Raw genomic sequence first — 57,671 nt, 5'->3', positions numbered from 1 at the left:
ACCTTCGGCAAGGCGGTCCAGGAGTCAGTGAACTACAAAGCACTGAAGATCACATTTGCACAAATCGACTCCTGTCAAACCCCAAAAGAGTACCTGTCGCTTCTTCGATTCGACGAAACCGCGGTCCTCCTGGCTGAGGCCGGTGACAAGACAGGGCGATTGCCTGATGCTCTGAATAGGGCCTCTAAAGCAATCGCAGAGCGTCTGGCAGCCAAGAAAGAGTTCTCTGCTCTGATGAAGAAAGCCATGATCAACGCATGCTTTGGTCTTGGCTTTATCATCGGGATTCCGCTATGGGCAGGCGGCACTATCCACGACTTTATCCATGTACAGCGTCTCGACCTGCAGCTGAATTCCCTGAGCCAGTTGATCTTGCTTCTGCACACGGTCTACACCGAGTACCTCTACGTCCTGCTTGGAATCGGTGCCGGGATCTACGTGTTCCGCGCTCGAGTATGGGAAATGGTGAGGAACCTGCCTGGCTTCTCGTTCCTGAATGAAAGGAACAAGGTGAGGATGGGCCTGGAGTTTGTTCAGACGTACCAGCTACTGCTCAGCAGCGGCTTCACCAACCCCCAAAGTTTCAAGTTCATGATGCAACGTTCCCGAGGCCGTGCACATGCTCTCTATCAAGAAGCGCACGCACGCCTGGTCGAGGGTCGAGAGCTATCCGACGTCTTCGACAACCCCGAGTGGCCCCCTCTGATTACTCAGAACCTCCAGGGTTTCGACAACCAGTCACCAGCTGGGCGCGACAACGTGCTGAGCAATATGGCTGATGCTCTAAAGGCCTACTACCTTCGGCATTCGGAGAAGGTGGCCCAGATGTCATCGGTCATCGGTTTTTCGATGATGCTCCTGACCATCATGATGTTCGCGATCGGCTTTTATCTGCCCATCATTAACCTCGCGTCGGCCATGCGGTGACTGTGGCTATGGTTCGCTCTCGCGGCTTCACCCTCATCGAGCTAGCCGTCTGCCTGGTAATTGTAGCGGTCATGACCGTTGCGCTCCTTCCAGGCGCTATGGAGAAGTATCAGCAAGGCAAGATCAACTCCTCGATTGAGCAGGCAAGGAACCTGATTCCTGTCTGCGAGATCGCAAGGACAAAAGCCGTGTCCTCGACCGTCGGGGCGAACCTAAAGGTCACCCATACCTATGGATCTCTTACCAACTGGTCGAAAACAGCGGATCTTCAGAACCTGTTGAGTGCCGATTACCGCTTGCCAGCTACCAACCCGCTTGGCTCAAACATCCTCGTCAAGTTCGACTCACAGCGCTGCTACGTCGCCGTAGACCTGCCTTTCAAGGAAGACAACTACGGTGGATATACCACTGAAAACGTCGGGGCGAACACCCGGATTATCATCACAACCAGGCCAGTGCAGAGTTCCTCTTCCGCCTGGGTTACTTACCAGAAGCGAATCCTCCATGAAGAAACGACGCGCTAATTCCCAGGCCTCGATGGGAGGCTTCACGCTGATTGAATTGGCGATTGTGCTGGCCGTGATGGCGTTGATCGCCGTCTATACGACGCCCAGGTACATGGAGCAGCTCAACCAGAAGCGGGCAATCCTAACTGCACAGGAAACCCAGTCCTTTCTGGACGCAGCGCGCTCATACCGAATGCAGAATGGCTCCTGGCCAGGCCAGGCCAGCAGCTGTGCCAATGCCAAGAGCGTGCTTGAAAGCACCTCACCACCAACCCTGGCCGGCATCAGCGCTACCAACAAGTACAACCAGGCAGTTACCCCTGCTTGCGATGCAAACACCTTCTCGATCACACAGAGCATTGCCCAAGATTGGGATGGTGTAGTCGCGAACAACCTGCCTGGGACAGTGATCAGCAATGCATCGACATACACCATCCGCTCAACGATCGGGATTCCAGGCAGCGAGCCCGCACTGAACTCGAAGCTTTCTCGAGTCTATACCGGCGACCCTGAGATGAATCGAATGCGGACCCCGTTGTTGCTCGGGGGAAATTCGATCAATGAAGTTTCGAACATGTATCTGAACAACGGTGGTGCGGATGCGCGAGTAAGAACTGAGGCAGGGCGCTTGATCCTCAGCACGCCCTATGGCGGTGAGGTGGCCATCGAGAATGGGACCAACCTTTCGGTTGAAAACGTAACCCTGCGTCAGCGCGGTAACGCCAACCTCATCGATCTACTCCCGAATTTCGTGCAGAAGGGAACCTACCTTGTCCGCCACAGCGACGGAGTTATAAAGCCTGCTTGCCCTGGCGGAGGATCTGCAAGGGCATCTCTGCGCCCAGGAACAATGCGTGGTGGCTGGCAGGAGGGAGAGGTAAACCACGGAGCCTTCGGCTACGAGTACCGGCTCCTCGACTACGGCAGCTACTGGATCGTTTCGACCAATATCATTGGCTCTGAGGTAGAGCGGAACAACCTTCAGTCGCTTGTCGACGTCTACTGCTATTACCCCTAATGCCATATTCAGTCGTTATTGCTAAGCCAACCAAAAACTGCAACGCGGACTGCACCTACTGCTCTGCGCCTCCTGACGGCGCGGACAGTTGGTCGCTTGATGATTTCAAGCGGATGTTCGATCGCCTGCAGCCGTCGTTCACGCCAAACATCGACTGGATCTGGCATGGCGGTGAGCCGATGCTCATGGGCCCTGATTTCTTCGAAGCCTGCGCTGAGTACGCATTGGCCCAACATGGTGGTGTTCACTTTGCAATCCAAACCAACCTTTTGGGGTACAAGTCTGAACGATGGAAGCGAGTGTTCTCGGAAATCTTTGAGGGCCGGGTATCTACAAGCTTCGACCCTTACAAGAAATACCGCACGGTAAAAGGCTCCGCTGAGACGTATGACCGTCTGTTCTGGCGAGCAATGGACCAGGTAATCGCCGACGACTTTCGACCGCTCGTAATCGGAGTTTACGATGAAGGGGCGGCTACGGCTGCGATGGACATGTATGAGCGAGCCCTCTCATATGGCTCAGCAGGATTCGACATCCGGTTCAACTACGCCTACCCCGCCGGTCGTGCCAGGGAGGCGGGTATGCTCATTGCCCCAACGACCTATGGACAGATGCTTGTAGATCTCTACGATCGCTGGATTGATGAAGTCCCGGTATTCCGCATTACGCCGCTGGACTTGATGCTGCAGAAGGTGGCTGGCTACAAGAGCATGCTGTGCCCCTGGACGAAGTCCTGTGGAGGTCGGTTCCTGACCATCGATCCTGATGGCTCGGTGTACAACTGTAGCGAATTCAGCGATTTCGGCGACAAGCGCTTTCGCTTCGGCAACATCCTTACCGGTGAGGTGCAGGAAGCGAAACCAGTTGAGGTCAAGTTCTACTCTGGTGCCGACATCGCTCCCGCGCTGGCCGCATCACCTGCCTCCCGAGAAATCATGGGGCGAGCAGTCAACCTTCCGCCAGACTGCAAGACATGCCCGCATTTCACCGAATGCGAGGGCGGCTGTGCCCGCGATGCCGTGCTCTTCGAAAGAGGGATGGGGGGCAAGTTCGGCTATTGCCAGAGCTGGAAGATGGTTTTCAATCGTCTCAAGCAGTCGGTTGTGACTGGTGAGGCTGACCGTATTCTCTACAAGCTCGGCATCACTCCCGATAGCGCCCGCGCGCGACTCTCCGCATACGGGTGGGCAAACTGATGCTTCAGGTCTATCTCAAGCCAACAAACTTCTGCAACGTAGGTTGCGACTTCTGCTACCTCCCAGAGGATGTGCGGGCCAATAAGTCCCGTATGTCGGAGGCTACCCTCCAGGACAGCTTGGATCTGATCCGCAACCTGGCCGAACGGGAGGGGCACGACCGAGTCTCCATCCTGTACCACGGAGGCGAGCCGCTAAGTATGAGTGCCGGGGTACTCATGGATCTCTCGGACAAGGTCCGGCGCGGCCTCTCCGGTATTGAAATTCAGGAAGCCATCCAGACCTCGCTCATTCCACTGCGCAGTTCACACATCCCATTCTTGCAGGAGCGGTGTGATGGCTTCGTCGGCTCCTCTATCGACTTCAGCGGCCGCACCATACAGGGCTCCAATAACAAGTACATCGATCTTTGGCTGGAGAAGGTCCACCTGGCCCGCTCCCATAGTCTTCAAGTGGGCCCAATCATGGTGCCGACGCGCAATGAGCTTGGTCGAGTAGCGGAGATCTATGGGTGGTTCAAAGAACACGGGTTCACCCATTTCAACATCGAGCGGTACAACCCCTACGGGGCCGACGGAGACCGCCCAAGCAACAAGGAACACAGCGATTTTCTGAGCGACCTGTTCGATGTGTCGATAGAGGACTTGCGACGGACCGGTTCCTGCGTAACGAACAATGCCGTGGCAGCGGCCATTGGTGGGGTATTGCACAACCAACCCGGCGAGCGCTGGGGCGGAACCTGCCAGCGCGACTTTCTAGTGATTAATCCTGACGGAGCGCTCAACACCTGCCCTGATCGGATGGAGTACGAGACAGACCTTTGGCCAAAGGTCCAGGATGGCATCGATGCCTTCCAGTCCAGCCCTGAGCGATTGGGCTGGATCAAGGTTCAGCACATCGACCACATCGAGAATCACTGCCGTAAGTGCGAGTTCCGTTCATGGTGCAAGAGCGGCTGCCCAATCACTGATCACCAGGTTCATACCGGTGCAGGGGAGTGTGCCGGCTATCGATCACACCTAGCGAAAGTCAAAGAGTTCGTTGCCAACGAGGAGGGACGCCGATTTGCTACCGGCTACCTGTCCGCGGCAGGCGCGCTGCCCTTTGACCCGTACACCATCGGGCTGGAGCGCATCGCATGAGCAAGGGTGCACCCGACTTCGATCACATGATCTATGTGCGGCTCATCGAGGCATGCAATCTCCACTGCCAACACTGTTTCATCCCCAACAATCCGAAGCGGATGGACTGGAACAATATCGAGCAGATTCCGGCGAAGGTCCGTTCTTTTGCTCGACCAGGCCAGGTCCTGCTGTTCCAGCTCCACGGGGGGGAGCCAACGCTGGTTGGTCAGGAGTTCATGCGCAAGTCAGTTGTGTTTTTGAAGACTGAACTGTCCGAGTTCGACGTGCGTTTCTCGCTTCAGACGAACTTGATGACCTTCGACCTACGTTGGGCTGAGCTCTATCGCGAGTTCTTTGATGGCATTGTCGGGGTGTCCTGGGACCCGGAGATACGCCTTATAAGGGCTGGACGTCCCGAATCGAACGAGCAGTTCGAAAATAAGTTCTGGGCCAACATTCAGACACTCCAAAGCCTTCAGCTGACACCGTACATGGTCATCACGGTGACCAAACCACTGATCAACAGGTTCAGGAACCCAACTGACCTCATTGACTTCCTTCTCGAGCGCGGAATTTCCCTGGCCCACTTTGAGAGGCTGACCAGAACTGGATATGCGATAACCAACTGGGATTGGCTCGGAGTCACGAACCGCGAATACAGCATGTGGATTGGTCGCTTTGCCATGGCCTACAGCCGCTTCATGACTCAGCAGCGGGAAGGTCGGCAGGAACTGAACATCTCTCCGCTGGATGGGCTTATCGCCAGCGTGGAAAGGCTGCGCCGCGGTGAGAGAGGAGGTTACGGGTGTCTCTCCGGCGCTTGTGATACTCGCTTTCACACGTTCGACCAGAACGGCTATTACTCCGCCTGTACTGCGTTGACCTCGGAGCGGGATAACAGGAACGCAGTTGGCGTGACTGTGGTGGAGCACACCCAGCTTGAGACTGCCCGAGAGGAGCGTCAAATGGACTGCTCTACCTGCCAGTTCAAGCCTATTTGTAGCTCAGGTTGTATGGCCACGCCCCGAATGGACGAGAGCCAGGAGTGTGCAGGGGGATACATGACGTTCAGGCTACTGAATGACCACATCGCAACCAGAGATAACCCCGGGTTGATAGCAATCGCTGGGTAAGAATCGGCCCTTTGGGCAAGCAGAAATGGAGGGGAAGATGAAGCAGTTCACCGGCAATCGAGTCATGGTCGCAATCGCGGTCAGCGCCTTGACCGCCAGCGCTTACGCCGAAACTCACAAGTCGTTCACTGTGGAGCAGTCGACTGAAGATCTCGCTGCAGATAAGGAAATCGCCCGTCTGCGCGCCATCCTGGAGATGAACCCGATCAAGCCTATGGTTGAACAACACCAGAAGGTGTTGAGCGAGATCGTCGTGGGCAACATGGTGGGCGGCATCGACAACATGCTGCTGGCGGCCACAGCCACAGCAAAAGATATGGACTCCACCCGGATCGGCGACTGGGGTTACTGCCATAACGCTTGTCATGGTGCCTGCCACGGCGCGTGCCATGGCTCGCGTGGCTGGCGCTGATTGGGGGTTCCATGACAGTTCAAGTTGGAATGAGAGTTTCGGACCTTGAAGGGATCTTCCTTGCACAGTCCAGCCATCTTCAGACTTCGCCCGAACACGAGATCAAGCGGGATGTATCGTACTTCAACGTAGAGTGCGACACGACTCTCAAGCGCATCCCTCGCGATGCCTGTCACTTGGGCTTGCGTGCGCAGAGTCACCCAGACTCGCCGGACCTTCCCAGCGACGACTTCACTTTCAGCTTGATCTTGGCTGCCGGCAGTCTCAATTCGGTGTCGATCGACATCCCTTACGATTGCACCGTATCGCCCGACGAATTGCTGATGCACGCTGAATCCTCGGGCTTCAACATCAACCTGCTCCCGCCAGGGCACACCACCGTCGTCGACGAGAAAGTGGAACGCTACTGCGAGGTACTCCGTACCTACGGGAGGATGTGGCTTGCCTCGCCTCAATCGAACATCCGTGTCGCGCCAATCGATGGCTACCTCGAATACCTTTTCGGTGTGGCGGCAGGGCACATTCCGGCATCCATCTCGACCGACGAGATGATGAATACCTTATTCACCGAAGGCATGCCTGAAGTGGTTATGGAGTACGTGAAAGTCGTAATTCACGACGTCATCATGGAGCACTTTGGGACTGAGGATGCTTTCAATGAGATCCTCGAAAAGGTGGCCAAGGCAATTCACCTCAAGCAAGCGCAGTTCCGTGACTCCCGAGCGCGCATCCTGGAGGAAGAGCTCGACCTACGAACACCGTTGCCCAATCTCATTCGGATGGTGAGTAAGTCCACGGGGCTTAGCCTGTCCAACGCTGCCGGCATGCTGTACGAGCTGAAGCACGGCGTCCACACGGTATTGGATAAGTACCTACCACCGGATGAGCCCGCGGTTGAGGGGCAGGCTACCCCTCCGGTGAATACCCGCCAGGCCAAACTCGCCAATGCCTTAGGGGCTGCATTTGCTGCAGCATTCGGTATCGATGAGATGGACCAGGCATGGGCAGGCGTCGAGTCCACCCTGCAGGTGCAAGAGCGCATCAACCTCGATCACGGAACTGTTCAACCTGGTTCCGTTGCGTCGCGCATAGCCGTGGCGATGGACGTTGAGCCGAAGATTGCAGCGCTGGCCACTGGTGAGTTTCTTTCCATGATTCGAGCAGTTCTTGAGGCTGGAAACCATGTGAGCCCGCCTCCGCCTCCAGCACCCAAACCGGTACCTGCACCCGCCAGCGGCCTTATCGCTGTCGGCTGATCGGTCCCTCATCTCAATGGGATGGGGGATAGGGGGAGTGATGGCAAAATCAGAAGCAGTTGGGTTCATCAACGTAACTCGCCAGTGCAACGTTGACTGTAAGCGCTGCTATTTAACCGAGGCCAACCGGGCCGCCGGTGAGCGACTCCCCACCTACACGCTTGCAGCCTTCCTGACATCCGATTTCTGGGCAGACCGGCCGGTGACCCTGATCTGGGAAGGTGGAGAGCCAACGATCGTGGGCCCTAGTCGCATGCAGTTGTACGTGGACCAGGCCCGAGGCCTACTCCCACACGCTTCCCAGACCATGGTGACCAACTGCTTTTCTGTCCCCAATTGGCTCATTGATCTCTCTCATTCGGCTTTCAACGGCCAGGTTGAGACAACGTTCGCCCTAGGGCACAAGTTCAGCCTATCGGGCTCAGAAGATCTGTATACCCGGCGTTTCCTCACTGGCCTGAACCGCTTCTGGGATGCGGGTGTGGTGTGTACCGTCAACGTCGAACTCAATTCCGAGACTATCAAGCACGGCCCGACCGCGTTGGCGGAGCTTATGCTCTCTACGAAGGCTAAGGTCTGGGAGTTCGACATCTCTGTTGACTTCCGGACCTTCCTGGCAGAGCCAATCTACCAAGCATCCTCGGCGCCGGAGCTCCCGCTCACCGCAAGCTATGCAGCCGTTTGGACCTTCCTTCACACGCTGGAAGCCACCCATGGCCGGCAGCTTAGGGACGCCGGGATTACCATCGGCGCACTGGAACAGGTAGCCGGCGAGGCCAACAACCAATTCAACGTCCTGTCAGAAGATCGATTTTTGACCCTGAACCCGGACGGATCTGTAACGACAAACCCCCTCTATTCCGATCTCGAAGGGACGCTCCTTGGAAACCTCCAAGACGCACCTCTTGACGAATTGCTCTCATCACCCCGGCGCCTGGCCCGCGTTATTGCCGAACGGCGCCGTCTCCTGCCTTGCAGGTCCTGCCCTCATTTCAGCTACTGCTCCGGCGGACCCGCCCATGTGCCAGTCACCGATGGCTCTGGGGAGTGCGCGGGTGGGAAGGGAATGTGGGACCTGCTACTGGAGAAGATGCGCTGTGCATAAACAATCCCGGTTGAATCAGGCCAACATCAGCATCACCGCTACCCGATGGTGCAATCGGCGGTGCACTCACTGCTACATCGATCCGTCGGAGTTGGCCAATCCCGTCGAGATGGAGGAAGGGGTTTTCAGGGAGATATTCGACCGTGTCCGAGACCTCGTAGCCCTGGACCGCGGTTTGGAGGAGGTCGAGTGGGAAATCATCGGCGGCGAGATCACCAAGATGCCAGTCGAGTTCTGGCGTCGAAATTTACCGTTCGCCCTAGAGCAATGCCGGGACTTCAACGCACAACTCAAGACACCGGGCTCGGTCAACGTCCTCTCCAACCTCATTTTCTCAGACCAGCGCAGGCGAGCCGACTACATCGACCTGTTCAACCAGTACGGCGATTGGCCGGAAATGTGCGTTTACACCTCGTGGGAGCCGGAAACCAACCGCTTCGGTAAGCGGGATAAGCTGATGCCCGCCTGGCGCGAGACTGTCAGCGCCCTGAAGGTGCGGCAAAAGATCCTCGACGTCATCCTCACCAAGACCACGGTCGAATTGGGGCCGGACTATCTGTTGGAACAGTTCCTGCCGCTGGGTGTCACCGACTTCAGCATCAAGATGATCAGCCCTTACGGCTCAGGCAAGGCGTTCTGGCAGCCGAACATGATCAGCTTCGCCCAGATGAGTGACTACTTGTGCAGGCTCTTCGAGATAGCGCCTAAAGGCATCACCTTCACGCCAGCAGACGAGATGACGAGCGCCATGTTCCGAGGCACCAGCTATCAGTGCATCGGCAACTTCCGCTATGACCTGGCGGTTGAGCCAGACGGCCTCACCAGCTTCAATGCCTCACAGACCACTTCGGAGGCCGCCCTCGGTGACACCAGGATCTACATCGACGATCCGGATTGGGCGTTCAAGGTTCTTGCGGACAACACCTCGGAGCTGGATAACAAACTCTCCCGCTACCACGACTACTGCTTCCAATGTGAGTTCCACTCCTACTGCGCGGGCGGCTGGTACCACTATCGAATTGCCGAACCGGAGGATGTACGAGCATGGGACTCAGCTGAGTGCCCTGGCTACAAGCGCCTCTGGTCGAAAGTGAAGGATCGATTCGGGGAGTTCGATACACGGATGAACACTCACCATGAAGCTATGCGTGCCATCCTCAAGTCACCGACGGATAGCGTCACATCCAAACAGGTCCATGACGAGATCGCCGGCCAAGGCTTGGCTTTTTACGCCTGGCTAAAGCAGGTGGAGAATGCTCGGGTTGCTCTGAACCCTGGAGCCCAAATCGGCAGACCGCTCATGGAGCGAATCTGGGCGTACCAGGCTGTAGGAGCAACGATAAACCTAAGCTGTGACGATTTTGGAATTCTTTCCAACGATCTGAAACGCCTGGTGATTGAGCACCTGGTATACGGGGACACCCCGGCTCTGCAGCTGGACCCCGCGATGGTCTGGGAGTGGGTGAGAACCTCGCCAGATGACCAGTTGGCCACAATCGTGGAGGAAACCTCTCTACTTGCCCAGGGCCTGCAAGTGAAGGACAAGGACCTCATTCTGGCCGGCCACAATACTCAACTGCTGCGCTGGGTGCTCTCCCATCCCTCGCCGGCGGGGCCCCCTGCAGGTGAGCACCCTGAGCCTGAGATAAAACTCGTATCGATGCATCTCCGGCGCGAGGCCTCGCTGAGATCCACCAAAATGCGGAACCCGATTTAGCATCCCATTTTCCAAATAAGGGGCACTCGGTTTCCACTATTAGGGCATGAACATTTTGCCCTACGCCCTTCCACGCAATCGGTCGATCGAGATGATGAGTACCACCATCTCGACCAATCTCAATTGCAACCTTGCCTGCAAGCACTGCTATATCCAACCAGACCTGCTCAGGCGCAAGGAATACATAGACGAGGCAACCTTCCGTCGCGAAGTGGAGGTTATCGTCGAGGCATTCCATCTCGACCAGTCCGTCACCTATCTGCATTTAGACGTGCTGGGGGGTGAGGCGACGCTGATGCCCTTCGAATTCTGGGAGCGGAACTTACCTTGGGTTCTGGACCGTATTTCCGACCTGAATGCTGCCGGCACGCCTACCGAGTTCACCTTCTGCTCGAATCTCATGTGGAAGGATGACCGCTACCTGGATTTGCTTAGGCAGTTCAAGGGGCATCCCGCAATGGACATTGCGATCCCCTTCGAGGGAACAGAGAGTGGCCGGTTCGGCAAAAACATGGCCATCTTCCCCAAATACCTTGAACGAATCGAAGCGCTGGGCGAGTGCAACATGCTCAACCTGGTGTTGGTGATGGGGCAGGGCCTCATAGACCTTGGTCCGCAGTACATCATTGACACCTTCGTGAAGCGCGGGATCAGCGACGTGACCTGCGACATGATCTTCCCGTGGGGATCAGGCCGGTCCTACTTTGATCGAGCGCAGCCGTACTACCGTGACGTGGCCCGTTTCATTGAGGATTTGACTGAACTTGGCGCTCCCTACGGCCTGACTGTCGACCATCTGGACGACATGAGGAAGTCTCTCCGCACACTTTCCCGTTCACAGAACACACTCAACGACGCCTACGAGTACCACTGGGATCACCGCGGGGAGCTATCGCTGAACCCGAACCAAACCGGTACTGAAGCGGTGCGCCCATACATCAACCTGAATGTTTGGGATCGGAATGCCGCGCTGAAGGTGGTTTGGGGGAACAACAGCGAGCTCGATGCAAAACTGTCCTACGAGCATGACTTCTGCCGAGGGTGTGCCTACCTGCAGGCCTGCAACTCCGGTTGGTACCCTCACAAGCAGCTCTCACCTGAAGTGCTCGTAAAGTACATGGCTGCTCCGGAAGGGGAGTTCAGTTGCCCAGGGTTCTTCCAGCTATGGGAAAAGCAGGCTCAGACGAGCTTCGATCAAGTGGGTGTGACGCGATACGGCAATGCCCGCCGCGAGAGAAGGATCAGAGCTATCGCACGGGCGGCTGCCGGCGAGGCCACAGCCTTCTTCGAAACCAATTATGTCGACGACTACGAGGGCTATTTTGATGCAGTGAGATCTGCCGTCGTGGTGCAGGTGATACCCGAAATGCTCTTCGGCTGCACCGTCCGGCAGCGGCTGTGGTTCTACGATCGCCTGGGCAAACAAGTCGTCTTCGAGGGTGGACTAAGTCGCTTCGGCGAGGAAGCTTCCATCATCGCGCATTCGCTGGCCGGCAATTATCACTCCCTTGGGATCGATGATGCCCTCATCTGGGACTTTGTTCGCCGTCGGCCCGATCACCACCTGTCTGGCTTCATCCTGGATGCCGTGCAGTTGGCCAGGTGGATGGACCTACCAATTGAAGTTGTAGGCGGTTTCCCACGGTGGAACAGCGGGCTTGAAGTGTCCTTCAAGTTCGAGGACCTGATCATGTGGGGGATGACTTGCGCCGTGCCTGCAGACATTGCCGACTCTTTGGACCAGCGCCGTGACCATTTCCTGACCCCGGATGCTTACGAGTACCTGTCACGCATCCACCTGCAGGCCGTGTCTTTTTCGCGAAAGGCGCACGCGGCAATCAGGGACTGGCAGATCACAAAAGAGAGGATGACATGCGTCTGACTTGGATTCTGGGCGCATGTGCCCTGGGACTGTCCTGCAACGCGCAAGCCTTCCCCGTCGTTATCGCCGGTGGCGCAATGCTCCTCGGCGGACCGTCAACGGTAATTGCACTACTGATCGCCGCTGGCGTCTTTGGGTACCTCCGATTCTGTTCGGGCAAGCATGGCAAGGTGAAAAGCCTGGCGTTGGGATTCGCCGCTGGGTTGGCCGTGCTGGCGCTGGTGCTCAATGATCAGCGGGCGAGTCAGTTGGATGCGAATTTCATCGACTCAGGCTCGCCGGCTGAACGCATAACCGAGATTCCGTTTCGGGAAGTTGCTCTGGATGAGCAGGCGCAGATGCCAACGGCTATGGACCCGGCAGAGTTCATCGACAGTTTGGCCAAGCGCACCATCCGCGCGGTTCGAATTGACCCAATGCCTGAACCGTTCTTCCAGGATTTCGGAAATGGAGTGTCGGCGAAAGAGCTCGGCAAAAGCCCAGCTAAATTGCTGGCGCTGATTCGTGAATCGTCGGTGCCAGTGGTGCTTATCGACCAGTATGGAAGCTCGGCCGCTGCTATCTCAGAGGCTCTGAAGGCCCGACTCGGTATTGAGGTTCGATTTCTGGTCGGTGGCACTAAATCTCTGCATCCATACGGCTGGAAGCACCTTGCAAATGAGGAAGACCCTAGGGCCATCCTGCCAAGCCAATTCCCAAAGGTGATTGCCGCAACACCTGGCTTGCAGATCATAAGTGACACAACCCGGGACCAGTTTGAACATGACGGCTGGCTTCATGGCGACATGATTTCGGATCTTCCAACCTTCCTCGCCGGTCTGGATAACATCGTCGCCACCATCGGCGATCGGCCTATCCTGATCTCTGCGGCGGAAGGTTACTTCACCGGTAATACCTGGGTAATCCTAACTCTCCTCAGGTCCCGAGGCCTCGATCCTCAGTTCATCCTTCCGACTGAGGATGAGCTTCTGGTAAAGCCACCGTACTACCGGCATTTCAAGAATGCCGAACGACTATTCGGCAACTCGGAGACGTTTTCCTACTTAGAACGCAAGCCTCGTGTCGTGTTTCTGGACTTCCAGCCTGCTGCAGACTGGGCAACTACCCGCGAACGCATCCGCGGGACAGTCCACATCGACATGGAAAAGGTCGCCAGAGGCCAGATGGCCGAGGAGTTGGCCAAGCTGGACCCTACTGCCACTTACGCCGGACTGGGCTATGACCGGCGCAGCAGTTACCACTCACTGTTGGCCGGCGAATACCTGTCGGAAAAGGGGGCCGGCTGGCTGGGCATCAACACTGAGCCGGAGCTATTTAGCCGAGAGCGACTGTCGAATCCCGACCTGTACGACGGTTGGCGCGAATTCTCGGCCAAGGCCCGCAATGAACTTGGCGAGGCGGGCTTCAAGGCCGTTTCCCTTCTGGGAGATGGCATAAAGGGCTATCTCCTGTACAGCGCCTTACTGGCCCTAGTGTTGACCATCGCCTTCTGCGCAACTCCAACGTTGGCCGCTAAGGGGCTGGTTGCGGTTGCAGCACTCGGCGTCTTCCAGGTTTCTAGCTGGACCCTTGAAGAGTGGGTACGAGCCGACGTGCCTACGGACTGGGTTGTCGCTGTGCAGCTGACGGCAGGTCTTCTAAGTGCTCTCTGCTGGACGGCGCACCGGCGCTATCGGAAAAGACGGTTCACTGTCCCATTGGGCGTACATCCTACCGACCTACCAGAGAAGATTCGCTTACTGGCCGAAGCTGCGGAGCATGGCTTCCACGTCCTGCCTGGCGTCGTCATCACCCCTGCCCTGGTCAATTCGACGGGTAGACATCTCCCACGCTGGGCACGCATGAAGCCAACTATTGTTCGCTCTGCTGCACGGTCGGAGAGCTGTGAGGCGACGACTATTGGAATCTACGACTCCCTTTACGCCGACGGCGAGCACCAGGTCTGGGCCTCGGCCGCTCAGGTCATTGGCGAGATAGAGCGCTCTGGAGAGGAAGGTATGTGTTTCGTTCAGCCCCGGATTCAAGGCCAAACATTCGGGGTGGCTATGTTCGGTACCGAAGCCGATGACCACATGATCATTTGCGAAGGAGGCCATGCTGACCAGGTTACGGCAGGCACCGCGGCAACGTCGCGTTTTGCAGTACCGATATGGGATGTAAACAGGCTCGACCCAAGAGACCGGGCTGTCTGCCGGGTGCTGCTGCGCCTGCAGCGAGTTATGGGCGCCACGAGTATTGAGTGGGCCCGCTCGGTATCGGGGAAGCTGACCATCCTGCAGGTCAGCACTGACCAACTCGGAAGAATAGGCCTCAAGCACCGTATATCCAAAAACACTCGCCGCTTCGTCGTTGCTCCAGTAGCACACACCGGCAAGCTGGAAGCTGCCGTACTCGCCGCTTGCGCAATCAAGGGGGAGCAACTGACCGTAGGCAGGTACCGGCTGGTTCAAGCCAAGTCTTTCATTGGCGGATTGTTGTCGCTCTATCAGGACATTTCCTCGGCAGTTGACTACACCCGGATGTCCCCGACCATTGCATTTCCCTCCGCGGCGATCATTGAAGCTTTCGAAACAGAGCATCGGGAACGACTGGCGCAGCGCACTTTATGGCTCCCCGACCTCTCTGCCGACACCGAACAGCTGATTGCAGCGGTCACCCACGACCTTGGTCGAATTCGGGACGTGTACGGGCGATTCAACCGGTTGGCGACTCTGGCAGCTGAACTCCGTATCAAGGCGCGCATCAAGGGTTTTTCGCGGCCACTATCCTCGACTGTACTTGGCGCGGCATTGGAAGAGGCAGAGGCGGACTCCCGGGCCGATCTGCTTGAGCGCATGGGATGCCATTCGCTGAATGGCTTCGCTATCCAGGGTAAGTCGAGTCTGGACGGAGACGATCTTCTCGGCGGCGTTATACAGGCTACCGACTCTCCAATGGCTTGGCTGAAGGATGAAAGTGCGGTGCAGGTCATGTACGAACTGAAGCGCTTGCGCCCATTGCTCGCCGAGATCGAGCAACGTGGGGCAGTCAACTCCCTCATGTCAGCCCTAGACGTTTCAGTTGGTACCGATACTGACTCCAGGGCGGCAGCGCTAGAAACAGTAGCAATGCAAAGCAGGCCTCTCCCGCTGGCCAACCTACTGGCAGGTCATGACCGAGATCTAGGGCTAAACGCCTTCGTATGGGGAGTACCAGCTAAAGGCATCTGCCTGCGGCTGGCCAGCAAAGATGAGTTCCAACCAGGGGACGCACTGCTGATTGACCGAGCGGAAATGAGCTATCTCCCGCTGATAGCGCGCGCAGGCGCGCTTGTCGTTCGCGAAGGTTCTGCGCTGTCTCATCTCATGCAGCACGCCAGGCGTCTTCGAGTGCCGCACGTGGTCGGCGCCGACATTGGGGATCAAAAGGACTCGGCACTGGTGTTCATTTCCGCCTCTGGAGAGGTGTGCCGTGCATAACGCCCTGGACATGCTCAACGTCTGTATTGCACCAACTCGCCTCTGCAACCTCGGCTGTACCCACTGCTACGTGAAGCCAGAGCTGCTCCGGGATAAGGCCATGATGGACGAGGGCCTCTACCGGAAGACCTTCGATAGCATCGAAGCTCTGTTCAAGGCAGACCGGAAAGTCACCAAGATCAACATCGAATTGCTCGGCGGCGAGCTGACTATGATGCCGCTGGCCTACTGGGAAAGAAATCTGCCCTGGACCCTGGAGGTCATGGCCGGATGGGAGCGCGACTACAACGCCGAGGCCGCCCTCATTTGGTGTACCAACCTGATTTTCAAGGACCCAGGGTACATCAGCCTTCTCAACGAGATGGGCCACCGATATGGCTACGGGTTGGATGTGTTTGTACCATGGGAACCTGACACCAATCGGTTCCTGAAGGACGACAAGCTTCTCCCCAGATACTTCAGAACGCTAGAGGCCATCACCGGCATCAAGCGCAAAACCCTCTGCATCACCATGAGCAAGGCCGTAATTGAGCGCGGGCCTAAGTTCATCGTCGAAGAGTTCGTCAGCCGCGGAATCACCGATATCACCTGCGACATGCTCTACCCGGCAGGCAGCGGCAAGAGTTACTTTCACAAGACTTGTACCTACGGCGAAGTGTCCGACTACATCCTTGCTCTGAGCGAGTTGGTGCCCGACGGGGTGACCATCAGCCCGTTGGTGGAAATGGAGACGGCGTCTGTTACCGCGACCCATTTCCACTACCCGGGTAATGACAGCTACGACCTCGAGGTAGAACAGAACGGCGAGGTGACCTTCAACTCCAGCTACACCGGTGACGAGGCGATACAGCCAACTGAACCACTCTCAGTGCAGGACCTGCGGTTCGCGGAAAAGGCAATCTTCAACAATGCCCCAGAGATGCTGGTGCGCCACAGCATGCCCTACGAGGAGTGTGGCACTTGTGAGTTTGCCGTCGTGTGCTCCGGTGGATGGGCGTGGCACAAGAACCTTCACCATAACCTGCGCAGCATCATCGCCGACGGAGACTGTCCTGGCCTAAAGCGGGTATGGCTGCAGGCCAAGGCCAATGCTGGCGCTGAAACCGACCGCTCCAAGTACCTGGCAGTGATGGAAGCCAGGAAGCGGGAAGGGGCGCTTCGGCTCCGGGTTGCAACCGCGAACATTGAGCGCGGCCGGGAAGTCCCCCTGATCGAGGATTCTTTCGCCGGCGCCTACGACAGCTTCTTCAATGAGTTCGACCGACCCCGGCTCGTAGAAATGATGCCAGGCGCCCTGTTCGGGAAGTCTTGGGCCGAACGCTTGTTCTTCTATGATGCGATCGGCGCGCAGATCGACACGCCGAAAAATTGGTATGCAGACGCTGCAGAGGAGGGTGGTGAGGAGCTTTTCCGTCACATCCTGTTTGGCAATTACCAGTACCTGACTTTCGATCCAGTGCGCGTGATCAGCGAAATCCGGTACCGGCAGCAATGGAAACTCGCGCACCTGGTTGAAAATATCATCGCTGACCTGGCCGCAGGGAACCCAGTTCGGGCGCTGTTGGGGGGCGCGCATCTCGATGAAGTGGTGCTCATGTGCCGGGAGGCAATGGCTGCCATGGAGCTCGCCGCATGATTCATCAGCCCTTCACCTTGCACATCCGGATGACGAAGTCATGTAACGCGGACTGCAGCTACTGCAGCAGCTGGATGGAGAATGCCTCGTCGCGGATGTCGCCTGCCGCTTTCATGAAGTCAATTGACTTCATCCTCAACCGAGCACTCCCCCAGATCGGGGCTGCGCCGACGTTCCTATCGGCCCAGTACATAGGAGGCGAAATCCTCACCGTTCCTTACCAAGAGTTGAAGGAGTGCGTTCGGTATTTGCGGAAAGCGTGCGCCCAACACGGAATAGAGATGCAGGATGGTGCCCAGAGCAACCTGATCGGCACTCCGGAGAAAGTTAGTCGACTATACGACCTGTTCGAAGGCCGCCTTGGCACCTCGGTTGACGATTTCAGCCAGGCGCGCACAGTGAAAGGCTCGGCGGACAACTACCGGCTGATCTGGAAAGAGGCAGACCATTACCTTCGAAACCAGCGGAGCACCCCGGGCGCGGTCTTCGTCCTGGATCAGTCAGGCTTGAACTCTGCTAGGCAACAGACTCGGCTCGCCGCACGAGAAGGCCGCATGCTGACACTTCGTCCGCTGTTTCAGGGAGGAACGCCTGGCCAAGCCCTTCAAGGGGCAGAACGGACGATGAAGGCACTCCTAGAGACCTTCGACGACTGGTTTATGCGCTACCCGATTATCGTGGAGCCCTTTTTCCACCTCACCACCGCGCGCGTGGCGTCCTTAGCCGGTGGTAACTACCAGATGCCACATGCCTGCGCATTCCAGGCGGACTGCACTCAGCGGTCTCTCAGCTTGGAGCCGAATGGCGACCTACACGTGTGCCAAGAAATGGCGGACGCGGGGTTATCTCGGGTGGGCAATGCATTGGACGGTGTGATCGATACGGGACTGTTAGAAGCTCTGGCGGCCCGTTCAGGGCGGCTCTCTGCCGACTGCCAGGCCTGCCCATTTGTTAAGGAGTGCCAGGGCGGCTGCATGTTCGAATCGATCCAACAAGGGAACGGCATGTATGGCCGCTCTGCGCACTGTGCGAGTTGGAAGGCGCTTTTCAGACGCATCGATGCCGGCATTCAGGAACACGGACTGGAGGAGGTTAGAGGCTGGCTCCACCGCATCGAAACCCGACATCACAACCACAAGCTAGACGGCCTATTCAAGGCAAGTCTGGCCTCTGCATAGCCGAGGAATTTCCGTGGTACTGAATGACTTGTTCCGCACTGGACACTGTGTAGGCTCGATTCCCAAGGACCAAGCTGATGCGCTGCTTCGCTTGGTCAAGCAGGACACTTTCCTTCCTGACAAACCTGGAAGTCCTGACATTGCAGAGTGGGAGTCCGACGACCCCTCGAAGAATTTGAACGTGCCGCCAGAGTATCTCTCGTTCATGGAGAATCTCGGCAGCAGCCCAGACCTTGAGCACTTCCGGGCACACATGGGGGATTGGAGCAGAGTGAATGTCATGCTGCAGCGTGGACGACGTGGTGACTCTATGGGATGGCATCACGACGCATACGACCCCATGCACTTGATCTGCATGGTCTATCTCAGCGACGAGCTGTGGACCCCTGAGGACGGGGGCCTGCTTCAACTCGGTGAAGGCGATATCGACGACATGGGGTTCATCACCAAGGACATCCATGTTCACTCCTCGGTTTCCCCGAATCACGGGACGCTTGTTTGGTGCATCAACACCAATCCGCGGTGGGTTCACCAGGTCACCGCAATCAACACCGATAAGCCCAGGTACACCCTCATTGGGCAGTTCGGATATCGCGAGAACGTAATGCGGAGCACTGTACGGAAACGCTACGGAGAAGCTCTCCGATGAGCAGAAATCAGCTATCACTCCGCCGTTTCAGATTCCACGATGCCCTGATCACTTCGCCTGTGGAGTTGAGTTGGCGCGGGAGATTGCTGCGAGTAATTGATGCCTGTTTCGATGGCATCTACGGCTCATTGCACCCAGAGGTCCTGGTGGTCGGGAACGATGTTCTGGTCAGCCTAGCCCTGGCATTACATCTGGCCGAATGCGGTTTTGAGGTGCTGATAAGCCCCGATAATCTCGATATCGAATCGTGGCCTAATCCTCACTACTCAGCAAACAACCTGGCCATCTTCAGCACCTGGACTGATGAAATGGCGGAGGTACTCGGATCACGCTTCGGCAAGGGCTTCGAGGTCGGAAGCATTGCATCAGCAATCGGCGCGCTCTGTGAGGGCTGCAAGCAGACGGGTAGAGTCTCAATTATCAAGGACACAGCGCTGCAGAGTGACCGTGGGTTCTGCCGCGGTGCCCCAGGGAAGCATCTGCTCTTTCCTTTGAGACCCGAGATCAGGCAGCAGGCCGGTCTTCACCCATTCTGGAAGGTCATCACCGCTCGGTTGCCCTCGATTCAGTTCAATCATCGGGAGCTTGAATTCGTAAGCACTGGGCTAGTGGTCCTTACCTCACACCCATCCCGATTTTTACATCCAGAAGCATCAACTTGTTCAAGAGTTGGGCAGGCTCGAGTCAGCGTTACAGACGTTTCCGAGAAGGGCCGCCACAACGATCTACGGACAGCGCTCGCCCTGAGGATTACCTAATGCAGCCAGGCATTTCATCGTCCGGGGCGACCGGGCGAAACAGTTTTCTATTTCAGATAAACGTGACTCGACGTTGCCAGCTTCGCTGCTCCCACTGCTACATCCTTTCGGACAAAAAGGACAAGAGCCCCGACATGACGGAAGAAGAATTCCTGCATGTTGTGAGGGGGATCGTCGAGCACATGCAAGCCGATCACAACTTCTCCCAGCGCTACAACCACGTGGACATCCATGTGATTGGCGGGGAGCCTTCAATGCTAGGGGTTCGGTTCTTCGAATCCGCGCTCCCGAAAGCCAAGGCTCTGCTGCGAGGCATCCCCCAGGCAGTCGACTTTTCCATTGTCACCAACTTGGTGACTCAAGAAGCCCTTGAGGTGGCCCGTCTGTTCGATAAAGTGTCCACCAGCTACGAACGGTCAACGAGATTCAACAAGCGTAAGCAGGAAGAAATCTGGCGGCGCAACGTGGTTACCCTGATGGCGGAATCCAAGATGCCGGGGGTTTCGGGGCCGAAAGATTTCTCTGTCACCACGGCACTTGTACGGCCGGTCGTTCAAGCCGGAGCAGCTTCGATGATCGAGGAGCTGGTCGACCTTGGGTTCACCAAGATGCACTTCGGGTTCTTCATCCCGTCAGGTGACGGCGACCTCAATGCGAAGCTCATCCAACCAAAGCACCGTGAGACCGCTCAGTTCTATATCGAGGCGCTTGACTGGTACCTAAAGCATCGCGAAACCATAACCGACCTCTGGATCAACCCATGTGAGTCCTGGTTGGAGGCTGTCTACTGCGGCGAGAGCTTAGATGACGTGGTTTGCCCGATTGTCCATGGTGCGCTTGATATCGACTCCGATGGACGGACTATCAGCTGCATCGAGAAAGGCGGTACGAACGACTACACCAGCCATGGGAACATCTTTGAAACGCGCGAGGTGATTCAAGGTGACGGTTCCAAGGCCGTGGAATTCGTCAATACCATTCATGACGTCCTCACCTCGCCGAGCTACCTGAAAGAAGTGGCCAATGCTAGGCGACTTCCCGCTGCCTGCCGGGCTTGCGATGAGAGGATGCTTTGCCAGGCCAACTGCGGCGTTCTTCACGAGCAGTGGAATCAGCAGGACGAGTGCCCGGGCTTCAAGACCTTCATCAAGAGGGTTCGCTTCCTGGTAGAGGAAGAGGGAGTGCGACCGAAGTCCGTATTGCAGGGCGCAAACCAACTGCCTCAGAACCTCATTGCGGTGGGCTGACCATGACCACTGACAAAGGGCCCAGTTTTCTCTCGATCTTTCCGATTCTCGCAAAGCTGCTGTTCTCGTATGGGAAGCGTTTGCTGAGCGTTGACACACTCGTGAGCCTGGAAAAGAAAACGGGAGCGGGTTCAGGTGAGCGCACTCCTGAGGAGATAGCGCTGGACCAGGCGCTCGAACGTAACCCACATCAGTTGCAGATCAACATGGAACCTGGCCACAAACCGACACCGAGCATTGCACAACTGCTTGAGCAATCTGCCGGTGACCGCCTGGTAGTAAACGAGGAGGCCATCCGTGCTGCCCGTAACCCAAAGTGAGCCATTTGAAGGCCTCACGGACACAATTGAGAACGGGTATTTCGTTTTCACCTTGATGCCGTCGTTGTACTGCCCTTACAACTGCAAGCACTGCTACCTGAGCAAGGAACAGCGCAGCGACAAGACTCTGATGTCGCTCGACGACTTCAGGATGGTTTGCAGGAAGATTCACACCTACTTCGAGGAGCAGCAGCCGCCCCGCAGGACGATCATCGCCTACAACTACGGCGGTGAGCCCACCGCGGCGGGCCCTGAATACTTTCTCGCCTACTCAAGAATCATGGATGAGGAGCTGCCGGCATCGGCCGGCTATGAAGTACGGCATGTGATGCTCACCTCGATGCTTGGTGTAGACCTCGATGTTTGGGCGCCAATCTGGCATGAGCATTGTAATGGCTATGTTCAGACCTCCTACGACGGAGACATGCGCTCCAGCAACTACGTGCGTAAGTGGGAGGCCAAGGTACGTGAAGCAGTCGGCCGCGGCTTGAAAGTGGCCACGATCAGCGTGGTCAACTCTGCCCTGCTGGAACAAGGCGCATCCCGGACACTGGATCTGCTTGCTGAACTTGGAGTCGAGGAGACTGGTTGGTTGCCCTTCATGCTGAACGAGCAGAACGACAGGCCGGGCCAATACGATCGCTTCGCCCCAACCATGACTGCCTTCAACGACTTCATGATCGAGATGCTCAACCACTGGTACAGGGGCAAGGTCCAGGGGCTGAAGATGCCAAGCATTGGTGAGGCTCATTTTGCAGTCGATCGCGCCGCCGGCGGCGACCTTAGCAACATGGCAGGGCAGACCCTGTTTCTACTCCCTGATGGAAAGTTTGTACTGCCCAACTATCGGGATGGGTGGAAGGAGTACATGCACTCCTTCGGCAACATTCTGGAGCCGGAAACAACGTTCCGAGACATCCTCTGCTCTCGGGAGAGGATCTTGTACATGCGGCGACAGAGCACGCGGAACAACAATCCCGAATGCCGGCACTGCGAGTTCCGGAACGCATGTCTGTTGGAGTTCGCCAAACCCAATAAGCCCAACGATGAATGCTTCGGTGCGAAGCGCTTCGTTGCGCACGCTATTGCTCGCAACGGTATCGAGCCGCTGTTGAGCGGTCCCGTCACGCTGTATTAGGAGATTCCATGCTGCTTAAACCCAAGGAGTTCGACGCCGAAGCGTTTGCCAAGGAAGCGACGAACATCACACTCAGCGAGCGCACCATGGAGATGGTCGACAACTTTGGCCAGGTCCATAGTCCGGAGATCCTGCCGATCTGGAAGGATTTCTATGAAAAAATGCTAGCGGAAAAAGGGAAGGGGAATAAGCGCAAATCTGCTGACTTCACGATCCCCTTTAATGGTTACCGTTACCGCTGCAACCTGGCCAACTCAATGGATGGTTGGGTAATCGCGATGCGCCGCCTACTCCAGGGCAAGCTGAATTTCCAAAAGGACCTGAAGCTCGATTACAACGTCGTTAAGTCCCTCATGAAAGGTGCGGGCTTGACGCTATTCGCAGGCGTAATGGGTTCGGGTAAATCCACAACCATGTTCTCAGCGCTGGAGAATATGGACCCCCTCGAAAGAGGGTTGCTCGGTACCTGCGAGGACCCCATCGAGTACATCTTCGAAGGCGGTGGCGTCATTCAGCGTGAAGTCGGAGAGCACGTAGAAAGCTTTGAGCAGGCCATCCGGGACTGTGTCCGACAGAACCGAAAAACCATCATGGTCAGCGAGATTCGAGATCCTGAAACGGCCAATGCCGCCCTGCTAGCTGCATCGACCGGTCACTCGGTTTTCGCGACTATTCACGCTGATAGCGCACCCGATGCGTACACCCGGATGCTGGCGCTGGTTGATCCCCGGTATGAAAGACTTGTCCCACAGACACTGCGCGGAATCTTCTGGCAGCACATGTTGCGCTTCTCGGACGGGCAGCGTGCTCCACTCCCCATCTATGAGTCGATCGAGGTGACTGGGGCTGTCCGTCAGATCCTGCAGGGTGGTCCGGAGAAGCTGCCTATGCTGGCGAACGAGATGAAGCGCCAGGGGCGGCGGAACATGGCGGAAACCGCCATGGCATGGGTAACAGCCAATAAGGTGTCACGCGAAGAGGTTCGTGAGTTTACAGACCGCCGGGGCAGGATCAACGAGCTTTGAGGCTTAAACCGTCAAAGTCGTATTCGCACCCATATCCTTTGGAGCGCCCTGCTTAGCCCATTCGGGCCGACAACGCAATCCACTAAGCATTGGCGGCCGAACTCTACACTGCCGGCGCAAAGCTGGCAGTTCCCCTCTCCAGGCTCAGCGCGCAGGAACCGGCGACGTTGAGTTGGTCCATTAGCCAGAGGATAAACCTCGCAGGGGTCCACTTGGAGCTTGCGTGATACCGCAATGTGGGAGAATTCACTCAATGAGTTGGGACTGCTTTCTTCGCCGTTATTCTGAGCATTGGCAAGCAGAGGTAGGGGACTATGCCTACCTCACAACCACTCGGCAGGATTGGAGGAGAGTTCGATGAACAGTAGGCCCATCGTCATTTCGTGCCGCGTATTTGGCGGGCGCAGCCCAAAGACAGGCCGACCTGTCGGGCAGCGCCACCGCTGGAGCGGTGGCGCCTGGGGCAAGGGATACTGCGAATTTTGCGGACGAACTCTGGAAGAGGTTCAGGAAAAGCCGGAGTTGAGGAAGGCATAGGGACAATGGGTAAACGCGGGGCTACCGCACGTCTGGCCCACGGGGCTTCGGCAGTGCCAGGTCGCGAGTTAGTCGACACACATTAGAGGGTTACATGGTAAACGACTCGTTGAATACAGCACGTACCGCGGCTGAATTCATAGTACAGCTGCTGGAGCGTTCAGCAGGTGTAAAGGTTGAAGGGGACCTGAGGCAGACCTTGATTTCAATACTGCAGGATCTGCCCGAAGGAGCGAATGTGCGCGATCTGCAAAATGCAGTTCTTGGCATCGAGACTGAGCAGGTCAAGCCGTTGCTTGACGCGCTCGATCAGATGGCCAACGCCACGTTGCGCCCCCAAGATGAGTATTGGCAATTGTTCAAAGCTGGCGAACTAATCCAGCTGGATACTGGCGAGCCCCGCGTCCTGAATCTTGCATCATCCTTCCGCAGCGACGCGGACAGCATTTTGGGGGTATTAGAGGCAGCAAGCGGTACAAAGCTCAGTGATTCGCAACTCCGAGCAGCGAAAACCGCTGGCCTTGAGTTAGCTGCGGGTGGTGAACCTACAGTGCGCTCATTGGTCGAGTGCTGGGCGCTGGTCGAGGGGCTGGAAGATTTCGCTGCAGCAGTCAAAGCAGCAATGATGCCGGCCTGAAGTGGATCAGCACCGAAAAGCAAAGATTTGATCCAGGCTCAAAACTGAACAGGAGCAACGACATGAGAAAAACTGCATATCACCTGGGAGTGTTCGCATTCGGGATGCTTTCCGTAGGACAGATGGTTCCTGTTCTGCTAGGTGATGAGTCTTTAGGTAATTGGCAATTCGCAGGACTCACCTTGACTGTGCTCTTGACCATTGGCTGCTCTTACAAAGCCTCCGCTTCCAAAGACGTGGTTGAGAGCTGAAGGTAAGCCAGATCGGCTATTCCCGGTCTGCCTTCCAGGACCGAGAGGGACGGGCCCGGCCGGTTAGGTAAACTCCTAAAGTACGGGACGTTCAACCGAAAAGGTATTCTGGAAGTGCCGGGCGGCCAAAGTAGAAGCCTTGGCAAAATTCGATCTCCAGTGCCCTGGCAATTTCAAGCTCAGCTGCGTCCTCGATCCCCTCGAGCACCACACGTTTCCCTGCCGCCCTGCAGTCACGCACAAGCTTCTCTACCTCACCCCGGACTGCAGGGCTCTCAGCGATGTCTCGTGTGGTCCGACGTGACAGCTTGCAACCGGTCACAGCGCGGTTCATCAAGAGTTGTCTCTTCGCGAATCCATCCCTCAAGTCATCCAGCATCACGGGCATCGCCTTGAGGTTGAGACGCTCCAAACCTTTAACGATTTTGCAGGCATCTCCATCCGCGGATTCAGTGATCTCGAACGTCATTCGGGATGTGACTTCGTGTCGGTCAAACTCCGATATTGCGTGCTCAATGAATCGGATATCGCTGACGGAGATCTGCGAGGCGTTCACCCAGAGATGCACATTCGGAAACGCTCCAGCGATCCGAGCCGCTTGAGAGACCACCCACCTATCCAGGTCGACAATCGAGCCATCAGCCTCCGCGCTTGCAATCAAGCGCGCGGGGGCAGCTAACTGAGTCCCTTCGACCACACGGAGCAAACACTCATAGGCAATGGCTGAGGGATGGCGGCTGCCGAGGTGCATGACTGGTTGGACAACCAGAGCGAGTTCCAGGTCAGGCCCTGCACAAGCTCCTACAGCAATACTTCGGGGACGGCTGATCATCATGGGAGGGGAATCGCTTCGGCTCTTTCCCCAATAGTGGAAATCGACTGCCCCAAATCCGCTGGTCAGGCGTGAAAATCTGCATGCGAAACTGGTTCGCCCGACGGGTGGTGGCACAGCAGACGGACGTTAATCTGGCTCCATCCACTGTGGAGACCAGAACAGATGAAATTCCTGAAAGAGTTGAGCGACCTGAACGAAGGCACCCTGGTGCTGACATCAACCGAGCGGGTTGCCCGCCACCTGAGGCTACAGTCCGCATTGCTGCAGTCCATGTCCGGCAAAAAAGCCTGGTTCAACAAAGGGCGAATTCAAACCGTCACGTCGTGGATTGAAAATGCGTGGCTCGAACTGATGCCGGCAGAGCAACTACTGTATCCGGTACAGGAACTGGCAGTGGTGAAGGGCCTCGCAGATAGCTCCGGCCTGATGCCAGCAACGCTGATTTCCTCTACTGCGACCTCTCGCCGTATTGGTAGCGCGTACTCCGAAGCCCTCAAATACCAGATCCCGATGGATCAAGAACGGTTCCGGTTCAAGCGCGAGCTGGAAGTCTTCTGGCAACTGCAAGAAATGCTTCGTCGGGAGTGTTCCTCCCAGGGCGTTGTCTTCCGAGCTCAGCTCCCAGGCTTGCTGCTGAATGCGGTTCAAGAAGGGCTGGTTGAGCTTCCAAACAAAATTGTCATTGTCGGTATCCTCGACATGAACCCTGCAGAGAAAGTGCTCTTCCAGGCAATTGCTGCTCGTGGTGTCGAAGTGGAAGAAGTGGACGTCGCCGGTGACCGCTCCACACCCCGACTGATCCGTGCAACGAACCAGGGCGATGAGTTCACGCTCGTTGCAGAATGGGTGAATAATCACCTCTCACCTTACGTTGACACTCCGCTCGCTGCGCCCCAACTTGCGATCCTGGTACCCGATATCCGGAATTTCCAAGCCCCGCTGATTGAGGCACTTTCGCTGCACTGCAGCCCGGCAACGCTGATTCCTGGCGAGTCCGATTCTGATATGCGGACTCCATGGGATATCTCCAGTGGAGCGACCTTGGGCAGTCGCCCTCTGGTCCGTGCCGCTATGGACCTTCTGTCCATCACTCCTCAAGAGGCGGACTCCGAGGCCTTCAGTCGTGTTCTGCGCTCGCCGTGGATCGGCGGCGAAGCTTCTGAAGGCCGCGCGCGTGCATTGCTGGATATCTGGCTGCGCGACAACATGGGCCTTTCCATGGGTGGTGAGGACTTCCTCCGAGCAATCGGCGTATACAAAGGTGATGCAGTCCCTGACTTCAGGGAACGCTTCGCAGGCTATCTGGCTGGCCAGGTCAATGGAGAGACGAAGCGTTATCCGTCGGAATGGGCGGAGCAGTTCAGCCAGGCGTTGGTAGGGATGGGCTGGCCGGGAAGCAAAGAACTGGACTCAGCCAACTTCCAAACATTGAAGGCCTGGGACGAGGCACTGACCCTGTTCCGCACCCTCGACACACAGCTAGGTCGTGTGGAATATCCACGGGCGTACATGTGGCTGCGGGAAATCATCGATACCCGTCAGTTCCAACCGCGTATCTCGCACGTGGCCCCGGTTTCGATCCTGGGGTATGAGGATGCAATCGGCTTGCACTTCGACGCAGTGTGGGTACTGGGGGCATCGAGCACTGTGTTGCCCGCCAGAGTGGAGCCTTCCCCCTTCCTGCCGCTGGAGCTCCAGGTGGCGGCTGGGATTCCAGGCGCCTCCAGTGAGGGCGCCTTGGCTCGGGCAGAGAAGGTGGTCGCAGCACTGCTGAGCACGAGTGCTGATGTAACAGTTTCCTGCCCCAGTCATAACGACAAAGGCGCCTCGGTGTCCTGTAGCGAACTGTTTGGCTCCTGGCCAGCAGCAGCCCCTTCCGTCCACACTCATGGGCTGTTTGTCGACCAGCTGTTGGGAATCCTCGATCGCAGCCAGGTGGTCCCTGAAACGGTCGCCCCCGTATCCGCTGATGAGCTCGCCTGGATCAAAGGCGGGGTGAGAATCTTCAAGGACTATGCAGAAGCGCCCTTCCTGTCCTTCGCTCGAAATCGACTGCGCGCCGAAATGTTCCCGGAGCCTGTCATCGGTCTCGACCCACGCATTCAGGGAACCATGGTGCACCTGGTGCTCGAACTGTTCTGGACTGACGTTCGGACCTCGAAAGCGTTGAAGGCCATGAGTCACGGCCAACTGCTGGACAAGATCCGCGATACGGTTGCGAAAGCATCGGAGCAGTTGCTGAACAAACTGGTCTGGCGCTACGGAAAGCGTGTTATCGCGCTTGAGCGACTGCGCCTGGAATCACTGATCAATGACTGGCTCTATCTGGAGTCGAAGCGCACCCACGACTTCGAGGTCCTCGGCTTCGAGGAGCCCCATGACATTTCAGTTGGACTGGTCAACATTACCGTCAAGGTCGACCGGCGAGACCGCATTTTCCTGACCGAGGATGAAGCTGAGTTCAGGGACGTGGTGATTGACTACAAGTCTGGAGCTTCGATGAGGATGACCAGCCTGAACGCTGACACTCTTACGGAGCCTCAACTGCCCATCTACGCGACCAAGATTGACTTCCAACAGAATGGCGGAAAGCGCATCGACGGTATCGCGCTGGCACAGGTCAACAGCAAGAGCCTGGGGTTCCATACCCGATCCAATTTCACGGGTGAGTTGGCACCAAGGACCGGCAAGCATAGTGGTGTGGATACCGAGGGCGCTTGGGATGGCCAGTGCGAGGCGTGGACGAATGCGTTGGATGAAATGAGTCAGGGCTTCACCGACGGGGAGGCCTGGCTGCAGAATGGCGCACCGCTTCCCATGGGATACGAGTATCTCGGTATCCTCACCCGTTGATCCCGTCCCCTGGCCCATAGGGCCAGGGTAACCACTCTTGAGAACCAAATCGTGGAACAAACCTCACCACCAGAAATGCTCTGTCAGTTCGCGGAGAGGGCTCTTTCCTTTCTTCGCGACATTGGCCTTTCAGTGGAAGTCGTCCCTGGAGCTGCCGGGTTTATCGATCACGTCAGGATCAAGGATGGCGGCCTCCAGATAGATCCGCGCTGCCCTGCATCTGGGCTCCTACATGAGGCTGGGCACCTGGCTGTGGTCCCAAAACGTTACCGCCACTGGATGTCTGGGAACCTCTACGCAAGCTTCAACCGTATGCTCAAAGATCCTGAGTTTCTTGCACAGGAGCCGGACAGCCCTCTCTACCGTGCAGTGATCCAGGCAACTGACCCTGAGGTTACGGCCTGGGCCTGGGCAGCAGGGCGATTCCTGGGAATCCCGTCAGAGGTAATAATCCAGAACGACGAGTACGACGGTTCAGGTCGGAACATCAGGATTCTGTTACAGGCCAACTCCTACATAGGCATCAACGGCCTTTCCCATGGTGGCTTCTGTGTACGGCGTAAGACTCCGTATAGAGCGCTACCGCAGTATCCTGAGCTCGCTTTTTGGCTTCAGCCGTAAGGGGTGGTGGCACACAAAGCGGTCGTTAATCTGGCTCCATCAATCGAACGGAGCCACACTGATGACCGCTTTCCAATCCCTACCTGCGATCCCGCACCTTGAGCCGATCTTTGCAGCCATTGCAGCTGCTAATCCTCATGACGGCCAAGCCCGGGCGGACTCCATCGACCCCCGTCGCTCGCTGGCACTCCTCGCCCCCGCAGGATCAGGAAAAACGACTCAACTCCTCTTCCGCATGCTGGCCTGCCTCACGGTAGTAGAGCGCCCGGAAGAGATTCTGGCTATTACGTTCACTACGAAGGCTGCCGGCGAGATTCTGGAGCGCGTGACCAGTGCCCTCGCCCTGGCTGCCGCAGGAGTGGAACCGGTCCAAGCTCACGAGAAGCCGTTGTACCAGCTCGGCCGTCTGGTTCTCGAACGTGATCGGCTGCTGGGCTGGAACCTGATCCTGAACCCGTCTCGCCTGCGCATCATGACGTTCGATGCCTTCTGCGCCTACCTGGCCGGCAAAACACCGATCATGAGTGGGCTAGGTGGCGGTAAAACCGTCGAGGACCCTGCGTTGATCTACCGCAGCGCGATTCTTGACACCCTTGGCAGCGTGAACTCGGATGACATCCCTGAAGATCTCCGTGACGCGCTGGAAGCAGTGCTCACCTTCGCCCGCAACCGTTTCGAGCTGCTGGTGCCGATGTTCTCGGCGCTGCTCTCCAAGCGCGATCAGTGGGCCGGCGAGATCATGACCTTGGACATCCCAGGCATGGAGCTGGCGATCGCTGAAATGGTTGCCAAGCATGCCGCCGAGGCCATCACGGTACTGGGCGGCTCTCCGTTGACTCAGGCAATGGACATCCTGCAGCACGCTTCCGGGGTATACGATGGTTTCGCGTGGGCAGCCCAGCGTCCCGCTTTGGCCATCAACCAGACCTCCCTGGACTATCTGCGCGGGTTTGCCGGGTTTGCTCTTACAAGCGAAAACACTCTTCGCAAGTCCGTCAACGTGAAGAATGGCTTCCCCGCAGGCGAGCCGCTCACCAAGGACATGAACGCCCTGCTCAAGGGGCTGAAGGACGATCCAAAGGTGGAGCTCTACAGCGAAGCCTTGGTCACGCTCAAGACTCTCCCAGACCTGCAGTACCCCCAGGGCAGCGCCGCGATGTGTCAGCACTTCACAGTGATTCTGCGCTACCTGCTCGCGAACCTAACCCTCACCTTCGATGGCACCGCCACGATCGACTTCCAGGAAGTAGCTCAGCGCGCAATCCAGTCCTTGGGCTTCGGTGACGAAGTCGGCGACGCTCTGTTGGACGAGGACCGTATCAACCACCTGATGGTGGACGAGTTTCAGGATACTTCGCCCTCTCAGTTCGAGCTCCTGCAGCGCCTGGTCGCACACTGGGAAGACGATGACTCGCGATCGGTATTTTTCTGTGGTGATGGTTTCCAATCCATCTACCTGTTCCGAGCAGCAACCGTGGAGCTGTTCATCAACATGGTGATGAGCAAGGTGTTCGGCCCGAAGTCTCTGGAGATTCACCGCCTCACTGTCAATTTCCGCTCTGCGCCGGGTGTGGTGGAGTGGAATAACCGAGCCTACGGAAAAGTGTTCGCCAAGTCGGACTTTTCTTTCGTGCCGTCGATTCCGTTTCGAACCGTGGACGGGGGCGTGCATATTCGGCCCATCACCACTGGCCCCATTGGTGAAGCTCAGGAGGTGGTGAATATCATCAAGGAGGCCCTGGCCAAGAACCCGGAGCAGACCATTGCTATCCTGGTACGTGGCCGGTCTCACCTGAAGCACATCCTGCCAGCCCTGAAGGAAGCGGGAATTCCTACGGCTGGCCAGAATATCGATCCGATCGCCGAATCTGCCCCTGTGTCTGAAGTAATCGCGTTGATCCGCGCCCTCTGGCACGCAGCTGATCGTACCTCGTGGTTGGCAATGCTCCGTTCGGCGTTCGTAGGCCTTTCGTGGGACGATTGCCGGATCATTGCTCAGGGCGGCAAGGTGATCCGTGGTGCCCTGAATGATGATCAGCTGATTGCCACTCTGAGCCCAGATGGCCAAGTGCGTGTTGAGCGCCTGAACAAGGTAATGGAGCGTATCGAACGCTCCGCGCGCGGCACTGAGTTGGTTTGGGCCGCGAAAGCCGCCTGGGTTGCCCTGGGCGGCCCTGCTACCGTTGATTCCGTCGAAATGGCTGATGTGGAGACCGTCTTCCGCGTGCTCGCTCAGCACACGAGCAACGGGGCCCTGCAGGACCCGCAAGCGTTCTTCCGTGCCCTGGATAACCTCTACGCATCACCCAAAGCAGGGGTTGTCCAGGTCATGACAATCCACAACGCCAAGGGCCTCGAATACGATAGCGTCATCCTGCCAGGCCTTAATCGTACCGGTGCAACCGACGACACACCGCTGTTCTACTGGCGCAACCTGGCCGGCACCTTTGCCCTGGCCCCGAATGTTGGTGACCAAGACGAATCCTCTCCAGAGAGCCGGCTTTTCAAGTTCATCGGTCGGCAAGTCAAGAAGGACATCTTGGATGAGGTGTCGCGTCTGGCCTACGTGGGTACTACCCGCGCCAAATGCGATTGCTACCTGCTGGCGGCTGTCGACAAATTCGACGAGGACAAGCCGATCCGAGTAGCTTCCGGTTCGCTGCTGAGCTGCCTCTGGCCTGAGCTTGAGGAGGACTTCTACGAGGCTGAACCGGGGGTACCCATTACTGCTGACGTGTCAGTAGAGGTTCCCTCGAAGGCGCGACTGAGCGCATCGTTCACCGTCGAACTACCGCGCGGCATCTTCATCCCTGCGGCGAGTAACGATCAGATCCCGACCGAGAACGAACTGGCAGACGAGTTGAGGGAAGAGGAGGGTAATGACTACCGAGCGAAGACCATCGGGGTTGTTTATCACCGAGTCGTCGAGTTGATATCCAAAGAAGGGATCGAGGCCTGGAGCATCGAGCGGTTGCAAACCAAGAAACAGGCGATCGCCGCACTTCTGCGTCGTGAAGGTTATCCCGCCGCTGAAGTCCCTGCTGGTGTTGCGCGAATCCACCACCTGGTGGAGCGGACTATCAGCAGCACCCATGGTCGGTGGATTCTCAAAAAGCGGGAGAGTGGTGGCCAAGAAGTCCAGGTCAGCTCCTACCGAAACTCGCGGTGGGTGCATCGATACCTGGACCGTCCCTTCGTTGATGATGGGGTGTACTGGATCATTGACTGGAAAACACCGGACTGCCCGGAAGGAATGCCTGTTGAGCAGTTCCTCAGCCGGGAAGTGAATCGCTATGCGCCCAAAATGCGGGAATACAAGCAGGCGGTCCAGGATGCCGGTGTCACCCTGCCAGTGAAGCTGGCGCTCTTCCTGCCGGCAGTAGACCGCCTGGTTGAGGTGGCCTGAGACCTGAGGTCAGAAGCGCTCCAGTTTGAATGGTAGCGAGAACCGGAATCTGGAAAGGAGAGGGCGCGAATTAAGCGCCTTCTTCTTTTTCATCGAGGCTAGAACCTCAGCTCGGAGTTGAATCAGGTTGGAGAACAACTCGGGGTGGTGCTCGATCTCCAGAACCTTGTCCTTGAAAGCGAGGACTCCAAGCACATTGTTGGAGGTGAATTCGGCCCGGGCGATACCGATGTAGAGCACGATCTGAAAATACTCCCTCGGCCGGACACGCCTGGCCCATCGCCGACTCTTGAACTCGCCAACGATGATCCTACCGCTACGCTTATGGCGGAAGATTGCGTCAGGCTCCCCACCGACACCACGCCAGCGAATTCTCTTCCTTACATGCCCTTTCCCAAGATCGGAGCTGATCAACTCGTAAGCTGCCGGATCAAGACCGAAAGCCCGGAAAATATCGTCCTTGGATTTTCCCTTGACGGCGAGGTAGAGGAAAAATGCGGCTAACAGTACAGCAATGACTACGATCAGGTTCATCGAGGCAAAACCTCGAAGTAGATCAGAGCAGCGATGAACAGGCCGGCACCTATGAGGAAGGCGAGTTTGCTCGGTGCCTTGCCGATAGTCTCATGAGCGCGATTACCGTAGCGGGTAGCTTTTGCGTTGTAGGCTTTACCGCCAGCCCTGATGTAATCGTCCGGTGACTCAGCGTATGCAGCGATTTTGCTTACCGCAATATTGGCTTCAGTCGGCATTGAGGCCCTCCTTGCCATGTGCAAAGAAGAAACGTTTGTAGCCGCTGAAGACAACCAGTCCCTTTTCCTGGAACAGGTGGAAGGCACGAGAAGCTGAGCGGCGTTCCACGCCCGCGAGGCGGCGGATTTCTTCCCTCGTGGCCTTCACCTCTACACCACCCGGCCGGTGCGCGACATCGGGGTGGGAAGCCAGATTCACGACTACACGCCAGATCTTGTCCTGGTCCTTCATTTGCACCGTCGAAGCCGCGGTTGCGTGCTTGGTCAGAAGGTTCAGCTCGGCCGCCATCAGCACGACCTCACTGTTCTTCATGTCGTTCATGAAGGCGTTGAACTTGTCCTTCGATACTTTCAGGAGCGAAGCGCTCCCTCGGACCACATAGGTGAATTTCAGGTCGGTATGTCGGGAAGGAACGATGATGTCGCCGCGCCGCAGTGTGTCAATGAATAGCGGTTTCAAGTTCGGGTCCGGCGGGACGGTCGAAACAACCATCGTCCCGTTGAGGAGGATGTAGAAGTCACCGTGATTTGCGTCGATTTCAATGCCGGCTGGGTGGTCGACCACTCGGCCGTATTGGTGCGCCATCATTAACCAGCTAGCCCAGCTACCCGCGGTCAGCGAGGAACTCTTGAACCAGCTGGGTTCTGGCGTGGAGAGTACCGACACAGTCACTTGTCGCTTGGCTGTGCTGTTTGGCATTTGGCAGGGTCCTTCAGTTCGTATTGCGCTTGGTACGTCTCTATCCGCAGGTTCACCCCTGATGGAACGGGTAAGGCGATCAGAGACGCTACAGCGATGGACGTGGGGTTCATCACCAGAAGGACATTTCTGAGTCGCTTCGCTTCAGGAATGCGGAGCCCCTTCTGGCCCTTACTCACCATTTCTCGAAGGAAGACATAGCGCCGGCGCTCAGTTTTCAGCGCCAGGGGTCCCCTGACCTGTACGCCCTCAATGGAGAGGAGGGCATTCTTGATCAGAGTTGCAGCTTGTCGAACGGTCTGGATGTGCAAGCCGTCGATAACGACGTAGAAGCTGTCGGCGCGAAATTGGCTTCGCTTCGCTCGGGGCGAGGCCAGGTCCCAAGCAACATGGGTTTTTGCTTCCACAAGCATTCAACGAGCCCCTCGAGGCAGTCAGTTTCCCTAATAGTGGAAACTGACTGCCCCTATTTCAGGGTTTCGTGAAAATTATTGTTGGTAGGTCAGCGCCTTGCGCGCGTGATAGACGGCTTTTTCAAAGGAGCGTTGGCTTCCACGGATGCGCAGCACATCCAGTACCCGCGGGTTCCGCCTGACTTGGATGCTTTTGGGCCCCGCCAGCATCCCCAACACCAGGTCATAGCTATCGAGTAGAGCTCGATCATCCAGTTCGAGCACAGTGGTGAGGGTTTGCTTGTGCCGGTCGAGCGCCGCTTCGATCGCAGCCTTTTTCCAGGACTCCAACAGCTTCACTGGTGATTCTCCATTGCTCTGAATTGCTTGCCGTACTTTATCCGGTACACCCGGGCCTGGTGCATGAAAACCACCCACAGTCCGCCGAAAAACCAGACCAGCGCAAAAGGCGTGGCGAAAGAGAGTAAGGCTGAACTGATCACATTGTGGGCCTCTGTTGGGTATTCGTCGTCGACGACAACGCGGTACAGCTCGTGATTCTTGTACAGCGTAACCAGCACTTTCTGGTTGGCATCAACTCCTCGGAAAACCTCTACGTCACCTCGGTCAACCACACTCAGCCAGCCGGTCAGACTCGTTGTTGCATTGCCCACCGACTGCAGCACTTGGGTGATGGACTCAGTCGAAACGTGTTTGGCGATCGAGGTGACCGGAACCGCATCACCCACCCACTCGAAACAGGTGATGGGGAGATGATCGCACTGAAAGCGGAAACGGCCTTCGTAGGTAGCGGTGAGTTCCTTCTGGTAAGTCAACCGTTCGTTCAGCAAGTGCTGCTGGATGTAGTAGGGGAAGATGAAATGAATCCACCCCTGAAATGTGACGAAAACGCAGATGAAAAAGGTGATGTGGATACGAAAGAAGGACTTGAATCCCCCTAATACAAACCTGACCAACAATGATCCGAACACGAGAGCCATCATGAACACGTCTCCGCGCTGGCGCTCGCTGGAAGAAATCTCATGCCCAAATAGAAGGCAGATCTGTTGCCACAGCTTGTTCCAAAGGTTGAACTCCTCTTGGCAGATCGCAAGCACGAAAATGATCAGCAGCCAAGTCAAGTCGACAGTCCTACGGAAATGACAGTAGATCCCACACCACAACGCCGTGAAGAAGATGAAAACCCCAAAGTCTTCCAGCACCTGATTCAGCGTCAGATCACGCCAGCTCCCATCACTGGGAATCGAGTTCAGCGCCGAAACAAGAGCAAACACGACCAGGAATAGTGGGGCATGGAGCTGCCAAGGGATGATGTGAGAGCGGGTAGACCAGGTCCTGGGCCAAGTGAGGAAATAGGAAATCGCGGGCATAGCTTTTGGCTCGAAACGTTGGAAGCCATTGATACTATGGAGTTCCTGTACAGCTACCAGCCAAATTGCCCTCGGGATTTTCGGTCGCTGATGCACCCAAGAAGTACGAAATGAGGACGTTTGAATGACGGCAGCCAATCGTCGTTATACGCGGTACGCGATTCCAGAGAACTCGCTGCAAAAGCAACAGATCAAGACCAAGGGGGTGCTCGGTTTCCTTGCGGGGTGGGGAGATTGCCGGGTGCGCGACATCTCCTACGCCGGCGCGCTGGTTCTGACGGACAAGAAAATCGGGATCGGTGATCAGGTGCTGTTGCGCCTGACCGAAAAGGATGGCGGGGTGATGGATTTCGAAGGCACCGTTGCCAACTGCTCTAAGGACCCGATCACCCACCAGTTCCGAGTTGGGGTAGCCCTAAGTGAGCCCGAGGCGGACCGTCGCGAAAAAGGGTTCCTGCTGCAGCTGCAGGATCGGTACCGACCAGTGGCCTAGAAGAATAAAATGCCCGACTCATGGAGTCGGGCATTTATAAGTCGGGGAAACGCGCGCACCACAGACGATGTTGAGGGGGGGGGTGTCTTAGGATAGGGACCTAATGCGTTTCCCCAAAAAGCAAAATTCAGTACCTCTGCCATGGCAGAAGGGACAAGGCGTGGCGTTAAGCGACACAATTGCCCCTGCGCCCACATTTTCACCGAAGCGGAAGCCTGTGAGAAGGCCAATAGCCTTCATTTCAGAATCAATTTAGCAGAAATTGAGGTTCTGTCTCAGACTGAGCATTCGAGATCAACAGATGACATCGGACGCAACCGACTAAACACACCATTTCGTAGGCGATTCACTATGCCCGGGCATGACCTACGACCGTCGTGGCCTGAAAAAGTTCCATGAGCCGAGTTTCGCATGCGAAACTGAAAACGCCCTCAGGGAGGACGTTAGGGGCTAAGCTCGGGCTGGACTGCCGAAGATTCGCTTGAGAAGCGGGGCCCGCTTCTCCTCTTCGGGAATCAGCGGGATAGCCCCATAGCGCGCCCCGGATGCAGCCGAGTAGTAGAGGAACTGCATTCTGTCCCCTTTGAGCCCTACGTAAGGCGCCGCCTGGACGATAGCCCGGTTCATCTCAGCATTCGCAGTCTGAGCCATTTGCAGATCGAACCCGAAGATCAGTCGGGTTTCGAAATGGTCCCACTGCGATGCCTTGAGGACCGGGGCCATGAGCACAACGTTGATGCCCTGGCTGCTTGCTAAACGCAGGCCTGCCTGGAAGCTCGCTGAATCCTCATCGATATTCAAGCCGTCCAGGATAATAGAGCGGCCGGCCGGTGAATTCTTCGTCAACGCTGCGACATGAGGCGCAATGATCGCTTCAAGCGAATACCGTTCTGCAGGAACGATCGAGACAGTGAGACAGGCATCCTTTGCACGAGAGCCGAGTATCAGCGAACTCAGGTCTTCAGATGCAGCGTGTCGCATCACCAGGTGGTTGCGGCTGTAGTGATTGATGTAGCTGTCACCGTCCACCCGATCTCGAACGATGATCACCTGCAGCCCATTCAGCTTGTTCAGGATCGCCTCTTGATCGATGTAGCGGCTGGCCAATTTGGCATCGGGTTGGGCTACCAAGGTATGCCCATGATATCCCCGACCCATGATCACCTGAGAGTTCGCCATGTAGCCGTAACGGTTCTTGAACTTCAGAAGAGTTTCGGGCTTGTCATCGTTTGGATCGATCGGATCGTTCTTCACATACGTCACCAGGGCGTCGAAGTTGCCAAAGTTGTACATGGTTGCCACCAAGTTCTTCGGCGGGATCTGCTGGTGAACGGGCTCAGGGCCAGGCAGGGTGAGGTTCAAGACCATGCGCATGAACTCGACCATTTGTTGAGGTCGTTCAAGCTGAAGAATCTCCGCGGGAGTGCGAATCGCCTGGAGCCCAGGGATTTCTGGACCGAAGGTGTCAGAGGTGCTGCTGTAACTCTCGCGTCCATAGGCCCGGGCAACTATGGCTTCAGCCTGGGACAACGACAGGCCGAAGGCCAGTTGGTCGACAAGGCGTTTGCACTGAATTTGGTACATGAATCAGGAGTCCAAAAGCGTAGAGAGTGGTTGGTTGCGCTCGACAAAGCTGAGATAGGCTTCGTGCAGCTTCATATCGGAATGGTCAGTAATCGCGCCTGCTAGCAGGCGGTATGCCCTGCGGAGATCAGGAACGATGTCAGCTGTACCGTTCTCCAGGAGCTTTACCAGCTCGAGGATCGCCGTCACGTATCCCGCAGTGGCAGCACGTTCGATGAGATTGAGACCGAGCATGGGGTCCGCATCGGGTCGTTTACGAAGAAGGTTCTGCATGCCGAATGAGTAGAGGGCGACCTTCGAGGGGGGATTGGTCACACACGCCAATCTGAGCCAGTGATCGCTCTTGACCTGATCGACTTCCACGCCAATCCCCTGATTCAAGCACCGGGCAACCTGGAACATCGCATCGCTGCTTCCCTCCTCGGCAAGCTCCAGCAAGTCGCGGTACGCATTCCCTCGGCAGCGATCATCATTGGATGAGAGATCTCTGGTGAGGCTGGCAAGCCGCAGGAGGGTTTCTCGGCTCTTGGTGTCTACTGCACGGCTCAAATTCGTGTTCCCTATCATTCTTGCGCTGCTCGCTTGTTGCGCCCACGGCTACGTGATTCAAACGCCCCAAAAGCCCTGTGCTTCACGTCGTACTGGTGAACGTTCATTCCCGGTACGCGAGGCTCTGGTTCCAAAAGCGCTCGGATCGAGCGCTTCTTTTTTTCTTCCATTGGGCAGTAGTTCTTTAAAGGCTTTATGAGCGGCCGGGCACAGGAAACGTCATAAACGAACGGCACCGGTGCAGAGCAGATGTACGGCTCAATGTCTCCATCGGTCACCCTTGCCCGTATATGGGGAGTACCTAGTCGATGAACCGCTACCTGTTCATCAAGAGGCAATTCCTCAAGCTGTTCAAGCGAAAGCAGCACGCTGCTTTCCACCGAGCCTTGAACTACCTCGTCGCGAGATGGCCGGTGGCCAAAGGTGGCATGAAGCTCGTCTTCACAGACCTTGATCAGGTCTCGCACCAACCATCGCTTCGTTATCGAGCCCGTATCCCAGTAGAAGCGAATCAGCTGGGGGTCATGCAGAATCGGGGTTACCCGCATAGCCTGCAGGCTGGATATGCCGTAGTGATCTTTCGCTTTCCAGATCCGCTTCCGCTCAGCAGGCTTGGCCTTCTCGATCAGGTCGAACAGATGCATTCGAAGCCTATTGGTTTCGCGGATTCGATCCAAAGCCAATGCGGGCAGACCTATGGCACCAGGAGAGCGAAGAGTTTCCTTGGCACTTTGCCCCTCACCCAGCCAAATGGTTGTCAGGGTTTCAATGGCAAGGGAAATTCCCGTCTCGCCATCTGGCGTGGCGATTTCGATCGCAGCATTCTTGTCAACCGTAGGAGACTTCCTGAGAGGCACCTGGAAAAGGGCGTCGATCCGGATATGTGCTTTCGATTTCTCCAGCAAGAAGGCCAGTTCCTTGAGTGACTTGTCCAGGGTTGGTATCAGCTCCCTGCATTCTTCTTCGATGGTCCGGGGGAAGCTCATTCGCATACACCGTTTAGTTTGATATCGACACTTTAACGGCCGAGAAAGGGAAATGAAGGCATCGTGGCTATCTCCGTAGTGTCAAAGCTTGCGGGAACCAGGTGGGAAATGGAGGACCAAGCGTTATTTTGAGGGGAATGAAGAAATCCATCATCCAGCAGGCACTAGAGCTAGGAATACGTCCATGCGAAAGCTGATCCTCCACCTGAAAGGGGAGTATTTCGATGAAATCAAGGCTGGCCGCAAGCCCAAGGAATACAGACTGGTCACCCCATACTGGGAAAAGCGGCTGGTAGGGCGCTCCTACGACTGTATCGAGCTGGCGCGGGGATATCCTAAACGGGGTGATACCGAAAACCGGCTGACACTGCCTTGGAAAGGGTTCCAAAGGGAAACAATCATCCACCGCCACTTTGGCCCGCATCGTGTGGAAGTGTTTGCGATCAACGTAGCTGTCGAACCGAAAGACAGGAACCCTGGGGCTGCTGGCCCGCTTCATAACGAGGGATAGTTGATCAATCGGCACGCCACGGAGACAGGGAATGGCAAAGAGGAATACGTTCAAGACCTTGAAAGACGGGGTGTACTTGGCGCGGTGTCGCGAGTCGAGCCTTTTGGCTGCAGCTTCGAACGGGCATTCCATCATCTGGCCAGAGGGCAAGAAGGTCTGGTCTTGCAACATGACTTACGCGGCGAACAACTTCGACGTTCGAGCCCTGGCCGAGTAAGGATTAGACATCGCTGTCCCCCCAGGGGGATCTCCGCACGGTCCTTTCAGTTGGAACCTTCACCGAAGTCGTTACCATGCTCTCCATTCGATGAATGGAGCTCTCCTCGGTGGTTCTTCAAAAAGCGTTGCAGTCCAGTAAGAACCTGGGCGACCTCACCCAAGCATGGATACGAGAGATAACCGCCCGCACAAAGGCTGAAAACGTGGTTTCCACGGTGAAGCTTACTGTCGGAGATACCGCCTCTCTCGTAGCTCCTGCCGCTCTGGTGGCGGAAGTTATTCTGAAGACCGGGCTTGCGGATGAGAAAACGCCTTTGCGTGTTCTTCTCATTGGACGTGATCCCATGATTCGACTGGACCATTCGGTCTGGGCGAGCCTTGCCGGCGAGATGCTCGGGCGCCCCGGAGAGGTCGAAATTTTCCTAACCCAGGCCGAGCAAGCCATTACCAGTATGTATCCCGTGGCTCAGGCCCTGCGGCTCCCGCACTGCGGCGTAATGCTCAATGAGGAAATCCTGGCTGCGGATCGACCGGAGATTGATCTGGCGATCTGGGTACACCCCGCAGCAGAAGTCGATTCTCCCGATGAGCAGAACTATCTCCAAATCGCAGTGCATCTTCAGAAGAAAGCAGTGCCCGTCGCTGCCTGCGTGTTCAATGAGACTGACCTTCATGGACAGAACATTATCTTGAGCAGCTCAGGCCTCCGTCTCGTCCCGCTCGGGGAGGGTCTGAAAAGGGGGAGCAAAGCGATCAACCGCTTTGGCATTTCAAGCCGAAACGTAGGGCTGGAAGGAGGATGGGGAGCAGTTCTCTGTCACCTGACTGATTCCGAGGTGCGGCGCGCTGACAACGAGGTTGCCCTGGTCAAGGCAGCTCTGTCGCTACTTCGTCTTGAGGGCGGCATTGCCAGTTCATGGGCACTCGGCCAGCGAATCAACGGCGTGGCCTTTAACCGGATCATCCCTATAGGGCTCCTCGGCAATATGGCGGTTGAGCCAACAACTGGTCATCTGCTGGCGCATGATGACGAATCCAATCGTCTGGCTATTCTCGGCCACCTCTGGAACGAAAAGCGAAAAGCCATGCCTTCTGGAGGAGAAGAACTTCTCATCTGGGCGGCAGGGGTGAAGCTCTCATTCGGCCAGGCGCTCCCGAAAGAAACTGAAAAGCGTAAATCTGCCATATCTGCTCTTGAGCACGCCTTCGACCAGGGTGCTTTGGATGCAGGGATTGCGTTGGCACGAGGATACGAAGCAACGGGGCATGAGGAGAGCCGAGAAAAAGCTCTTCAGCTGTATCGACGTATCGATACCGCGCATCCCTTGAGTGCATATGCTCTCGCGCACGGTGCGGTGTCCTCCGGGGAACAAGCTACGGCATTGCGTTGCTTTGGCGCGGCCGCCGAAGCCGGTTATCCGCTGGCAATGTCGGACCTTGCCGTGTTCGTCCAGCAGATGAACATCCAAGAGATCGACCCCTGGGCCTTGCTTGCTCAAGCTGCACAGCTTGGCGATCCGGACGCAAATGTGTATCTGGCCGAACGGGAACTGAAGGCAGAAAGGCTACAGCCCTCTCTCGAATACCTCCGTCAGGCATGGCAGATCGGTCACAAGGAAGCACTCAATTTCGCGTTCAACCTGGCGACCTTCATGCAAGGGCAGAAGCTGGGAAACCGCCACAAGCTAAAACAGGAACTCCGGGACATCGAGAACCAGGCCAAGAAGGTGGGTGTCACCCTCACCTATGGCGGAGTTTGATAGCTTCCGCAGGGCGCCCTCAGCCATGCTACTGGTAATGGCGGTGGGCCTAGCCCCTGCAACCGTACTGGCTGACCCCACCGGCGAACCCGTGGTCAACTTCAAAGTCGAGCACTACTGGGTGACGGGGAGGAGTGTCCAGGAAATCCAGGCGTCCATCAGTGAGAACGCCCCGACCAGGAATGGTGACACTTTCTTCGCTGGGGCTACGGTTTGGAACTTGGATTCTAGCTATGACTACGTCCCGCTCGCCAGCGGTGGGTGCGCGATCTCCAACCCCCGTGTCACCGTCAATATCACGATTTCCCTACCCGCATTACGGGACGATGTTCCGCGTTCGCCGGGCGTAACTCGAGAGTGGAACAGGTTCTACATCGCGCTTCGCGCTCACGAGTTACTTCATGCCGCAAATGGAAAGCGTACTGCCCAGACACTCCTTTCACGGTTGAGCGGAGTACGCACGGAACTGCCGTGCGAAAGGTTAAGCGTTGTCGTGAGCCAGGCCGGACAGGCGCTCATCAAGAAACTCGGGGAGTATGACTCCCATCTCGATCAGCAAACAAACCATGGCGCGACTCAGGGGGCACTCCTTGACCTCCGTGTACGTTGACGTCCCTACAGAAGGAGTAAACGGTTGAAAGGATTTTTCAGAGGCGCGCTTGTGGCCGCCGCGGTTCTGGCCAGTTCGCTGTCCTCGGCAGCTGATCTGACCCTCATGTCCTGGAACACCATGAGGTTGGGACAAGGTGGAGAAAAGAGCTTCCCGGCTCTCGCCGAGGTAGCAGGAAAGGCAGACCTGGTCGCCGTCCAAGAGGTCATGAACGAGGAGGGGCTTTCGAGATTGGAGGTCGAACTCGAGAAACGAACTGGGGAGCAGTGGTCGTCACTGGCCAGCCATGCGGTTGGCTCTCGCTCTTACAAAGAGCTGTACGGTTTCCTGATGCGAGACAGTGCGGTGGCCTATGAAGACGGCGCGGTGGTCTACATGGATCGCAAAGATCGATTCATTCGGGAGCCATTTTCTGCCCGATTCAAGTCGAAAAGAGACGGGGCCATTTTTGCCGTAGCCAGCATCCATGTGCTCTACGGGAAAGGCCCACAAGACCGTGAGCCGGAGATTCGTGAACTCGAGAGCTACTGGACCTGGCTGGAAAGCATCTATCCAGACACACCACTGATGCTGGTAGGTGATTTCAATACGCCTCCCAACGATGAAGCATTCTCCGGACTATCGCAGCACGCAGCCCCCCTAATCACAAAGGGGGCAACGACGCTTTCCGCGCGCGATGGACTCTACTCCAGCTTGTACGACAATATTTGGATTTCCAGGAAGCTCCACCTGAAGCTGACAGCTGCAGGGATTATGGACTACCCCCGAATGATCGGTTGGAGCAATGAGAAAAGCCGAAAGCACGTGAGCGATCACGCACCTGTGTTCGTCACACTCGGCAACGCGAAGCTTCCCCAGGGAGTTGTGATGGTGCGACCGGAAGCTGCTAGGAACCGAGTAGCGGGGGATGCAACGAAGCAGATATTCGCAGCCCAATCTCAGAAGGGATCTGCAACTATCGCCTCCAACGTCAGCGCTGGTGCCGGCGCTGTCCGAGGGAATGCAAATTCCCACATCTTCCACCTGCCTGGCTGCCCAAGCTACGACAAAGTGTCGCCTAAAAACCGAGTCGAGTTCAGCCGTCCCCAGGAAGCAGAAGCCGCAGGTTACCGGTTGGCTGGGAACTGCCGCTGATGCTGATGCCCTGAAGTTCGCGAATGGGCATGGTGCCACAAGCGAATCCAAGGGATGGTAGCCAGGGACATCAAAATGACTTGGGCAGCGGAAGCTGCCCTTTTTTCCGGACCGAACAGGAGCCAAAACATGCCCATGCTTGCCCCTTGGAGTGACCACGAGCAACCTGATGGAAGCATTCAGGTTCGCTTCAACGATCAGCACCGGTTTACCCTTAACTGGGTTCAGGAGCGGGGCCAGTGGGAATTGCGCCGGACTGGCCAAGATGAAGTGATCGAGACGGACCAATATCGCAATGATCTCTTCTCCGCCATCCAATCGGGCCGTATCACCTGAGCGGCGCATCGAAGGTAATCCTGCCCTGATCCACAGGTGTGGGCTTATGCCTTCAGCACAGTGATATTGCGGCCTGAGCAGATGATCAGGCCCTGTTCCTCGAGCAGCTTCAGCACTCGCCCCGCCGTTTCACGAGAGCAGCTCGCCAACCGACCGAGATCCTGTCGGGTGATTGGAATGACAGTCCCCTCGCTGGCCTTTACTGCAAAGCTCGCATGCACCAGGTCTTGGATCACGCTCACGATGCGGCCGGTTATATCGAGGAAAGCAAGATCCCCCACTTTTCGAGTTGCCGCGCTCAGCCTCTCATTCAGCTGACTACAAACGTCCATCAGCATCTCAGGTGTAGTGAGGACCATCTGCTGGAAATCGGCACCGGACATGAAGGCGACTTGGCATTGTGAGCGGGCCTGTACGCTCACTAGATGGCCATCAACCACAACCGGGAAAGGCAGGTCACCAAAGTAGTCGCCTGGTTTGAGTAGTCCCAAAATCATCTCGCGGCCATCGTTCTCGATCACCAATTGCGCACTGCCTTTGACCAAAAGGTGAGAACCCGCTTCGGGGTGGCCGGGTTGGAGGATATAGGACTTAGCCTTGAAGCTTCGAGACTGCGACTTCGACACAAAGAGTCGAGCATGGCTGTTCAGGGACGAGGGGGTGGACAACATGTCCGTCTCCGTTGGCTCAATCAGACACACACGATAGAGCCCTTCAATGGGAAGCGTTAGCCAAGTCGGTCCTCTGTAATTCCGGCCTCACATTCAGGATTTCACCAGGTCGGTTTGAGTGGAGTCCATCAAGTTGGAACGGCACCATTTTCTCGACCCGCCTATTGGGCGATTAGCACTACAGCTTCGAGGATGATCCCTTGCCGTCCCAGTATTCACACAACACAGACGATCTCACACCGGTCGACGCATTGCCCGGATGGAAAAAGACACTGGGTGGGGTGCTGGCTCTTGGCATGGACCTGCTCAGCGCTCGACACGACTCCTCTTGGGATGAGGGCTATCGAGCAGGTGAAGCGTATGGCAGTGAACAGAAAGCCAAATCCCAAAGCGAATCCCACGCAGAGAGCACTACCACCGGACCGCTTGAGATTCGCGACCTAAGAGAGCGTTCCATTACTGCTCCTCGAATTGACCAGGTACTCATAGATGACGACAGGCTGGTCGTTTCCATAGGACTTTTGGAAACAATGCAGCGAGATGCTGCATCTCTCCTGCCCGCGGATCTGCAGCCGACACCCGGGCAGTGGAAAGCCATCGCTACCAGTTCACGAGCTCTGTTGGTGTCCGGCCAGGGCGGTACCGGGAAATCGTTCACCTTGGCGATGCGGGCGCTCTATCTGCACAAGTACCTGATGCAGCCACTTTCCTCGATCAGGGTTGTTGTGGATTGCAAAGATGTGAAAGAGGAATTCGCTAAACGACTCCATTGGCTATTTCGGCGATGGAGCATCGAATGCTCGGAAGCAGATATTCAGGGATGCATCACTACTCCAGCAGCTGCAGCCCTGGAACTTGTGAACTCCCTTGTAGGTTGGGAGAACGTACGGCCATTCGAAGTGAGGGTAAATTCCGATGTCTTCGAAATCAGGCCATTCGACACCAGGCTGTCATCGGTCCAGACCTCTCTCCTTCGGACCACGCATAGCAAGCTCTATCGCAGTAATCCCCGATACGCCGAACTGGTTGTGGGGTTGTTTCGCCAGTCCATGCTCTTGGAGCCGTTAGAAGTTGATCACCCCGACGTGGTTAAGCGTGCAGCGATAGGGTGGAAGTTGAGCCAGCACGATCAAGACCTTTGCGAGAAAGTCGAGTCGTTATGGAAGGGAGCTGGTGCTTGGCCCTTGGACGGGATAAAGCCCGGCCGTCACAAGGTGGTGGTACGCGGCTGCGAATTCAGTCTTCATGGCTTCGTCCCGCGGCTAGATGCTTTTGTTCTGCTTGGTTTCGATCGCACCGAGGACCGTTATCTGACCCGTGGGCCGGGAATCAAACTCGAGGTATACAAGGAGTGTGAGATCAAGAAAACCCTACTCCAGGCCTACCTCGACAAGCCCGTGATCCATCTAGACAGCTATCAGGACGCCAAGCAGATGGTTGCGACGCTAAAAGCCTTGCCTACTACTGCCCCCGACTTCGGATACAGACTCCGCGGCGAACCAGCGCATGTTCCACTGGTGGAAGCGTTCTACCAGGTAGCAACGCTGGTGGAGAACCTCGGGATGGGTGTCCCCCAGGCCGTAGGCAAACTCAACTTCCTTCAGAACGACCCGGATGCGCTGTTCTTCGAAGGTCTTGGGCACTTCTGGTTGGGTTTTGAAGGCGACCTGCTCGCGAACGACCCACCCCTAATGACAATCAATCGAATCCTGGACCTTTTTTCTGAGCGGCATGGGGCGAACTTGAAGCGGCTTCCTGCGGCCGCATTGAACCGATTCAGACATCTCCTGCTTGACGATGCACAGGATACGAGTGCGCCCACTGCAGACTTCCTACGGGGCATTCTTTCGGAGTTCAAACGTCGAGCGATCTCGCGCCGAGAAACCGATCATCTGCCCTCAACATTCACTCTCGCCGGCGATCCCGTCCAGGCTTCGTTCGCAACCCAGGGGAGCTCAAGCCAAGGGCTTCGCCATTTCGACACTGAATTCAGGGTTTCAAACCCTACGCGCGTAATCCTCCAGGATGGCTTCAGAGGGCACCAGCACCTCATCGATGCAGCGTTTAGCGTGGTGCGGAATCAGGTGGACGTCGGAAGGCAGTCAACTGCCCTAATCGCTCCAACCAAGCAGCCACCTGTGGAAATTCATAGCTTCGACTCTCATGTCTTCAGCCGGCTACTGCAGGAGGCCGTAGAAGAAGGAGGGGATGTGTTGGTCTTGGTGGACTCAATTGCGTCTTACCAGATGGCAGAAACTGCAGTGGCTAACTTGGTGGGCCAGATCGATGGACCGAGAGATAAGGGCAAGATCAAGATCCGACCTTTCCAACGTGCTCGCCCCGCGGTGGCAGAAACGGTCATCCTCGCGGGTAACTTTACCACTCGACCTCGATCTGACTTTCGCAATCAACTCTTCAGCCTGGCGGGGAGGTGGGCCGAAAGCGGAACGAACCACTACGACACGCTACTGGATCAAGAGATTCAACGCTTGGTGCACACAGGCATCACCAGGGCACGGACCCGTTGCTACTGGCTGGTCCCCACTGTCGACTCCAGCGCACCAGAATCCGCAATTGCGGTGTCGCCTGCGTTGAGCAACGTCATAGTCGACAAACGCTAGGCGAAAGCTATGTTTCAACTCAAAGGGGTAAGTTCCCCTTGAGCAGCTGGCGAGCTTCCGTCAGGTGGTCTCGGCAGTCCGCTGCGCGCAGTTTTCAGGCTTTTTGCATCAGCGGCTTGCACAACCAGACCACAGAGGATGAACGCCGATGAAATACTCCGACCTTATCGATCTCCACAAGCCTGGCACCTACAACATTGGGCTGGTCTCCGCGAAAAACTCGGACATGCTCAAATACTTCGGACATCCCGTCCTCGATGGGAAGTATGACCCCAAGGGGAAATGCATGAGCCCGAATGACCCAGAATTCCAGAAGAGGGTTGCTTCACGGAAGGTTGGGCCGTTTAGGGCAACAGGGCTTCTGCCGGCCTTGGATTCGTTGAAGTCCATCTTCGAGCGGGTGGAGCGGGAGGTGCCAGACCTATATCCCTTACTCAGGAACAACGGCATGCTTTGTTCTCGCTACACCAGGATCAAGGGAAAAATTGGTCCGGGGATCTCGAACCACTCGTGGGGAACAGCCCTGGACATGTTCATCGAAGGGGATACGGAGAAGCAGGGAGACAACAAGGTTCAGCGTGGGCTCCTGATCCTGGCCAACTACTTCAACGCGGCCGGCTGGTATTGGGGAGCTGCATTCCCTACAGAAGATGGGATGCATTTCGTTCCGGAACGTTGTGAAGGTTAGATTCTAGCTATATTTAGAAACGCCCCTTACGGGTCCTACCCTGAAGCGATGGTTGGGGGCCTCCTATGTCCCTACCTCTGCCAGAGCAGAAAGAGGGTTGAGGCCTATTCGGAGCAAGGAACAGCATATGGAGCTTGTGTGGGCTACTGAAGATTTTGTGATCGCTGGGCAAACTTATCCAGGATTCCCTATTCTCCTGTGGAACACGATGGAGAGTTGCGTCCCGGCCAACCAGTTCTTTCGTCACTACCTGCTTCGGGGGGCTATCGGGTCGATGCGATCCTGGCCCAGCACCGGACGCGCACTATACGATTTCTTCAGCTTCATCCAGGCCCATGAGTTGGACTGGCGTGACGTTGAACGTGGCGAAGCCAAGAGTCTTGTGGCGGCCTATCGGGACTACTGTTTAATGGCGTGTCATCTGGCACAAAACACCACGCGCCAGCGCCTGCAATACGTCTGCAAGTTCTACGATTTCGCCCTAAGGGAGGGATGGGTAAAGCGCCTCCCCTTCACCTACGAAGAGCGCAACATCAGACGAAAATCGGGCTTACTCACTCATATCGATGCCAGTGGCGACAAAGGCATGGCAAACGATGTGATGCCGCGTAAATACAAGACCCTACCCAAGTTTTTGAGCATGGCCGAAGTCAAGGCGCTTCTGGCTGCATCGGAAAACCCCCATCACCGGATGATGATGCGATTAGCACTGCATACAGGGCTACGCCGCGAGGAAATCGCCGCCTTTCCACTCACTTATGTCTTCGACCCGGACAAGACGGGACGCACTGAACGCAACCTCCTCATTCGCCTCGACCCGTTCGACGGTAGCGGTATGGTCACCAAGGGTAGCAAGCCGCGACTTATTCGCATCAGTCGCCATTTCATGGCCGACCTCTATCGCTATGTGACCAAGATGCGCGGTGAACGCGCCTTACTGGACAAGCAACAGCAAAGTGCGCTGTTCCTCAACCAGTTTGGGACCCCATATGGGAATGAAGGCAAAAGTCTGAACCGGATCATCAACGAGGCTGGTAAGCGGGCAGGAATTAAAGTCCATACACATATGCTCAGGCACACCTATGCCACCCATACCTTAGTTAGCCTTCAACGCAACCCTGCGAGTGGGGTAGAGCCCCTTGTGTTCGTTCAACGGCAACTCGGGCACAGTTCAATTCAGACCACCATGGTGTACCTACATCTGATCAACGAAATGGCCGATGAGGCTGTCTTGGCCTATGACGATGAGCTGAACAATTTAGGGGGAGGCGTCTAATGGGCAAACGTAAGATATTTGCCAAAACCGAACTTGGCGTCCCTCAGGTCGAATACAGCCACGATAAGGTAGGTAATGCAGTTATTTTACCCGAGGCTATCCCTCCGACAAATACCACGGTTGAGTTTTTACGAAATACCTATAACCTCCGGCGCTTCGACTTTGTCCGTTGGTACGGCGTGGGCATCGACCCTATTACATATGCCTGTCAGCGCCAGATTGAACGTTTCCTCGTCGGCCAGGATGGTGCTGTCACAGACACTACTGTCTCTCAATACTGCGCGGGTGGATTGCGCAATTTCCTCGACTATTGCGTACTTAGATCGACGGCATTTGGCCGCAATTTGACCCTGGCCGATGTAAGCCGGGAACTCATCGACGGCTTTCTCGCCCATCTGGCTTGCCTAGACGTGGCGACTATTACTCAGAAGACTATCTACTCGCAGACCAAACCCGTGCTGCTCGCCCTGGGAAGACGAGGGCTGATTTCCTTAACCACATACGGCGATGCAGCCACGTTCCCACGCAATCCATTCCCGAATATCAGCCGCAAAAGCAAGGGCGAAAAAGCGCTGTCCAAACAAGAACGGCAAGCACTCACCATAGCCCTCAGGCAGGCCATCAAGCCCATCTGGGATGAAAACCCGCCTGTAACCAGCGAGCTCCTGGTGCTTGCGCTGCTAATCGTAGCACTTCATACCGGACGAAATTCAATACCATTGCTGGAGATGGGCCGTGACTGTCTGCGCCCACACCCTAAGGACAACACAGTGTTCTTAGTACTATGGAAGCGGCGCGGCTATAACACTAGCAAAGTAGCTCTACGCACTGAGTCAAATGCAGAGCGCCTTCTCGAGTCCACACCGAGCGTTAAAAACAACGTGGAGCGTCTGATCCGCCGCGTTATGGAGCTGACTCAATCCCTTGATGCAGAAGCTCCTGATAACCTCAAAGGTCGCGTGTGGCTGTATCGCACTAGTGCCGGCAAAGTAACGGCTTTGACGACAGGAGTGTTAGCTTGGAGGACAAACCAATTCATCGCAATGAATGGGCTCACCGACAACAATGGAGGCCCACTGCGCGTTAACATCTCCCGTCTACGCAAGACCTTCGCCAACCGCATCTTCGAACTCACCGATGGTGATTTGACAATCACAGCTGCAGCCCTTGGAAATACTCTGCCGGTAACGGATCAAAATTACCTTAGGCCAGACGATAATACCCATCGAAATTGGCAGTTCATGGGCGAGGTCTTAGTAAATGAGTTACTGACCCGTACCATCGGAGCAACCTATAAGGTTACCCCTATCGGCCGCTGCGCTGACTCAACAAATGGCCAGTATGCCCCAAAACGCGAGGGGGCAACTTGCATGAGCTTCATGAACTGTCTGCGCTGTAGGCACTACGCGGTGACAGCCGAAGATCTTTACAAGCTATTCAGCTTCTACTTCCGAATTTTAGCCGAACGTTCATGCATGAATAAGCGGCGCTGGTCTCAGAATTATGCCCACATACCTCGCTTGATCGATCACTATATCGTTGCCGAGGGAGTACGTCGCGGCATCTTCAAAACCGAGACTGTGGAGGCTAACCGTGAGCTAGCCCGCGCCCACCCACACCCGTTCTGGTCTGTTGATCTGACTGATAATCTGGAGATCTTTGCATGATCAACAACACCCGGGCGGCACTATCCTACTCCCCTCTTGATACTCAACTGAGCGACGCGCGCGGTCTCTCAGAATCCGACCGGGACGCTCTGATTATCAGTGCCATTCAGGTCGATGATCAGTGGGTCATCATCAGCCGCTACGGCGATGAAATTTGGCATCTCGACGGCTTTACCAGTAATGTCCCAACCGGTAGGAGACAGTTGAATTTCAGCGCAGTAGCGCCCGCATTTCGGGCGGTAATGAAGGCAATGCTGTACCGCTACCTGAGGCGTGGACGTCGCGAAGCGAGTCGCCCTAAAGGTCATATGGTGCGACAACTCTTCTGGAATGCAAGGCCATTCCTGCGCCATTTGGAAGCGCTCAAGATAGATCAACTGAACGCGGTAACATCTCTGATATGCGCGACCTACGTGACCAACTGCAAAACCCATCGCCAGACCGGACGGTCCAATGGCAAACCACTGTCTCAGCGTGGACTGCAAAGCCGTTTCAATGCCGTCGAAGCGCTGTATGAACTCAGCCAATATACTGACGACCCAATTCCCCAACATCCATGGCCCGAAACTTCTGCACAGGCGATGGCGGGGATTGCTGGAATTGGCGCGCTCCCTCTGCTAGGGGGCAAGACACCATTGATCCCTGACAATGTGTTTTGCACTCTATTCGAAAGTGCCTACCACCAAGTTGAACGCGGCCCGGAACTACTTGACCTGCGCGATGAGCTGGATGCTCTCACGGTGCAGCGAAAGGGGCAGACCCATGAGACTGTCGTAGCGGCCAAGAACCGCCACTTAACCTCCGCTGGATGGCAGGGTGGCCTGAAAAGGTTCAACATGGCACTAACTAGCCTCCGTACCGCCAGCTATATTGTTCTGGCATGCACATCCGGTTGCCGCAACCACGAATTAACCAATGTTCAATTGGGTGCACACCACCGTACCCAGGACGACCGGGGAACATTCTATCACTGGATGCGATCACGGTCGGATAAGACCGATGCTGGCATCCATGACTGGATGATCCCCGAAGCCGCCGTACGCGCCTTACGTCTCATGGAGCGCTGGGCCACACCCTTTCAGGCATTGATCGCTACAGAGATCACACAGCGCCGCCGCTCCAATCCACATGATCCGGAAATCGTCGAGGCGTACAAACACCGGCACTCACTCTTTCTCAGCTTGAGCTCGTCGGAGGGCAACCAAGTGCGCACACTAACAAATAACGGTTTGGCCCTCTGTCTCAAGTCATTTGCCAAGGAATGTGGGCTAAGCTGGAATCTCGCTGGCCACCAGTTCCGCCGCAAGTTTGCCAATTACGCTGCCCATAGCCGCTTCGGTGATCTGCGCTACCTTAAGGAGCATTACGCCCACTGGTCGCTAGACATGACTTTGGGCTACGCCATGGACGATAACTGGGGGCAACACCTTGACCTTGAGCTGTACGACGATATTCAAGCGGAGTTGGAGGACATCAAGCTTGGCATAGTCGATAATTGGCTGGGCCATGATCTCTTGGCCGGCGGCTACGGCCGCTCGATCAAACAGTGGCAGCGAAAACCGCAGAATCTACTGATCTTCAAGGACCGCGCCTCAATGCTAAAGTCCATTGCTGAGAGCACCGCCATTCGCAGTAACGGCCACGCATGGTGCACCGCAGACAATGGCGACTGCATAGGCAACACACTCGAGCGCACCCGTTGTAGCAACTGCAGCAACGCAGTGATTGGACGCGGTCATGCGCCTATATACCAAAGACTTTATGATGATTTGAAGGATCTGCTGACCTGCCCAGACATCGGCGAGGCCGGCCGCCAACGCGTTGAGCGCGACTTGAATCGCTGCCGTGACGTACTGGTCCAATTAGGCATGGCGCCGGAGACGCTGATAGCATGAGACCAAAGGAAAAAATCGTCGAGAAATATAAGCCAGCAGAGGATCGTGAAAAGGATCTGAGGCTCGCCCTTTACCGCATTCAGAAAGGTCGTGCCCACACAGGGGAAACCAAAGTCACTATCGCCGCAGTAGCCCGCGAAGCGAAAGTATCGACAGCGTTGATCCACAACTACTACCCAAGCGTTGCCGAAGCTATCCGCGAGGCGCAGGGGCGCTCCAGCCGCGCCATACGTGATGTCAAACACCAAAATTTAATTGCTGAGCGCAAGAAGTCTGCAGCCTACCGTCAGGAGATCGAGGAATTGCAAGCTAGGATCGCCCGTCTCGTATCGATCAATGAAGTTCTGCTGAACGAAAATTTGGTACTAAAAGCCAAGCTGAAAGATCGAAGGGTAGTCGATCTAGACTCAAGGAATCCGTCACAATAGATATCCACGCGACAGCGCCATGAAAATTAAGCCGAGCCATAGCACGACTGCACTCCGGTATCGTCACCAATTTCTTCGATTGATCTCCGCGACACCAATACCACACTGTGATCACCTGACGTTACAGACACTAGACATTAGTGGGAGAAGCCTACTACCCCTGTGAAGGCCGGCTTTCGCTGTCTTTCACAGGGGGATTGCTTAGAGGTTTCTCCATGGATAGGTTTGGCTCTCTAGCACTCAGTAAACGGAAGTTAATCCAAGTTCCTTTGCAGTAACTCCTCAAGCTGCCCAGGAGTTAAGGGTTTCATCCTATACCCCCACGCTGGACTACCAGCGTAGCCATTGTCATTGAGTAGTTTCTGAATCTGACGCATGAAAAAAGGATTACTCCAAGGATGAGTATCGACTATGCCATTAACGCTTTCGGGATAACTGAACCCCAATAGCGGACGCTCTCCAATCCGACCTACTTCGACCCTATAGCCAGCGTCATAGTCTTTGGGATAGTGCCCCTTGGTGAAGTTATCAATTTTTTCCTGTAGGATGGAGCGTTCTCGGTAGGCCGAGAATTCCTTCGTCACAGTGAATACGGCGAAGACTGTGACCGCTATCATAGTGCTCGCTACGATTAGCGCACCGAAGCCGATCGCAATCTTCTTCCACTTCTCCAACGTAAACTTTGCGGCCAATGAAAGCAATAGCCCCGCGACAATAGAGGCAATTATGCTGAGCACGAAGTCGGAGTGAGTCATAATTCGCCCATTAAAGTCAGGTAGTTCATCGAGTATTGAGCAGGGGCCCAATCGTCCGGATTAGCAACTTTGATGTTACTATTCGCACCCCAAAATAGATAACGCATCTATCGCCGCACTCTTTTCATAAACAACCTAGACCCGCTGTCGTGGGCGTTGCGTGCTACGAGGCAACACACCAATATAACGAGATACATTGCCAGCGGTATATTCTGCAAGCGTATCCTCCAGAACAGCTTCAACTTTTCTCACCATTACTAGATCCTCAGTTACAAAACCAAACGGAATTGGTACAGGATGACGATCCGGCTGAACAAGGTGATACATAACAATTGCAAAAGAGTTGCTAAGAGTCATAATTTCGACACTAGACAAAATGTCGCTCTCAATAAATCCATGCAAGTAAGCCTCAGCCTCCTTACATTCATTATAGGCACGGTTCATAGCTGAGCCATCAAATTGATCAGCCAGTGGAATTAGCACTTTTGGCTCAAATACGAGCTTTTCCTTTCCGGCAATTGTGACTACAGCAGAGCAGGCAAACGCGCTCAATGCTTGACCATGACGAGAGCACTTACCCCATAGGCCATGAGTAGACGGTGCCAACCAACTGATCGTGGCCGGCTGCTTATTGTCGTCAGTTGCGAATCGCCTTCCATACTTGGAAAGAAGCGCCTCAACCCTATCCCAATTATGAGTAAGTTGTAGAGCCCCATATATGGGCTCAACTCTGCTCTGGCCCGGTCTCGTAGCGGCTTGGGCTTGTGCTGCCTTGCGTGGATCAAAGACTCCATCAGCTAGAAACGTAAGCGTGTGGATGTCGCTTATTTTTTCAGCAAATGACATTACAGACTCAGTATTGCACTGCCCTATAAGGTTCGCTAACTGTTGGCTACGCTGACTAATGTATGCATCTTCCTGTGGCAGTCCAGCGCGCTCCGAAAAACCGTACCTTAGAGTATCCAGCTCAAAACAATAAGATTCAGAGAATCGAATAAACCCATCTTTTTTCTTGTTTACTTCGCTGATCTTGTAAAGCTCGGGAGTTTGGGAGTCTTCCGGCTTGCCAGTAAGCTCGCCGGAGCGATAGATCTTTGACAAATTCCGCTGAAAAGCTTGTTCGGCCTCCGTGGTGGAGTCAGCACGTTTAGAGGGAGAAGCGCTTAAAACCACAGAGCATCTTGGAGACTCTAAGCGATGTTTGGCATGCTCCGTAAATGAATAGGCAAGCAGATCGAACGTGAATACCCTCCTATACTCCATACGACCTTTTACAACAGGGGTGTCTTCGTCTCCCGAAAACATTCGCATCCCCTTTTCAGTGAGTGCTACTCGGCCATCTTGAGATATTTTCAATTCGCCCTGCTGTAGAAATTGTAGTAGTGCAGTGCTGACCTCTTTCAGCGTGAATCCAAAATAAAGCGCTATGTCTGCAGGTGTTAATGCTGACACCTTTAGAAGTCTCAAAATATACTCAGGAACCAAAGGTAGACCACCCTTCTCGACGAGTGTGTATTCGATACGAAATTGCTGTACCGGTACACTGAAATCTATTTCGAAAAGGTTTTGCTCTTTAGAAATCATTTTGCAACTCCTTTGGCGGGCCTAATGGCATATCCCATCTCATGTTGACGTTGCCTAATGAACGTGGACACCCTACCAAGGGGAAGTTTCGCATTCTTTCCTGCCCACATTCTCATATCTCCAACTATGACAAGTCGATCCATAGCTCTGGATAGTGCAACGTTTACCCGGTTAGGTGAGGCTAGGAAGCCTGGAATTTGATCTGGCCAAGAGCGAGTCAGAGAAATGATCACAATGCGGTTCTCTTTTCCTTGATAACTGTCCACTGTGTCGATTTTGACCAAACGTCTGAATGCATCTGGCCAATTTTGCTCAGCAAACTTTCTCCTAACCAATTTTTTCTGCTCACCATACATGCAAATTATGCCGATGGATGGCTCTTGAGTTTGACTCATCTCATTTATCAGACCATCAGAAAATTCACTTTTCTGTTCAATCTCCTTGAGCAATTGAATTATTGAATCGGCTTCAGTTTGATTGGTTAGACTAGAGCTACCCTTAGGTGACTGGTGATGAGCCATATTTCCGAGAGCCCCAGTATCTAGCCAGGTACACACATTTTTTAAGCAATCAGGAACCTGATCAAAATGCGCTGGTATTGGCCTCTTTCCAGTTTCCAAAAAGCCGTCATAAAACACATCCGAGACCATGTCTCCAATTGCAGGCTGCATTCGATATTGGGTTTTCAATGTGGCACTAGCTAACTGGCCATATGGAGAGTCAAATACCCGCTCAAAATCACTGCGCATGATACTTTGGAACTCTCTGGAAGCAGTACTGAGCTCCAAAGCCCTAGCAATGGCTTTCCTATGATCTGTGTCATAAAACGGCGGCAGTTGCCTGTGGTCGCCTACCAGAAGCACTCGACGACCGACCTGCATAGCGATTGCCAACTCGGTTGGTGAGGAACGTGCTGCTTCGTCAATAATTACCCAATCAAACCTACTGTCAGCCAGGCTAAGATGTTTCACTCCAATGCCGACGCATGTACCGCATACCAACGTTCGGGATCGAAGTAAAAACTCATCATAGTTAGCCCTGTCACTACCCATTCGCTCAATCATGTCACTTGAGAGTTCAATCAGCGCCAAACAGCGTTTACGTTCATGAGCGCGGATACCAAATTCGCCGGCTATTTTTTCTTGGACCTGTTCTAGCCAAGTCGAGGGAGCGTCTTCTTCGTCAACCTCAATCTCGAAATCATGGCGCAACAAAGACAAGAGTTCTGAGCGCATTTCATCTATCGCTCCCAAGGAAACATCACCGCTGCCCTCTCGGTCGCTCATACTATTCAAGTCCGCTGTTAACCGCGCGATGCCCTTTACAAGCCCGCCAACTTTTCGTTGAACAGCAATCAGCTCCTCAAGAAACACTGCACTGACACCGAGTGATGGAGCCATAAGACTTAGTCTGTGTGCCATCTCTGCACGGAATGATTCACGTTGCTGGCTTACAATAGAGCGCGAGTAAACATCTCGAAGCTCGTCAGAAACAGCCTGTTCACTGTTGCTAAACCGTACAATATCGAGATCAGTTTTTAGCTTCCTACTGTGAGAGCGAATACGCTCCGCAGCCGTATTTACCGCTTCGTGAGATTGGCTGGTAAGCAGGATATTTCGGACACCTACTACACTGATCAAATAGTGACAGAAAGCCGCGATGAACTCCGTTTTTCCGGTGCCAGGTGGCCCCTGTAACAGTCCCAATGGACCATTATTAACAAGCCTGGCAAAAGCTTCCTTTTGTGCGTCATTTAGACCAATAACAGGCTCTTCGCATTTAAGGGTGTAGAAAAAATCTGACCGGCTGGAAAAGGAGTCGAGGATCTTAGAAAATGTAAGCTC

General features: G+C 55.7%; 50 protein-coding genes (1 of these 50 running past the window's edge). 36 read left to right on the top strand and 14 right to left on the bottom strand.

Going from position 1 to position 57,671, the window contains the following annotated elements; translation table 11 throughout:
* The 21 genes from EKA13_RS00255 to EKA13_RS00155 form a co-directional block, all read left to right on the top strand.
* Positions 1-927, top strand: partial view of a type II secretion system F family protein gene (locus EKA13_RS00255; RefSeq protein WP_042858725.1) — the 3' portion only. It extends 237 nt beyond the left edge of the window; the window shows 927 of its 1,164 coding nt (coding positions 238-1,164); its start codon lies off the left edge, out of view; the stop codon is at positions 925-927.
* Between the two features lie 8 nt (positions 928-935).
* The gene (locus EKA13_RS00250) at positions 936-1,451 is read left to right on the top strand and encodes a type II secretion system protein (protein ID WP_023111137.1); all 516 of its coding nucleotides are present in this window, start codon (positions 936-938) and stop codon (positions 1,449-1,451) included.
* A complete protein-coding gene (locus EKA13_RS00245; protein ID WP_223218645.1) occupies positions 1,432-2,451 on the top strand; it encodes a prepilin-type N-terminal cleavage/methylation domain-containing protein in 1,020 nt (339 codons plus the stop codon). The genes EKA13_RS00250 and EKA13_RS00245 overlap by 20 nt, the downstream gene beginning before the upstream one ends.
* A 113-nt stretch (positions 2,452-2,564) precedes the next feature.
* The gene (locus tag EKA13_RS00240; RefSeq protein WP_019484911.1) at positions 2,565-3,647 is read left to right on the top strand and encodes a radical SAM protein; all 1,083 of its coding nucleotides are present in this window, start codon (positions 2,565-2,567) and stop codon (positions 3,645-3,647) included.
* Positions 3,647-4,789 carry a radical SAM/SPASM domain-containing protein gene (locus tag EKA13_RS00235; RefSeq protein WP_023111134.1) on the top strand — a complete coding sequence of 381 codons (1,143 nt, stop codon included), beginning with the start codon at positions 3,647-3,649 and terminating at the stop codon, positions 4,787-4,789. The genes EKA13_RS00240 and EKA13_RS00235 overlap by 1 nt, the downstream gene beginning before the upstream one ends.
* A complete protein-coding gene (locus tag EKA13_RS00230; RefSeq protein ID WP_019484913.1) occupies positions 4,786-5,904 on the top strand; it encodes a radical SAM protein in 1,119 nt (372 codons plus the stop codon). Before EKA13_RS00235 ends, EKA13_RS00230 begins: the two co-directional genes overlap by 4 nt.
* 37 nt (positions 5,905-5,941) lie before the next feature.
* On the top strand, positions 5,942-6,316 hold the full coding sequence (locus tag EKA13_RS00225; RefSeq protein WP_010792555.1) for a hypothetical protein: 375 nt from the start codon (positions 5,942-5,944) through the stop codon (positions 6,314-6,316).
* Between the two features lie 11 nt (positions 6,317-6,327).
* On the top strand, positions 6,328-7,572 hold the full coding sequence (locus EKA13_RS00220) for a hypothetical protein (RefSeq protein ID WP_010792554.1): 1,245 nt from the start codon (positions 6,328-6,330) through the stop codon (positions 7,570-7,572).
* Between the two features lie 40 nt (positions 7,573-7,612).
* A complete protein-coding gene (locus tag EKA13_RS00215) occupies positions 7,613-8,677 on the top strand; it encodes a radical SAM protein (RefSeq protein WP_065757592.1) in 1,065 nt (354 codons plus the stop codon).
* Complete coding sequence (locus EKA13_RS00210) at positions 8,670-10,394, top strand: radical SAM protein (protein ID WP_065757591.1); 1,725 nt, start codon at positions 8,670-8,672, stop codon at positions 10,392-10,394. The genes EKA13_RS00215 and EKA13_RS00210 overlap by 8 nt, the downstream gene beginning before the upstream one ends.
* Before the next feature lie 94 nt (positions 10,395-10,488).
* Positions 10,489-12,276, top strand: a complete 1,788-nt coding sequence (locus tag EKA13_RS00205) for a radical SAM protein (protein ID WP_223218644.1) — start codon at positions 10,489-10,491, stop codon at positions 12,274-12,276.
* Entirely contained in the window at positions 12,267-15,734 is a 3,468-nt protein-coding gene (locus tag EKA13_RS00200) for a PEP-utilizing enzyme (RefSeq protein ID WP_065757589.1), read from the top strand. The genes EKA13_RS00205 and EKA13_RS00200 overlap by 10 nt, the downstream gene beginning before the upstream one ends.
* Positions 15,727-17,370, top strand: a complete 1,644-nt coding sequence (locus EKA13_RS00195; RefSeq protein WP_065757588.1) for a radical SAM protein — start codon at positions 15,727-15,729, stop codon at positions 17,368-17,370. The genes EKA13_RS00200 and EKA13_RS00195 overlap by 8 nt, the downstream gene beginning before the upstream one ends.
* Positions 17,367-18,548, top strand: a complete 1,182-nt coding sequence (locus tag EKA13_RS00190; protein WP_065757587.1) for an SPASM domain-containing protein — start codon at positions 17,367-17,369, stop codon at positions 18,546-18,548. The genes EKA13_RS00195 and EKA13_RS00190 overlap by 4 nt, the downstream gene beginning before the upstream one ends.
* Positions 18,549-18,561: 13 nt before the next feature.
* Positions 18,562-19,197: a 2OG-Fe(II) oxygenase gene (locus tag EKA13_RS00185; protein WP_010792547.1), complete on the top strand. Its 636-nt coding sequence runs from the start codon at positions 18,562-18,564 to the stop codon at positions 19,195-19,197.
* On the top strand, positions 19,194-19,955 hold the full coding sequence (locus EKA13_RS00180) for a hypothetical protein (RefSeq protein ID WP_065757586.1): 762 nt from the start codon (positions 19,194-19,196) through the stop codon (positions 19,953-19,955). Before EKA13_RS00185 ends, EKA13_RS00180 begins: the two co-directional genes overlap by 4 nt.
* Positions 19,956-20,089: 134 nt before the next feature.
* Complete coding sequence (locus tag EKA13_RS00175) at positions 20,090-21,202, top strand: radical SAM protein (protein ID WP_065757596.1); 1,113 nt, start codon at positions 20,090-20,092, stop codon at positions 21,200-21,202.
* Between the two features lie 2 nt (positions 21,203-21,204).
* Positions 21,205-21,522: a hypothetical protein gene (locus EKA13_RS00170; RefSeq protein WP_020191259.1), complete on the top strand. Its 318-nt coding sequence runs from the start codon at positions 21,205-21,207 to the stop codon at positions 21,520-21,522.
* Entirely contained in the window at positions 21,500-22,660 is a 1,161-nt protein-coding gene (locus EKA13_RS00165; RefSeq protein ID WP_020191260.1) for a radical SAM protein, read from the top strand. The genes EKA13_RS00170 and EKA13_RS00165 overlap by 23 nt, the downstream gene beginning before the upstream one ends.
* A gap of 8 nt (positions 22,661-22,668) precedes the next feature.
* Positions 22,669-23,685: an ATPase, T2SS/T4P/T4SS family gene (locus EKA13_RS00160; RefSeq protein ID WP_010792542.1), complete on the top strand. Its 1,017-nt coding sequence runs from the start codon at positions 22,669-22,671 to the stop codon at positions 23,683-23,685.
* Between the two features lie 631 nt (positions 23,686-24,316).
* Complete coding sequence (locus EKA13_RS00155; RefSeq protein WP_065757585.1) at positions 24,317-24,859, top strand: hypothetical protein; 543 nt, start codon at positions 24,317-24,319, stop codon at positions 24,857-24,859.
* Positions 24,860-25,201: 342 nt separating this feature from the next.
* Here EKA13_RS00155 and EKA13_RS00150 read toward each other — a convergent pair whose 3' ends face one another.
* Positions 25,202-25,945: an EAL domain-containing protein gene (locus tag EKA13_RS00150; RefSeq protein WP_071540770.1), complete on the bottom strand. Its 744-nt coding sequence runs from the start codon at positions 25,943-25,945 to the stop codon at positions 25,202-25,204.
* A 162-nt stretch (positions 25,946-26,107) separates the two neighbouring features.
* Here EKA13_RS00150 and EKA13_RS00145 point away from each other — a divergent pair, with 162 nt between their 5' ends.
* Entirely contained in the window at positions 26,108-28,798 is a 2,691-nt protein-coding gene (locus tag EKA13_RS00145) for a PD-(D/E)XK nuclease family protein (RefSeq protein WP_065757584.1), read from the top strand.
* A gap of 682 nt (positions 28,799-29,480) precedes the next feature.
* The gene (locus EKA13_RS00135) at positions 29,481-32,825 is read left to right on the top strand and encodes a UvrD-helicase domain-containing protein (RefSeq protein ID WP_083199709.1); all 3,345 of its coding nucleotides are present in this window, start codon (positions 29,481-29,483) and stop codon (positions 32,823-32,825) included.
* A gap of 9 nt (positions 32,826-32,834) precedes the next feature.
* Here EKA13_RS00135 and EKA13_RS00130 read toward each other — a convergent pair whose 3' ends face one another.
* The 6 genes from EKA13_RS00130 to EKA13_RS00105 form a co-directional block, all read right to left on the bottom strand.
* A complete protein-coding gene (locus tag EKA13_RS00130) occupies positions 32,835-33,359 on the bottom strand; it encodes a hypothetical protein (RefSeq protein ID WP_065757581.1) in 525 nt (174 codons plus the stop codon).
* The gene (locus EKA13_RS00125; protein ID WP_065757580.1) at positions 33,356-33,577 is read right to left on the bottom strand and encodes a hypothetical protein; all 222 of its coding nucleotides are present in this window, start codon (positions 33,575-33,577) and stop codon (positions 33,356-33,358) included. The genes EKA13_RS00130 and EKA13_RS00125 overlap by 4 nt, the downstream gene beginning before the upstream one ends.
* Positions 33,567-34,277, bottom strand: a complete 711-nt coding sequence (locus EKA13_RS00120; RefSeq protein WP_010792535.1) for a Crp/Fnr family transcriptional regulator — start codon at positions 34,275-34,277, stop codon at positions 33,567-33,569. Before EKA13_RS00120 ends, EKA13_RS00125 begins: the two co-directional genes overlap by 11 nt.
* On the bottom strand, positions 34,247-34,690 hold the full coding sequence (locus EKA13_RS00115; protein WP_010792534.1) for a hypothetical protein: 444 nt from the start codon (positions 34,688-34,690) through the stop codon (positions 34,247-34,249). The genes EKA13_RS00120 and EKA13_RS00115 overlap by 31 nt, the downstream gene beginning before the upstream one ends.
* 75 nt (positions 34,691-34,765) lie before the next feature.
* The gene (locus tag EKA13_RS00110) at positions 34,766-35,029 is read right to left on the bottom strand and encodes a hypothetical protein (protein WP_065757579.1); all 264 of its coding nucleotides are present in this window, start codon (positions 35,027-35,029) and stop codon (positions 34,766-34,768) included.
* Positions 35,026-36,060 carry a hypothetical protein gene (locus EKA13_RS00105; RefSeq protein ID WP_065757578.1) on the bottom strand — a complete coding sequence of 345 codons (1,035 nt, stop codon included), beginning with the start codon at positions 36,058-36,060 and terminating at the stop codon, positions 35,026-35,028. Before EKA13_RS00105 ends, EKA13_RS00110 begins: the two co-directional genes overlap by 4 nt.
* A 124-nt stretch (positions 36,061-36,184) precedes the next feature.
* Between EKA13_RS00105 and EKA13_RS00100 the strand changes: the two genes are divergently transcribed.
* Positions 36,185-36,553, top strand: coding sequence for a PilZ domain-containing protein (locus tag EKA13_RS00100; protein ID WP_010794320.1), 369 nt, complete (start codon positions 36,185-36,187; stop codon positions 36,551-36,553).
* Between the two features lie 450 nt (positions 36,554-37,003).
* On the opposite strand, the gene EKA13_RS00095 is transcribed toward EKA13_RS00100, so the two are convergent.
* The 3 genes from EKA13_RS00095 to EKA13_RS00085 all read right to left on the bottom strand — a co-directional run bounded on the left by EKA13_RS00095 (position 37,004) and on the right by EKA13_RS00085 (position 39,672).
* Positions 37,004-37,939, bottom strand: a complete 936-nt coding sequence (locus EKA13_RS00095) for a hypothetical protein (RefSeq protein ID WP_245704283.1) — start codon at positions 37,937-37,939, stop codon at positions 37,004-37,006.
* A 201-nt stretch (positions 37,940-38,140) separates the two neighbouring features.
* A complete protein-coding gene (locus EKA13_RS00090) occupies positions 38,141-38,686 on the bottom strand; it encodes a tetratricopeptide repeat protein (RefSeq protein ID WP_170831727.1) in 546 nt (181 codons plus the stop codon).
* 14 nt (positions 38,687-38,700) lie between these two features.
* Positions 38,701-39,672, bottom strand: coding sequence for a DNA replication terminus site-binding protein (locus EKA13_RS00085; RefSeq protein ID WP_065757577.1), 972 nt, complete (start codon positions 39,670-39,672; stop codon positions 38,701-38,703).
* A gap of 184 nt (positions 39,673-39,856) precedes the next feature.
* Here EKA13_RS00085 and EKA13_RS00080 point away from each other — a divergent pair, with 184 nt between their 5' ends.
* The 6 genes from EKA13_RS00080 (at position 39,857) to EKA13_RS00055 (ending at position 44,242) form a co-directional block, all read left to right on the top strand.
* Positions 39,857-40,183 (top strand): hypothetical protein, encoded by a 327-nt coding sequence (locus tag EKA13_RS00080; protein WP_021018416.1) that lies wholly within the window; start codon positions 39,857-39,859, stop codon positions 40,181-40,183.
* Positions 40,184-40,214: 31 nt separating this feature from the next.
* Entirely contained in the window at positions 40,215-40,400 is a 186-nt protein-coding gene (locus EKA13_RS00075) for a hypothetical protein (protein WP_065757576.1), read from the top strand.
* Positions 40,401-40,509: 109 nt separating this feature from the next.
* Positions 40,510-42,162, top strand: coding sequence for an SEL1-like repeat protein (locus tag EKA13_RS00070; RefSeq protein WP_065757575.1), 1,653 nt, complete (start codon positions 40,510-40,512; stop codon positions 42,160-42,162).
* Positions 42,149-42,772 (top strand): DUF922 domain-containing protein, encoded by a 624-nt coding sequence (locus EKA13_RS28725; protein WP_065757574.1) that lies wholly within the window; start codon positions 42,149-42,151, stop codon positions 42,770-42,772. The genes EKA13_RS00070 and EKA13_RS28725 overlap by 14 nt, the downstream gene beginning before the upstream one ends.
* Before the next feature lie 24 nt (positions 42,773-42,796).
* The gene (locus tag EKA13_RS00060; protein WP_065757573.1) at positions 42,797-43,906 is read left to right on the top strand and encodes an endonuclease/exonuclease/phosphatase family protein; all 1,110 of its coding nucleotides are present in this window, start codon (positions 42,797-42,799) and stop codon (positions 43,904-43,906) included.
* A 129-nt stretch (positions 43,907-44,035) separates the two neighbouring features.
* The gene (locus EKA13_RS00055) at positions 44,036-44,242 is read left to right on the top strand and encodes a hypothetical protein (protein ID WP_010792520.1); all 207 of its coding nucleotides are present in this window, start codon (positions 44,036-44,038) and stop codon (positions 44,240-44,242) included.
* Between the two features lie 44 nt (positions 44,243-44,286).
* Here EKA13_RS00055 and EKA13_RS00050 read toward each other — a convergent pair whose 3' ends face one another.
* Positions 44,287-44,913 carry a cyclic nucleotide-binding domain-containing protein gene (locus EKA13_RS00050; protein ID WP_065757572.1) on the bottom strand — a complete coding sequence of 209 codons (627 nt, stop codon included), beginning with the start codon at positions 44,911-44,913 and terminating at the stop codon, positions 44,287-44,289.
* Between the two features lie 200 nt (positions 44,914-45,113).
* Between EKA13_RS00050 and EKA13_RS00045 the strand changes: the two genes are divergently transcribed.
* From EKA13_RS00045 to EKA13_RS00020, 6 genes are all read left to right on the top strand, one after another.
* Entirely contained in the window at positions 45,114-47,534 is a 2,421-nt protein-coding gene (locus EKA13_RS00045; RefSeq protein ID WP_223218643.1) for a hypothetical protein, read from the top strand.
* A 148-nt stretch (positions 47,535-47,682) separates the two neighbouring features.
* Complete coding sequence (locus EKA13_RS00040) at positions 47,683-48,222, top strand: M15 family metallopeptidase (protein ID WP_065757571.1); 540 nt, start codon at positions 47,683-47,685, stop codon at positions 48,220-48,222.
* A gap of 127 nt (positions 48,223-48,349) precedes the next feature.
* Complete coding sequence (locus tag EKA13_RS00035; protein ID WP_065757570.1) at positions 48,350-49,498, top strand: tyrosine-type recombinase/integrase; 1,149 nt, start codon at positions 48,350-48,352, stop codon at positions 49,496-49,498.
* Positions 49,498-51,165 (top strand): hypothetical protein, encoded by a 1,668-nt coding sequence (locus EKA13_RS00030; RefSeq protein WP_065757569.1) that lies wholly within the window; start codon positions 49,498-49,500, stop codon positions 51,163-51,165. The genes EKA13_RS00035 and EKA13_RS00030 overlap by 1 nt, the downstream gene beginning before the upstream one ends.
* Complete coding sequence (locus EKA13_RS00025; protein WP_065757568.1) at positions 51,162-53,060, top strand: site-specific integrase; 1,899 nt, start codon at positions 51,162-51,164, stop codon at positions 53,058-53,060. Before EKA13_RS00030 ends, EKA13_RS00025 begins: the two co-directional genes overlap by 4 nt.
* On the top strand, positions 53,057-53,488 hold the full coding sequence (locus tag EKA13_RS00020) for a TetR family transcriptional regulator (RefSeq protein WP_065757567.1): 432 nt from the start codon (positions 53,057-53,059) through the stop codon (positions 53,486-53,488). Before EKA13_RS00025 ends, EKA13_RS00020 begins: the two co-directional genes overlap by 4 nt.
* 254 nt (positions 53,489-53,742) lie before the next feature.
* Here the strand turns inward: EKA13_RS00020 and EKA13_RS00015 are convergent, their stop codons facing one another.
* The 3 genes from EKA13_RS00015 to EKA13_RS00005 all read right to left on the bottom strand — a co-directional run.
* Entirely contained in the window at positions 53,743-54,243 is a 501-nt protein-coding gene (locus EKA13_RS00015; protein ID WP_065757566.1) for a hypothetical protein, read from the bottom strand.
* Positions 54,244-54,378: 135 nt separating this feature from the next.
* The gene (locus EKA13_RS00010; protein ID WP_065757565.1) at positions 54,379-55,827 is read right to left on the bottom strand and encodes a hypothetical protein; all 1,449 of its coding nucleotides are present in this window, start codon (positions 55,825-55,827) and stop codon (positions 54,379-54,381) included.
* Positions 55,824-57,671: DEAD/DEAH box helicase (locus EKA13_RS00005; RefSeq protein WP_176717379.1), on the bottom strand; the 1,848-nt coding region annotated here is incomplete at its 5' end. The genes EKA13_RS00005 and EKA13_RS00010, both read right to left, overlap by 4 nt.

The sequence above is a fragment of the Pseudomonas defluvii genome (genome assembly GCF_001695625.1).
GTDB lineage: Bacteria > Pseudomonadota > Gammaproteobacteria > Pseudomonadales > Pseudomonadaceae > Aquipseudomonas > Aquipseudomonas defluvii.
The sequence above is the reverse complement of the archived record's forward strand: the minus strand, read 5'-3'. Positions and strand labels throughout refer to the sequence as shown.

Excerpts from the sequence above, each read along its gene's own strand:
- EKA13_RS00010 (WP_065757565.1), bottom strand. The coding sequence starts at position 55,827 with ATGATTTCTAAAGAGCAAAACCTTTTCGAAATAGATTTCAGTGTACCG.
- EKA13_RS00235 (WP_023111134.1), top strand. The coding sequence starts at position 3,647 with ATGCTTCAGGTCTATCTCAAGCCAACAAACTTCTGCAACGTAGGTTGC.
- EKA13_RS00200 (WP_065757589.1), top strand. The coding sequence starts at position 12,267 with ATGCGTCTGACTTGGATTCTGGGCGCATGTGCCCTGGGACTGTCCTGC.
- EKA13_RS00160 (WP_010792542.1), top strand. The coding sequence starts at position 22,669 with ATGCTGCTTAAACCCAAGGAGTTCGACGCCGAAGCGTTTGCCAAGGAA.
- EKA13_RS00190 (WP_065757587.1), top strand. The coding sequence starts at position 17,367 with ATGATTCATCAGCCCTTCACCTTGCACATCCGGATGACGAAGTCATGT.
- EKA13_RS00035 (WP_065757570.1), top strand. The coding sequence starts at position 48,350 with ATGGAGCTTGTGTGGGCTACTGAAGATTTTGTGATCGCTGGGCAAACT.
- EKA13_RS00250 (WP_023111137.1), top strand. The coding sequence starts at position 936 with ATGGTTCGCTCTCGCGGCTTCACCCTCATCGAGCTAGCCGTCTGCCTG.
- EKA13_RS00180 (WP_065757586.1), top strand. The coding sequence starts at position 19,194 with ATGAGCAGAAATCAGCTATCACTCCGCCGTTTCAGATTCCACGATGCC.
- EKA13_RS00040 (WP_065757571.1), top strand. The coding sequence starts at position 47,683 with ATGAAATACTCCGACCTTATCGATCTCCACAAGCCTGGCACCTACAAC.
- EKA13_RS00115 (WP_010792534.1), bottom strand. The coding sequence starts at position 34,690 with ATGCTTGTGGAAGCAAAAACCCATGTTGCTTGGGACCTGGCCTCGCCC.
- EKA13_RS00030 (WP_065757569.1), top strand. The coding sequence starts at position 49,498 with ATGGGCAAACGTAAGATATTTGCCAAAACCGAACTTGGCGTCCCTCAG.
- EKA13_RS00120 (WP_010792535.1), bottom strand. The coding sequence starts at position 34,277 with ATGCCAAACAGCACAGCCAAGCGACAAGTGACTGTGTCGGTACTCTCC.
- EKA13_RS00075 (WP_065757576.1), top strand. The coding sequence starts at position 40,215 with ATGGCAAAGAGGAATACGTTCAAGACCTTGAAAGACGGGGTGTACTTG.
- EKA13_RS00020 (WP_065757567.1), top strand. The coding sequence starts at position 53,057 with ATGAGACCAAAGGAAAAAATCGTCGAGAAATATAAGCCAGCAGAGGAT.
- EKA13_RS00155 (WP_065757585.1), top strand. The coding sequence starts at position 24,317 with ATGGTAAACGACTCGTTGAATACAGCACGTACCGCGGCTGAATTCATA.
- EKA13_RS00225 (WP_010792555.1), top strand. The coding sequence starts at position 5,942 with ATGAAGCAGTTCACCGGCAATCGAGTCATGGTCGCAATCGCGGTCAGC.
- EKA13_RS00105 (WP_065757578.1), bottom strand. The coding sequence starts at position 36,060 with ATGCCCGCGATTTCCTATTTCCTCACTTGGCCCAGGACCTGGTCTACC.
- EKA13_RS00240 (WP_019484911.1), top strand. The coding sequence starts at position 2,565 with ATGTTCGATCGCCTGCAGCCGTCGTTCACGCCAAACATCGACTGGATC.
- EKA13_RS00245 (WP_223218645.1), top strand. The coding sequence starts at position 1,432 with ATGAAGAAACGACGCGCTAATTCCCAGGCCTCGATGGGAGGCTTCACG.
- EKA13_RS00220 (WP_010792554.1), top strand. The coding sequence starts at position 6,328 with ATGACAGTTCAAGTTGGAATGAGAGTTTCGGACCTTGAAGGGATCTTC.
- EKA13_RS00025 (WP_065757568.1), top strand. The coding sequence starts at position 51,162 with ATGATCAACAACACCCGGGCGGCACTATCCTACTCCCCTCTTGATACT.
- EKA13_RS00080 (WP_021018416.1), top strand. The coding sequence starts at position 39,857 with ATGCGAAAGCTGATCCTCCACCTGAAAGGGGAGTATTTCGATGAAATC.
- EKA13_RS00215 (WP_065757592.1), top strand. The coding sequence starts at position 7,613 with ATGGCAAAATCAGAAGCAGTTGGGTTCATCAACGTAACTCGCCAGTGC.
- EKA13_RS28725 (WP_065757574.1), top strand. The coding sequence starts at position 42,149 with ATGGCGGAGTTTGATAGCTTCCGCAGGGCGCCCTCAGCCATGCTACTG.
- EKA13_RS00135 (WP_083199709.1), top strand. The coding sequence starts at position 29,481 with ATGACCGCTTTCCAATCCCTACCTGCGATCCCGCACCTTGAGCCGATC.
- EKA13_RS00230 (WP_019484913.1), top strand. The coding sequence starts at position 4,786 with ATGAGCAAGGGTGCACCCGACTTCGATCACATGATCTATGTGCGGCTC.
- EKA13_RS00085 (WP_065757577.1), bottom strand. The coding sequence starts at position 39,672 with ATGAGCTTCCCCCGGACCATCGAAGAAGAATGCAGGGAGCTGATACCA.
- EKA13_RS00170 (WP_020191259.1), top strand. The coding sequence starts at position 21,205 with ATGACCACTGACAAAGGGCCCAGTTTTCTCTCGATCTTTCCGATTCTC.
- EKA13_RS00145 (WP_065757584.1), top strand. The coding sequence starts at position 26,108 with ATGAAATTCCTGAAAGAGTTGAGCGACCTGAACGAAGGCACCCTGGTG.
- EKA13_RS00125 (WP_065757580.1), bottom strand. The coding sequence starts at position 33,577 with ATGCCGACTGAAGCCAATATTGCGGTAAGCAAAATCGCTGCATACGCT.
- EKA13_RS00055 (WP_010792520.1), top strand. The coding sequence starts at position 44,036 with ATGCCCATGCTTGCCCCTTGGAGTGACCACGAGCAACCTGATGGAAGC.
- EKA13_RS00130 (WP_065757581.1), bottom strand. The coding sequence starts at position 33,359 with ATGAACCTGATCGTAGTCATTGCTGTACTGTTAGCCGCATTTTTCCTC.
- EKA13_RS00205 (WP_223218644.1), top strand. The coding sequence starts at position 10,489 with ATGAGTACCACCATCTCGACCAATCTCAATTGCAACCTTGCCTGCAAG.
- EKA13_RS00175 (WP_065757596.1), top strand. The coding sequence starts at position 20,090 with ATGACGGAAGAAGAATTCCTGCATGTTGTGAGGGGGATCGTCGAGCAC.
- EKA13_RS00095 (WP_245704283.1), bottom strand. The coding sequence starts at position 37,939 with ATGGTCGAGTTCATGCGCATGGTCTTGAACCTCACCCTGCCTGGCCCT.
- EKA13_RS00015 (WP_065757566.1), bottom strand. The coding sequence starts at position 54,243 with ATGACTCACTCCGACTTCGTGCTCAGCATAATTGCCTCTATTGTCGCG.
- EKA13_RS00050 (WP_065757572.1), bottom strand. The coding sequence starts at position 44,913 with ATGTTGTCCACCCCCTCGTCCCTGAACAGCCATGCTCGACTCTTTGTG.
- EKA13_RS00150 (WP_071540770.1), bottom strand. The coding sequence starts at position 25,945 with ATGATGATCAGCCGTCCCCGAAGTATTGCTGTAGGAGCTTGTGCAGGG.
- EKA13_RS00100 (WP_010794320.1), top strand. The coding sequence starts at position 36,185 with ATGACGGCAGCCAATCGTCGTTATACGCGGTACGCGATTCCAGAGAAC.